This is a genomic window from Neorhizobium turbinariae (genome assembly GCF_023223505.1).
GTDB lineage: Bacteria > Pseudomonadota > Alphaproteobacteria > Rhizobiales > Rhizobiaceae > Neorhizobium > Neorhizobium turbinariae.
In genome coordinates, this window is sequence record NZ_JALPRY010000004.1 from 221,148 (window position 1) to 266,928 (window position 45,781).

Below are 45,781 nucleotides of genomic sequence, written 5' to 3' on the forward strand. Positions count from 1 at the left end.
TGCCGGCACCGGACGGCCCGACGATCGCAACCGTCTCGCCCGGCTTCACATGGAATGACAGGTTGTTGAGCGTGATCGAGCTCACCCGCGTCGGGTAGGCGAAGGAGACCGCATCGAACTCCACCTCGCCGCGCGGAGGGGCCGGAAGTACCATGGGCGTCTGCGGGTCGCGAATCGCGGGCACTTCTTCCAGCAGTTCAGTCAGGCGTTCAGCCGCGCCGCCGGCTGCCGACAACTCGCCCCAGACTTCGGACAGCTGGCCAAGCGAGCTGGCCGCAATCACCGAATAGAGTACGAACTGACCGAGCGTGCCGGCTGTCATCGTGCCGGAGAGTACGCTTTGGGCGCCGTACCAGAGCACGCCGACAATGCTGCCGAAGACGAGGAGAATCGCAAAGCCGGTCAGCAACGCGCGGGCGCGGATGGCCGCCCGCGCCGCGCCATAGGCGTCTTCCACGGTTCCAGCATAACGGTTGGTCGCCGTCGCCTCGCCACCAAAGGCCTGGACGGTGCGGGTAGCGCCGATCACTTCGGCTGCGAAGGCGGATGTCGCGGCGAGCGTATCCTGGGCAGCGCGCGAGCGCTTTCGCACGGAGCGGCCGAAGGCGACCAGCGGAAAGACGATCAAGGGGATCGCGCCGAGCACCAGCGCAGACAGCTTCGGGCTCGTATAGATCATCATGCCCATGGCGCCGAGACAGAGGATCGTGTTGCGCAGCGCCTGCGAAGCGGAAGATCCGAACGCCGACTTGATCTGCGTCGTGTCCGCTGTCAGCCGCGAGACGATCTCGCCAGACTGGTTGACGTCGTAGAAAGAAGGCGACAGTCGGGTGATATGCGCAAAGACCTCGCGGCGCAGGTCCGCGACCACGCGCTCGCCGATGGTGATGACATAATAGTAGCGCATGGCGCTCGCGACCGCGAGCATCGAGGCCAGCGCCATCAGCATGCCGAAATAGTTGTTGATGAAGCTGCCGTCAGCGGCGGCAAATCCGTGATCCACCATGCGCCGGACGGCCAGCGGCAGTGCAAGCGTGGTGGCGGCGGCGAGAATCAGGAAGAAGACGGCAGCGGCGACGAGCGAGCGATACCGCGCAAGATACGGAAGCAGCCTTGTCAGCGGTCTAAGGGCTTTGGTTCTCGGCTGCTGTTCTCGGGATTCGGCCAATTTTTCCTCGGCATGCGGGAGCGCGGTTTCAGGTCGCGCGGGTACTTGTACTTCGGCTGGCCTTCCTGTATAGGCTCCGCATCGAATTGGGAAGCCGTGGCCGGATCGGTCAGCGGCTTCATTTATTACAGAGCGTCCTCGCTCGCATATGCGACACATGGACCTCGCAGCGCAGGATTATCGACATGAAGGCTGGCATCCATCCCGAATACCACATGATCAAGGTCGTCATGACCGATGGTACCGAATACCAAACCCGCTCGACCTGGGGTTCGGAAGGCGAGACCATGAACCTCGAAATCGACCCGAAGTCGCACCCGGCCTGGACCGGCGGTAACCAGCAGCTTCTGGACCGCGGCGGCCGCGTTTCGAAGTTCAACAAGCGCTTTGGTGGTCTCGGCCTCTAATCGGCCAAAGACATCCAATTCGAAGAACCCGGCGAAAGCCGGGTTTTTTGTTGCCTGCGTTTCAGGAAGAACAAGCCCGGCAGAAACGAAAAAAGCAGGCGCGAGGCCTGCTTTTGCAATTTCGATGTTCGGATGCTTAGTTGCCGAAGGCGGTCTGGAGAAGGTTCAGCTGGGCGCGAACGCTGTTCTCGTTGTCCGGCATGACGGCCGGCTCTTCGGGGCGGTAGATCTCACGGTCGAGCAGGGCGATGCGATTCTGCAGGCGAAGCGAGCGCTCCACGAGATCGCGAAAACCTTCCGGCAGGTCGTTCCAGCCCGGGGCATTGCGGTCGACGTTGAAGCCTTCGAGGCGAACCTTGTTCTTTTCCGACAGAACCTGGTCGCGGCTCATCTCGCCATTGTTGACGGCGCGCTGCAGCAGGAGCCAGGATGCCATCTGCATGAGGCGGGTGGTGAGCCGCATAGACTCGGCCGCGTAAAGCACGGATGCCATGCGGGGAAGAACCTTGGACGCAGCGCGGCCGGTGCCATCGAGGTAGCTGGCGGTTTCTTCAACCAGCGCCATGCCCTCGGTGTAAAGCGCCTTGAACTGCGACGATGCTGCGGCGCGGCCGGCGAAACTGACAGTGTTCAATCCCAGTTCGGACATCGAATTCATCCTGCTAACGCAATTACTTCAGGCAATGACCTTGCCGCGGAAAAGTTCCGCTCGGGTCTCAACGACCTTGAACATGATACCTATAATGCAAATCCGCAAGGCGTTTGTTAAGGAAAGGTTAATACCCACAAGAAGTGGTAAACGCCTTTGCCTTTCGTCTAAGCGGAAGGCGTGTGGCTGTCCCGTTTCCCTACGCACCTGCCGCCTGTAGCTCTAACGTAAACGCCGGAAATGGCAACAGAACAAAAAAGAAGAGCCGCGGAAAGGCGGCTCTCAAGGTAAAACAGGGAGAAATCAGACCATTCGCCGAACGGTGAAACTGTCTGAGTCCAGGAAGCCTGGACGGTCTTATATTCTCTATTAATGATTAATATAGTCTTAAAGGCGCTCAATATTTACTTGTCTTGTCCAGAAACGCGACGCTTTAGCTCTTGAAGAAGCTGTCGGCAGCGCGCCGTCCGGCGAGCTTGCGTTCCTTCTCGGCGTCGAGGCGCGCAATCTCTTCCTTCAACAGCCTGACGCGTGAGTCGAGCTCGTCAGCCGACAGCAGCGACAGGTCGGCACCGATTTCGTGAGTCACCGGTTTCTTGGGGCGATCGTCTTCAAAAAAGCTCATGCGCGTTCCTCCTCCTTAGCGGCCTGGCTGGGTCTCGCTCGCGGCCCGCGGATCGAGCGACAGGCTTTCCGGTGTCACATGCGGCGCGGTGGAGGCTGCAGCCGTCGTATAGGCGCCGCGATCGGCCGCGGGCACGGGCGCGCGTTTACGTGCGCGCAGGATGGCATAGATCGCCACAAGTGCATGCGCCCCGGCGGTGACGGAGAAGAGTGCATAGGGACCAGCCCAGGTCATCACCGGGCCGCCAAGTGTCGGGCCGATGATCGTGCCGATGCCGAACAAAAGCAGCAACCCGCCGGACACCTTCACGAAGTCCTCTGGCGCGGCGAAGTCGTTAGCATGGGCGACGGCGATTGGATAAAGCGCGTTCGCCGCAGCGCCGTAGATCGCCACCAGCACCACAATGCCATAGACATCAGCGGGGCGGATCGCGACGATCGCAAGACCGGCAAGTGCGGCAGCAGCCGAGAGGCCCGCCAGCACATAGCGGCGATCCATCCGGTCAGAGAGGCGCCCGGCCGGAAACTGCATGATGGCGCCGGCAAAAATGGTGATCGAGACCATCGCGGCGACCGCGCCGTTGTCGAGCCCGGCTCGGGTGCCGAACACGGCGCCGAGCGTGCCATACGCGCCGTTGGCAGTGCCGATCAGCAGGATGCCAATGCAGGAGATGGGCGAATTGCGGAACAGCGCCTTGAGATCGAGCCGCGCCCGTTTCAGCGGCTGCGGCGATGCCGCCTTGGAAAGTGTCGTGGGCAGTGCGGCGATCGAATACAGGATGCCGCAGACCATGAAGAGCGTTGCGGTCGCGACATCGGCGAGCGGCACCATCAACTGGCCGCCGACCACGCCGAGCAGGGTGATCGAGATGTAGAAGGAAAAGATCGTGCCGCGGTTTTCCGGCGTCGCCCGCTCGTTCAGCCAGCTTTCGATGATCATCGAGGTGCCGGCAGTGCAAAAACCGGTAATGGCGCGCAACACCAGCCAGGTGTTCTGGTCGACGAGCAGACCGGTCAAAAGCACGTTGAGGCAGATCAGCGACAGGAAGCCGGAGAAGGCGCGCACATGGCCGATGCGGCGCACCACATTGGGCGCCACGAAACAGCCGATGACGAAGCCGGATGCCCAGGTGGTGCCGAGCAGGCCGAGCACCTCGTTCGAGTAACCTTCCTGGGATCCGCGGACCGGAAGCAGCAGACCCTGCAGGCCATTGCCCAGGAAGAGGAAGAGCGTTCCGCAAAGGAGGGCGAGGACTGGAAGGAGGTTTCGTCTCATCTTTGCTGCGATCTGCTCATGTGCGTCTGCGACTCGCGGTAGCTCCGGCGCTAGCATTGTTGCATAGAGCTGAACCGCGCGTTAACGAAGGCGGAGCGGATAACGGTCCCCAAATCCCCTCCGGAACTATCTGTGGTGGAGGGCAAAAATGTCCAGCCTGTGGCGCTTGCCGGAACGAAGACCAGAATGACCAAGGCAATCGCCGTCCTGCTCATGCTTGCGATGATCGCCCAGATCATCAAGCCTCTCGGCCTGCCGGGTCTGAGGCGTCGCGCCGATTTCTGGAAGCTGGCGCTGTTTGCCTTCGCGTTGTGGAGTGCTGCCCTCATCCTGCGGGAGTTGACCGGCACCTGAGGTTGATCTGGCCGCAGATCCTTGCTTGTCTTCGCCTTCACGCGAAGAGAGGAGGGACAAATGGAACGGGTTGAAGGTGGTTGCTCCTGCGGGCAGGTCCGGTTCGTGGCAACCGGGCGACCGTACCGGGTCGGGATCTGCCATTGCCTGGATTGCCGCAAGCACCACGGGGCGCTTTTCCACGCCTCGGCGATCTTTCCCGAAAATGCCGTCACCGTAACAGGCGAGACCGGATCTTATGCCGGCCGTCATTTCTGCCCACGTTGCGGATCGCCCGTCTTTGGCCGCAGCGGCGACGAGGTCGAGATCAACCTCGGTTCGCTCGATAAGCCGAACCAGTTCAAACCGACCTATGAGCTTTGGACCATCCGACGGGAAAGCTGGTTGCCGCCGTTCCCGGTGAAGGGTTTCGAGCGGAACCGCGAGAGCGACAGCCGGTCGGAAGACTGACAACGAAAAGGCCGCTCCGTTGCCGGGGCGGCCTTCTTCCTCCCATGAAGAGGCGTTCTCCTACCGCCTCTTCGAGATATCTCGTGTAGCCTTAATCAGGACTTGTTGACGCTCGCCGCGTAGATCTGGTCGATCGTTGCAGCCAGGCTCTTGTTGAACTCGTCGTCGCTCATGGAGACGCGCAGGTTCTCGGTCAGCGCGCGCGAGAAGCTCGCGATCATGCCGCGGTTGTGGCTGAGCTTTTCGCACGCATCCGCGGTGCTGTAGCCACCGGAAAGCGCCACGACGCGAACGACCGATTTGTGCGCCACCAGCGGCGCGTAGAAGTCAGCGACAGTCGGGATGGTCAGCTTCAGCATGACCGTTTCGCCGGCCGGCAGCTTGTCGAGTTGTGCGGCAATCTCGTCGCGAAGAATCGCTTCGGCTTCCTGCTTGGTCGGGCTTTTGATCGAAACTTCCGGCTCGATGATCGGCATCAGGCCCTGGCCGATGATCTGGCGGGCGACTTCGAACTGCTGCTTCACGACCGCCGCAATGCCGGCCTTGTCAGCATGCGCAATGACGGAGCGCATCTTGGTGCCGAAGATGCCCTTTTCGCGACCGCGGATCAGCAGCGCGTCCAGATCCGGCATCGGCTTCATCACCTGGGCGCCGTTTTCTTCCGCCTCAAGACCCTTGTCGACCTTCAGGAACGGTACGACGCTGCGTTCCTCCCAAAGGTAGGACGGAACCGGCTGGCCGTTTACGTCGCCATCCATGGTTCGCTCGAAAAGGATTGCGCCGATCACCTTGTCGCCGGTGAAGGCCGGCGCGGTCATGATGCGAACCCGCATTGCGTGCATCAGGCGGAACATTTCCTCTTCGCTCTGGTAATCCGATTCAGAGACGCCGTAGAGGCCTAACGCTTTGGGTGTCGAACCGCCGCTCTGGTCCAGCGCCGCAATGAAACCAGGCGCAGAGCTCATCTTGTTCAACATCTTCGCGTCCATCATCCAACCCTTTCCCTGGATCCGGCGCCTTATGCGCCAGTCTCTCCCTAAGCTGCCATTCGCGGATAACAGAAGTTTTTTTAAAGGGGAATGCCGCCTCAAGCTGTTGAAACGATTGAAATTATTTCAATCGTTTAAATCATCTAAATATTTTTAAAATGGTTTACGACGGAAAGCGCTGCCATATATGCCGCGCTTTCCTGCTTGTTTTTCAGCAACTTCAGCCGTTTTTCGTCAGAACGGCAACGCCCGGAAGCTCCTTGCCTTCCATCCATTCCAGGAAGGCGCCGCCTGCCGTCGAGACATAGGAGAAGTCGTCGGCAACGCCGGCGTGGTTGAGGGCCGCCACGGTATCGCCGCCGCCTGCAACCGAGATCAGCTTGCCGGCCTTGGTCTGTTCGGCGGCATGCCTGGCCGCGGCAACGGTCGCCTTGTCGAAGGGCTCGATCTCGAAGGCACCGAGCGGACCGTTCCAGACGAGCGTGGAGGCTTTCGAGATCCAGTCGCTGACCGCATCCACGGACTTCGGGCCGACATCGAGCATCATGGCGTCAGCCGGGATGGCATCGATCGCAACCGTTTCGTTTGCCGCACCTGCCTTGAACTCGCGTGCAACGACGCCGTCCACCGGCAACACGATGGCGCAGCCGGAGGCTTCCGCCTCGGCCATGATGGCCTTCGCGGTCTCCGCCAAGTCATGCTCGCAAAGCGACTTGCCGACATTGACGCCCTTGGCGGCAACGAAGGTATTGGCCATGCCGCCACCGATCACCAGCGCGTCGACCTTCTTCACGAGGTTCTGCAGCAGGTCGATCTTGGTCGAGACCTTGGCGCCGCCGACGATCGCGACAACCGGGCGGGCCGGATTGCCGAGGCCCTTTTCCAGCGCTTCCAGTTCTTCCTGCATGGTGCGACCGGCATAGGCGGGCAGGTGATGCGCCAAGCCTTCGGTCGAGGCATGCGCGCGGTGGGCTGCGGAAAAGGCATCGTTGACGAAGATGTCGCCATTCTTCGCAAGCGCTTCGGTGAAGGCAGCGTCGTTCTTTTCCTCCCCCTTGTGGAAGCGGGTGTTTTCCAGAAGCAGGATGTCGCCATCCTTCATCGAGTCCACGGCCTTCTCGGCGTCAGGGCCGATGCAGTCGGCGGCGAACAGGATCTTGGTGCCCAGTACCTCGTTGACGGCCGAAACGATCAGCGACAGCGACATGTCGGCGACCGGTTCACCCTTCGGGCGGCCAAAATGGGCAAGCAGGATGACCTTGGCGCCCTCGCGGGACAGTTCCTGGATGGTCGGTGCGACGCGCTCGATGCGGGTCTTGTCCGTCACCTTGCCGTCAGACACGGGGACGTTGAGGTCAACGCGCACCAGGACGCGCTTGCCCGAAAGGTTGGTGAGGTCGTCAAGGGTTTTGAAGGCCGGCATGTGCTGATCCACTCTCCTCTAAAATTCGAGCGGACCATACTATGACTGAACCCGGACGCAAGGGCGTGCGTGACAGGGCAGGGCGCCAAGCCACCGGCTAAGTGCCCGACGCTATTTCACGGCGGGCACGTTCTTGCCGCGATACTTGCGCAACCGGTCGCGGATGCGGTGGGCGATCTCGCGCATGTTGATGAAGATCGGCAGGTTGGTGGCCGGCTCCACCGGCTCGAGCGACACGCCGATGCTGCGCAGGTTATCCTGGTCGTCCAGTTCGCGCACGATGAGGATGATCGAACCGAAGCGGATGCGGTCGGCATATTCGGCCCTGCCGCCGAGGCGCGACGTGATCAACTCGCCGACCGTCATGTTCTGCTCGGCTGGGGTGAGCAGGCCCGGCCCATAGGCGGCATCCAGTTCCTTGGCGGGCCGCGTCGGCGAGATCGCAAAAGCACCGAAGAAATCGGCGTCGTCGTCGTCCACCGGCACCTGGCTTGCGAACAGCCGGTCGAGCAGCTTTGAATACGCCGGCAGGACGAAGAGGTAGACCTGGTCGTTTTCCTTCAGGCGGCCGGCATACTGGTAGCGCATGCTGCGGCCGTCGCGAATGACGAGCGACGGCATGGCCCAGCGCGGGATGCGTTCACCGGCGAGAATCGGGCTGTCCTTCATCACACGGTAGGAAATCAGTTCGTGATGGGCCGTGCCGGGCAGGTCGAGCTCGATCTTGTCCACCGAGCCGATGCGCGGCGGGATGATGAGGCCGAGATATTGCGCCACCGGCTTGATGGTCCAGCCCTGAACGAGGAGCGATACGAGCACGATGATGAAGGTGGTGTTGAAGAACACCGTGCCGTTTTCAACGCCGCTCAGCACCGGCATGATGGCGAGCAGGATCGACACCGCGCCGCGCAGGCCGACCCAGGCGACAAAGCCGGTTTCCTGCTGGGTGAAGTCATAAGGCAGAAGACTGAGCCACACTGCGATCGGGCGAGCGATGAAGACGAGGAAGAGCGCCAGCAGGATCGCCGGCAAGAGGATCGAAGGAAACTGCGAGGGCGTGGCAAGCAGGCCGAGCACCAGGAACATGATGATCTGCGCCAGCCACGTCAGCCCCTCGTTGAAGCGGACGATCTGCGACTTTGCAAACATCTTGCGATTGCCGGAATAGATACCTGCGACATAGACCGCCAGGAAGCCGCTGCCGCCCATCGTGCCGGTGAACGAGAAGACCAGCAACGCCAGCGTCAGCACGAAGATCGGCGCCAGCCCGCGGTCGGAGGTGAAGCGGTTCAACACCGCCACGATCATCACGCCGCCGAGCAGGCCAAAGAGGACGCCGAGGCCCATCTGCTCCACGAAATGCAGCAGGAAGCGGAAGTCGATATTGGAGAAGCCCTGGCCGGTGGCGACGAGTTCGGCAAGCGCAATCGTCAGGAAGATCGCCATCGGGTCGTTGGTGCCCGACTCGACCTCGAGCGTCGAGCGCACCTTGTCGCGGATGTTGATCCCGCCGATGCGCAGCAGGAAGAAGACCGCCGCGGCATCCGTGGAGGCAACGATCGAGCCGAGCAGCAGCCCTTCGAGCAGCGAGAAGTCCATCAGCACCACGGCGGCAAGCGAGAAGATGCCGGTGGTCAGGATGACGCCCAGGGTTGCAAGCGTCAGCGCCGGGGCGGCGGCGATCCTGAAGGAATGGATCGGCGTCATGAACCCTGAATCGAACAGCACCACCGCCAGCGCCAGCGATCCGAGCATGAAGCTGAAGGAATAGTTCTCGTAGCGGATGCCCAGCCCATCGACGCCGGCGGCAAGCCCGATCGCCAGGAAGATCAGCAGAAGCGGGGCGCCGAAGCGGAAGGCGAGGAGGCTTGAAAGAGCCGCCACAAGAACAAGAATCGTCCCGACCAACAGGACAATGTAAAACGCCTCCACCTGAGAAGTCCCCTTAAGCTGCCATTGCGCACAGGCGTCGGTTCGTCAGCACCCTGACGGACAAAACCGCAGCCGCGGGAGGCTGCAAGATCAAGTTCGTTGTTTGGCAGGCCGACAGGAGGCGGGCGACTCGACACAGTAACGAGACTAGGCGGGAAGAAATCCGGCAAGAGAAGGGCAGGAATGGAAAAAGCCTCCCTTCTTGTGAAAGGAGGCTTTCGAAGTTCTTCAAGCTGCGATGAATTGGGTCAGATCAGCTTGGCGAAGGCGACCGCGGTATCCGACATACGGTTGGAGAAGCCCCACTCGTTGTCGTACCAGGTGAGGATACGGACGAAGTTGCCTTCCATGACCTTGGTCTGGTCGATCGCAAAGATCGAGGAGCGCGGGTCGTGGTTGAAGTCGCGCGAAACGAGCGGCTCTTCCGTATAGCCCAGCACACCCTTGAGCGGACCGTCGGCGGCAGCCTTGATCGCTTCGTTGATTTCTTCTTTCGTGGTGTTGCGCTTGGCAACGAACTTCAGGTCGACGACGGAAACATTCGGGGTCGGGACGCGGATCGACGAGCCGTCGAGCTTGCCCTTCAGTTCCGGCAGGACGAGGCCAACGGCCTTGGCGGCACCGGTCGAAGTCGGGATCATCGAGAGCGCTGCAGCGCGGGCGCGATACAGATCCTTGTGCATCTGGTCGAGCGACGGCTGGTCGTTGGTGTAGGAGTGGATGGTCGTCATGAAGCCATGCTCCACGCCGATCAGGTCGTTGAGGACCTTGACCACCGGCACGAGGCAGTTGGTCGTGCAGGACGCGTTGGAGATAACCTTGTGTTCCTTGGTCAACTGGTCGTGGTTGACGCCGTAGACGACCGTGAGGTCCGCGCCATCAGCCGGGGCCGAGACGATGACACGCTTGGCGCCAGCCGTCAGGTGGGCGGCAGCCTTGTCGCGCGCCGTGAAGATGCCGGTGCATTCCATGGCAATGTCGACGCCGAGTTCACCGTGCGGCAGGGTGGCCGGATCCTTGATCGCGGTGACCTTGATCTTCTTGCCGTCGACAACAATCGAGTCGCCTTCGACCTTCACGTCGTTCGGGAAGCGGCCGTGGATCGAGTCATAGCGCAGCAGGTGGGCGTTGGTCTCGACCGGGCCCAGGTCGTTGATGGCAACGACTTCAATATCGGTGCGGCCCGACTCGACGATCGCGCGCAGCACGTTGCGGCCGATACGGCCAAAGCCGTTGATGGCAACCTTTACAGTCATGGATGTTCACTCCCTCGGAAATTGCTTTGCAGGTAGAGGCGGAGACGGCGCCGGCAAGGCGCCGCCGGCTCAGAGCTGTGCTTCGACTGCGGCGACGACAGCCTCGGCGGTGATGCCGAAATGCTTGAAGAGATCCTTGGCCGGGCCAGAAGCGCCGAAGGACTTCATGCCGATGAAGACGCCGTCGTGACCGATGAACCGGTCCCAGCCTTCGCGCACGCCAGCTTCAACAGCGATCTTGATCGGCGAATTGCCGAGGATTGCCTGCTGGTAGGTTTCGGGCTGCTCTTCGAAAAGCTCGACGCAAGGGACGGACACGACGCGGGTCGCAATGCCCTTGCCGTCGAGCGTTGCCTGCGCCTTCAGAGCCAATTCCACTTCCGAGCCGGAAGCGAAGATGGTGACCTTGGCGTCGGCCGCCGACACGAGCTCGTAGGCGCCCTGGGCGCAGAGGTTCTTCTCTTCGTAAGTCTTGCGAGCCGGTGCCAGGTTCTGGCGGGTCAGCGCCAGGCCGGACGGGCGGTGCTTTTCCTTCAGCGCCAGCTGCCAGCACTCTGCCGTTTCCGTCTCATCAGCCGGACGGAAGACAAGCAGGTTCGGGATGGCGCGCAGGGCGGCAACGTGTTCCACCGGCTGGTGGGTCGGGCCGTCTTCGCCAACGCCGATCGAGTCATGCGTCCAGACATGCACGACGCGGATGCCCATGAGGGCCGCGAGGCGCACCGACGGGCGGCAGTAGTCGGAGAAGATCAGGAAGCCGCCGGAATAGGGGATCAGGCCGCCGTGCAGCGCGATGCCGTTCATCGCAGCCGCCATGGCATGCTCGCGGATGCCCCAGTGCATGTAGCGTCCGGAGAAGTCGGTCGGGGTGATCGACTTCATCTGGCTGGTCTTGGTGTTGTTCGACGGCGTCAGGTCGGCAGAGCCGCCCAGCGTTTCGGCGACGATGCCGTTGATAACTTCAAGCGCGTCTTCGGACGCCTTGCGGGTGGCAACCGTCGGGTTGTTCTCGGCAATCTTCTTCTTGAAGGCGTCGATGGCGCTATCGAAGTTGCCCGGCAGCTCACCCGAGAAGCGGCGGTTGAACTCGGCCTTCTTGTCAGAAGCGGCCAGACGCTCTTCCCATTCCTTGCGGGTCTTGGTGGAACGCAGGCCGGCGAGGCGCCAGGCGTCCAGCACATCGGCCGGAACCGAGAAGGCGTCCGCTTCCCATTCGAGCGCCTTGCGGGTCGCGGCGATTTCCTCGGCGCCGAGCGGCGAACCATGGACCTTGTGGGTGCCGGCCTTGTTCGGTGCGCCGAAGCCAATGATCGTCTTGCAGGCGATAAAGGTCGGGCGGTCGGACTGCTGCGCAGCCTCGATCGCAGCCGAGATCTGGTCTACGTCATGGCCGTCGACTTCGATCGTGTTCCAGTGTGCTGCCTTGAAGCGCATGATCTGGTCGGTCGAATCCGACAGGGAGACGGCGCCATCGATGGTGATGGAGTTGTTATCCCAGAACAGGACCAGCTTGTTGAGCTTCAGGTGGCCGGCCAGCGCAATTGCTTCCTGGCTGATGCCTTCCATCAGGCAGCCATCGCCGCACAGCGCATAGGTATAGTGGCTCTGGAGATCCGAGCCGAATTCTTCTTCGAGCTTGCGCTCTGCGATCGCCATGCCAACGGCATTGGCAATGCCCTGGCCGAGCGGACCGGTGGTCGTTTCGATGCCCGAGGCGTGACCGTATTCCGGGTGGCCGGCGGTCTTGGAGCCGAGCTGGCGGAACTGCTTGATATCCTCGATGCTCATGTCCTCATATCCCGTGAGATAGAGAAGCGCATAAAGGAGCATGGAGCCGTGGCCGGCCGACAGCACGAAGCGGTCGCGGTCCGGCCAGAGCGGGTTCTTGGGGTCAAATTTCAGGTAACGCGTGAAGAGCACGGTCGCGATGTCGGCAGCGCCCATCGGCAGGCCGGGGTGACCGGAATTGGCCTTCTCCACAGCATCCATGGCAAGGAAACGGATCGCGTTCGCCATCCGGTTGTGTTTGTCGCGAGAGATCATAGCTATTCCGCTTGTTCCGGGTGTCGATATCGGCCGCAGCAGGGTTACCGGAAGTGGACCCGCGGGCCGTCTGGGAGCGGCTGATCCTTATCAGGTGCAACGCGCAAGTCAACAAAAGCACGCCCCATAACACGGGCCTCGCGAGGAAGTTTCATGCATTTGCCGGTAGGACGAGAAGGCTGCTTGCGGAGGCCCGCAGGCCGCATGGCATAGTTGACGATCCACAGTTAGCAGCGGCCGGTAAACCTATGTTGATTGACCGGTCAAATGGCCGCGAATAGTCTGCGATGCACGTTGTTGCGAGATGCCGGTTCGATTCGGCAGGTCACCAACAACAGACGGAATATCGGCGGGAAGGCCTGGATGCCGGCGGAAAAGACGATCGAAATGGCGATTTCGCAGCTCAATGCTGCCATCAACGGGCTGGAAAGCGCGGTGGATGCGCGCATCGAACGCCAGCGCGAAAGCCATGACGCGGAAAACGAGGTCCGGCGTGTGCATGCCGACCGGGCGCGGCTCGCGCATGAGCTGGACCAGTCGCAGTTTCGCGCCAACCGCCTCGAAGAGGTCAATAGAGAAGTCTCCCGGCGGCTTGTGACGGCGATGGAAACCATCCGCGCCGTGCTCGATCGCTGAAGCGGGATCGGAAGGAACCCATGGCCCAGGTAATGGTGACAATCGACGGCAAGGCCTACCGAATGGCCTGCGAGGAGGGGCAGGAAGACCACCTGACCGAACTCGCCAGCCGCTTCGATCGTTATGTCGGCCACCTGAAGAGCCAGTTCGGCGAGATCGGCGACCTGCGCATCACCGTCATGGCCGGCATCATGGTGATGGACGAACTGTCCGACCTGACGCGCAAGATGAAGAGCCTTGAAGCGGAAGTCGAAGCACTGAAGTCGGTGCGCGAAGGTGCGCAGGAAAGCCAGCAGCAGAACGAACAGATGGTGGCGGCTGCGCTGAGCGAGCTTGCACACCGCCTCGAAAGGCTGACGGCAAAGCTCAACGGCCGCACGCCCGCCTCGGTGGAATAGGGTTTGCGCCGAAATCGTTCGGCCGGACCACTTTCGGCTCTGGCGCAATGCGACCTTCACCCTTATATTCGTGTCGCGATCTGCGCCTCTCGACAGGAACCACAATCCCTGGGGCCATACTCGATCCAAAGGGAGCTGTCCCTGACCAGGCCCGTGGGCTTGGACATATGGCGCCCACCTACGTTTGTAGGCACCCAGGATCGTAACTCTCCATCGGTTGCCGCGGATCGCGCTTCCTTCTTCCACTTGCCGGAGCTTTCGTCTCTCGGACAATCGCCGGACGATCCGTCTCGGGTTTCAGAGCACGAGGAACGCCGGGTTTCCTATCGCCCAACCGATCCTCAACGTCATGCCGGTGGGCAAAGTAATCACATCCGGCTGCCCAGCCGTAGGCTCCACGCCGAACAGGTTCGCAAAGGCGGCGAAATCCTTGAACCAGTCCTTGGTGGGGGAGAAAGACTGGATGAGCATGGCTGCTTCGTCGGTCTTGAAACGGGTTGCCTCGATCAGCGCAGACGCCGTCCGGTGCAGCAACTGGTAGCGGATCTGGGGAGGTGGCGTTCCATCCAGACCCAATACGTCGCAGAGTTGTTTCATCCGCATCATCTTGCCGTTCGATGGTGCGTTGTACCACTCGCCAACCGTGGGCCCGAACGGCTCTGCAACCTTTCCTTCGATGGTCGCGGCACAGGTCTTTCCGTCAAAGCGGATCAGCGCAAAGACGTCGTTCTGGCTATCGCGACCGCCGCCCGCAAGCGGAACCTTATGTTCTGGAATAGCCAAAAGTAGCTCCGGGTCGCCCGGAAACATGGCAGACACCTCCGGCGGCAAGCCGTCACAATGCTCCCAGGAATGCGCGATTGTCCGCGCCGAATAACCTACGCGCCACTGCTTTTCCGGTTCGGCGAGAAACTGCTGCCACGCGGAAGGCCCTGGACTTGGCAAGTATATTCGCTGGCGTGGCATGATGGGCAAGGCTCCCTCGTCAGGTTCTCGAGCAGTACATGGTGGCGAGACACGCGCAAGTCCCCTTAGCACCTGACTGCGCCCAACCTGGCAGTTCCTTAAACTCCAGCGTCATCCATTCCTTGACAAAGCGGCGCTAACGACCACCTTGTTGCCGTCTTCTTCACGTGCCGACGGTCTTCATGCCTTTTGCCCAAGCGTCCTTTGCCCGATCTTCGCTGCTCATGCTCCTTGTCGGCAGCGCCATCCTGGTCGGGATCGTGTTGTCCTCCTTTTTCCTGGCGGCCAATACCAAGCAGTATTTCGAGGATGTGGTGCAGTTGCGCGCCGTCCGTTCTGGCGCGGCCGACCTTGTCGTGCTGCTGCAGGCGGCGGAAACGGGACAGCGCGGTTATCTCGTTACACAGGACGACGCTTTCCTCACGCCTTACAACGAAGCCGTCTCGGCGCTACCCAAGGCGCGTGAGCGCCTGCATGCGGCTGTCGCGGCGGAAGGCACCGTCCAGGTACCGATGGAAGAGCTTGACCGGCTGATCGACGACAAGGCCCAGGAGATGGAGGCAACCATCGACCTCGGCAGGAAGGGCGACTTTGCGGGCGCCGTCACCGTCGTGAAGGGCGCCTATGGCCGGCAGGTCATGGAAAACATCACCGCGATCCTCAGCAAGGTCATCAGCGAGATGGACGAGCGGGTCGATACCGGAACCAAGGAGCTCAATTCCTCGGCGTCTTCGCTGCAGTGGTTCACCATTGGCGGCGGCATCGTCATCCTGCTTGTACTTGGTGGCGCGATCACGATCGTGTCGCAGCACGTGCGCGAATTGCAGCGCGCCCGCAGTGAGGTGGAGGAGTTGAACGCCAGCCTTGAGGAGCGGGTCAACGAGCGCACCGAGGACCTGATCCAGGCCAACCGCGAAATCCAGCGCTATGCCTATATTGTTTCGCACGACCTGCGGGCGCCGCTGGTTAATATCATGGGCTTCACCAGCGAGCTTGATGCGACCCTGAAGGCGGTACGCACCTTCGTGCTTGCCGATGGCGAGGAACTGAGCGAAAGCGAAATCCAGGAGGCGCGCCTTGCCGTCGAGGAGGACCTGCCGGAGGCGATCGCCTTCATCCGCACCTCGACCAAGAAGATGGATGCGCTCATCAACGCCATCCTGAAGATTTCGCGCGATGGCCGGCGTGAGCTGAAACCGGAGCGGATCAACCTCAAGGACCTGCTCGAAACCACCGCGGCCAGCGTCTACCACCAGGTGAATGATGCGGGCGGCGAGGTGACGATTGCAGTTGAGAGCACCCGAAGCCTCGTCACCGACAAGTTCTCGCTGGAGCAGATCTTCGGCAACCTGTTCGACAATGCGGTGAAGTACAAGCATCCAGACCGGCCGCTCACTCTTTCGGTCAAGGCGCAACCTATTGGTCGGGCGGCAGTTCGCATCGAAGTCGCCGATAACGGGCGCGGCATTGCGCCGGAAGATCACGAGCGGGTCTTCGAACTGTTCCGCCGGTCGGGCGTGCAAGACAAGCCGGGTGAGGGCATTGGCCTTGCCCATGTCCGTTCATTAGTCAGAAATTTAGGGGGCGAGATTACGGTGACCTCCACCCTGGGCGGCGGCGCGACCTTTATTATCCGTCTGCCCACGGATTTGTCCCAATATGTCAGGAGTCACGGGTCATGAAAGCTGCAGGCAAAGAAGTCACCATCGTGATGATCGAGGATGACGAGGGCCACGCTCGTCTGATCGAGAAGAACGTCCGTCGCGCCGGCGTCAACAACGAGATCATCCCGTTCACCAACGGCAACGAGGCGCTGGACTACATTCTGGGCGCCGACCGCTCCGGCACCTCCACGCAGGATCGCTACCTGCTGATCCTTCTCGACCTCAACCTGCCGGATATGTCGGGTATTGACATCCTAGAGAAGGTGAAGTCCAACCCGTATTCGAAGCGCCTGCCTGTGGTCATCCTTACGACTACGGACGACGAGCGCGAGATCCAGCGTTGCTACGATCTGGGAGCCAACGTTTATATCACCAAGCCCGTGGACTATGACAGTTTCGCTCACGCCATCAAGCAACTCGGGCTATTTTTCTCCGTGATGCAGATTCCAGGACAATAACGAAATCGCGATGCCGCAGACCATTCTCTACGTCGATGACGACCTGGCTTTGGCACGGCTGGCCGAACGGCATTTCGGACGCGCCGGTTATCAGGTCGTCCGTGCTGCGGACGGACAGTCGGCCATGGAGGCCTGCGAAAAGGGCGGCATCGATCTCGTGGTGCTGGATCATTACCTCAAGGCCGAGACCGGGCTTGATATCCTGAAACGGATGAAGGAGCGGGGATGGGATATCCCCGTTATCTACGTTACGGGGTCGAGTGACGCGACGATCGCCATCGATGCATTGAAAAGCGGCGCCTCGGACTACGTCATCAAGACGGTCGGCGACGAGTTCTGGCCGCTGATGGAAAGCGCCATCGCGCAGGGGCTGGCCAATGCGGAACTGCGCCGTGCCAAGGAAAAGGCCGAACAGGAAATTCGCCTCGGCAAGGAACGTGCGGAAGTGCTGCTCGCCGAGGTCAACCATCGGGTGGCCAACAGCCTGGCGCTGGTGGCGGCGCTCATCCGCCTGCAGGTTTCGAGCAGCAAGAACGATGCGGTGAAGGAGGCGCTGGCGGAAACGCAGGCACGCATCACCGCGATCGCCGGCATGCACCGCAGCCTCTACACCTCTGACGACGTGCGCCACGTGGAGATGGACAAATATCTCAGCACGCTGGTGCGGGAAGTGCAGGGTACGGTGAAGGACGAGCAGGGCCCGTCCATCAAGCTCGAGGCAGAACCAGTTTCTCTCTCGTCAGATCGCGCCGTTTCCGTCGGCATGATCGTCACCGAGCTTCTGACCAACGCGCTGAAATACGCTTATCCCGCAGGCAGCGAAGGCGAAGTGCGCGTGGTCCTGAAGCGGCTTGGCGAAGGCAGCGCCCTTCTCGCGGTCGAGGACGACGGTATCGGCTGGCGCGAAGGCGAGGCGCCGAAGGGCACCGGGCTCGGCAGCCGGATCGTCAAGTCCATGGCGGCAACGCTTGGCTCGACCATCAACTACGTGCCGAGCATTACCGGCACCCGCGCCGAACTGACGGTCGTGCTTCACTGATTTCCGTTAGCTTTGTGAAGAAGTCTCAGTTGTAGATGTTCCCGCCCATTGCCTTAGCGCAGCCGTGACCCTATGATTTCACCATGCGAGTGAAGGTGCATAGTTCCGAAGACCGTCAAACGGTTTTCTGAACTGTGCGCGCAGCTGGCGATCTGGGCGTCTCGCCCGGTTGTTGAACGATTGTCGCCCGATCCGGCGACGTATTGGGTTGGCGTGCAGGATATTGTCCTAGCTTAAGAGCTCCTTTTGTTAACCGAAATTCTCATCGTCATTGCGCTGACCGCCCTCAACGGTGTCCTGGCAATGTCGGAACTTGCCGTTGTTTCCTCCCGTCCCGTCCGCCTCAAGGTCATGGCCGAGCACGGCAACAAGGGCGCGACGACGGCGATCCAGCTGGCCGAAGATCCCGGCCGCTTCCTGTCCTCCGTGCAGATCGGCATCACGCTGGTCGGCGTGCTCTCGGGCGCCTTCTCCGGTGCAACGCTAGGCGCGCGCCTCTCCATCTGGCTGAAGACGCAAGGCATCCCTGACAATGTCGCAGACTGGCTGGGCGTCGGCACCGTCGTCGTACTGATCACCTACCTGTCGCTGATCATCGGCGAACTGGTGCCGAAGCAGATCGCCCTGCGCGCACCCGAAACGGTTGCCGCGCGCGTTGCGCCAGCCATGAAGCTGCTCGCCACCATCGGCTCGCCGATTGTCTGGCTTCTCGATGTTTCCGGGCGCATCGTGCTCAGCATCCTCGGCCAGCGCGGTGAATCGGGCGAGAAGGTCACAGACGAGGAAATCCGCACGGTTCTTGCCGAAGCGCAGAGCGCTGGCGTGATCGAGACGGAAGAGTCGGCCATGATCTCCGGCGTCATGCGCCTTGCAGACCGCACCGCGCGCGGCCTGATGACGCCGCGCCGCGATGTCGAGGTGATTGATACCGAGGATGACCTTGAGGAGATCCGCACCCAGCTGCGGGCGACACCACGTTCGCGCCTGCCGGTGCGAAAGGGCAGTTCCGACGAGATCATCGGCGTGCTGTTCGTCAAGGATGCCTATGATTTCCTCGCCGGCGACAAGAATTTCGACCTCAAGGCGCTGATGCGCGAAGCCCCGGTGGTGTCCGACCTCACCGGCGCGCTCGATGTCATCCAGGCGGTGCGCAAGGCCCCGGCGCAGGTGGTGCTCGTTTATGACGAATACGGTCACTTCGAAGGCATCATCACACCCGCCGATATCCTCGAGGCGATCACCGGTGTCTTCCAGGAAGACGAAGTCGACGAGCCGCCGATCGTGCCGCGCGATGACGGCTCCTTCCTGGTTGCCGGCTGGATGCCGGTCGATGAATTCGCCGACCAGATGGGCGTCAACATCGGTGAGGATCCGGGCTTTGAGACGGTCGCCGGCTTCGTGCTGGACGAGCTGAAACACCTGCCGGAACTCGGCGAAAGCTTCACCGCCCACGGCTGGACCTTCGAAGTGGTCGATCTTGACGGCCGCCGCATCGACAAGCTGATTGTCCGGCGCGCCCAGGAGAAGAACTGATGGCCGACGCGTCGCTAAAGGCGGAACTGCGCAAGGGACGCCTTGCGGCGCGGGATTCCATTCCAGCCGAAGAGCGGATCGAAAAGAGCCTCGTGCTTGCCGCGCACGGCACCGAAGTCATCTCGGTCGATCCGGGCACGGTGGTGTCCGGCTTCCTGCCGATCCGCTCCGAGGTCGATCCGCGACCGTTGATGGACCAGTTGCGCGAGCGTGGCGCACGGCTTTGCGTGCCGGCCATCCTTGATAAAACTACGATCGTCTTTCGCGAGCTGGTGCGCGGAGCGGACCTGGTGCCGGGCACGTTTGGCACCGTGGGTCCGGGACCGGAAGCCGCCGAACTCGATCCTCAAATCATGCTGATGCCGCTGTCTGCCTTTGATGCCGGCGGCCACCGCATCGGCTATGGCGGCGGATATTACGACCGTGCAATCCACCGCCTGCACCAAAAAGGACTGAAGCCAAGGCTCATTGGCATTGCCTTCGACTGCCAGGAAGTGGCATCAGTCCCGGCTGAACCTCATGACGTCAGACTGGACGCGGTCCTGACCGAGAGTGGCTATCGCCTGCTCGGTGTCACCGCATAGATTGGAATAACATGCGCCTCTTGTTTCTGGGTGACATGGTTGGCAAGACCGGCCGCACCGCGGTCTGGGAAAAGCTGCCCGGATTGGTCTCGGACCTGAAGCTCGATTTCGTCATCGTCAACGGCGAGAATGCCGCCGGCGGCTTCGGCATCACCGAAGAGATCTATCTTGAAACGATCAACGCGGGCGCCGATGTCGTCACCACCGGTAATCACGTCTGGGACCAGAAGGATGCGGTGGGCTTTGCCAGCCGGCACGACCAGTTCCTGCGCCCGGCAAACTATCCCGCCGGAACGCCGGGCCGCGGCTCTGGCCTTTATTATGCCCGAAACGGCGCCCGTGTTCTCGTTGCCAACATCATGGGCCGGGTCTTCATGCATCCGGAACTCGATGATCCCTTCAAGAGCGCCGAGGCAATCCTGGCCGCAGCTCCCCTGAAGGAACAGGCGGATGCGATCGTCTTCGACTTCCACGCCGAAGCGACGAGCGAAAAGCAGTGCTTTGGCCATTTCGTGGATGGCCGGGCCAGCCTTGTTGTCGGCACGCATACGCACGTCCCGACCGCCGACTGCCAGATCCTGAACGGCGGCACGGGCTACATGTCGGATGCCGGCATGTGCGGCGATTACGACTCTTCGCTCGGTATGGAAAAGGAAGAGCCTCTCAACCGCTTCATCTCCAAGATGCCGAAGGGCCGGTTCGAGGCAGCCAGCGGACCCGCGACTATCTGCGGTCTCGGCATCGAGATCTCGGACAGCACCGGCCTTGCCGAAAAGATCGAGCCGCTGCGCATCGGGCCGCGGCTTGCCGAAACGATCCCGAGCTTCTGGCGCTAGTCCGTTCACGTCTTTCCGATCCTCATCCCCTTCCTAGATCTCCGTGGGTGGTGCTTAGGTGCCGTCCACGGGAGGCAGATGATGAAGGTCCAGAAGTTTTCGCTATCCGATGCTTCAATGGAACGTTCGCCGGGGCAGGAGGCCGACATCTTTGCCGGCAACCTGGTGGACGAGCGGCATGGCGGTCCGGTGACGATCGGCTACGGGCGCTACGGCCCGAACCAGGTCCTCGAAGACGCCATCGCGGTGGATGACACGATGATCGTGCTCGAAGGGCGGCTCTCGGTGTCTTCGGCCGACGGGACGGTCGAGGCAGGGCCGGGTGACATCGTCTACATGCCAAAAGGCAACCGGGTCACCATCCGCTCCCACGAACAGGGTGCCGTCACCGCTTATGTCACCTATCCGCACTGGCGCACGGCGGGCGGTGAGGGCGGACAATGACGGAAATGTGAGGCTCGTCCGGCACTTCTTGCTGGACCGGTTTCGGCCGCTACCGCATCCTTGCCGCTCCGGAATGAGTGCAACCCATGTGGAGTAGCATGATGCTACGAGCCTTCGCATTCGGACTTTTCGGCGGGCTGTCGAGCCTGCTTTTTTCCCCGCTTTCCGCCTTTGCACAGACAGCCGAAATGCCGATCAGCCAGTGCCAGGCAATCGCACAAAAACTGCCATCGGTGCAGTTCGCCAGCTTTAAACCCGCGGGTATTCAGCTCGCACAGGCAGGCAAAACCTTATCGATGGCGGCGCGCGAAGAGGTGAAGATCACCTTTGTCGGCCACTCCACCTATTTCATCGAAAGCCCGGAGGGCATCGGCGTCGCAACGGACTACAGCGGCGTCTACCAGCCGTCACGCACACCCGACGTGATCACCATGAACAAGGCGCACTCGACGCATTATACGTCGCATCCGGATCCCGCCATCAAGCATGTGCTCCAGGGCTGGGGGCCCGTTCCCGGCGAAAAGGCCAGGCATCAGGAGATGATCGGTGACGTCTATATCCGCAACGTCGTCTCGGACATCCGCAACTGGGGTGGCAGCATAGAGGAGAACGGCAATTCGATCTTCATCTTCGAGGTGGCGGGGCTCTGCATCGGCCATCTCGGCCACCTGCATTTCGAGCTGAACGAGGCGCAATACACGGAGATTGGCCGGCTGGACATCCTGATGGTGCCGGTAGATGGCGGGCTCACCATGGGTGCCGACAGCATGAGCCGCGTCGTGCAGCGGCTGCGCTCATCGCTGATCCTGCCGATGCACCGGTTTGGCCCACCGCTCGACCGGTTTCTGAGCATGTTCGATGGAAAATTCGACGTGGCCTACGCCAAGGAGCAGACGATCATAGTGTCGATGCGCAGCCTGCCGAAAAAGCCGACGATCCTGGTGCCGCAGGGGCTGTAGCGCCCCTGCGGCATTCCCTCCCGGTAAAAGCGGCCCACCCGGTATTGGTGGACCGCCTGGGATCAGTGAAACTGCGGGAAGGCGATGTGCTGCTTGACGCCGACTTCCGGCATCTTCTCGTCCTTCATGTTGGCCTTGGCGATTTCCCAACCGAACTTGAGCTTGCTGTCGGTGGAAGCCCAGATTTCAGCATCCTCGACGCGCAACGCGAGAAGCGTCAGCTGCGGATCGTCCTTGCCGCCTTCGTACCAGGCAGCAGTCATGGCGCTCCAGTATTCGTCGATCTTGGCCTTGTCCTTGCGCACCTCAAGCCGGCCGGCGAGGCAGGCATGGTAGTCATGGTCCTTGCCGACGACGCAGAAATGCGCGGTTGCGCCGTTGCCGACATGCCGCACCAGGTCCGTGTCGCTCTTGGTGAAGAACCAGATCGTGCTGGTCTTGGTGTCGACATGCGGCGCCATCGGCTGGAAATGCATGTGGGATCCCTCGATGCCGAGCATTCCGGCATGGATCTTGGCGATCTCGTCCCAGAGCTGGCGTTCCGGTGCTTCCTTGGCTTCGGTCAGGCTTGCCATGCGTCATCTCCTTTGTGTTTGTTGTGTTCGGCAAGGAAACGGCAAGGCTTTGGCCTTTGTTCCGGCAGCCGGGCGCCGCCCAAGAGGCTTCGAGGTGAGGGCTTGAACGGCCAGAACTTCGAAATTATAAGGCGCCAATCTCGCAAGACGCGACCCAAGCAATCGAAAAAGTGTCAGGGGTGCCATGGCTGGCCATTCACAGTTCAAGAACATCATGCACCGCAAGGGCAAGCAGGACTCGATCCGGTCCAAGCTGTTCTCCAAGCTCGCGCGTGAAATCACTGTTGCCGCAAAGACGGGCTTGCCCGATCCGGCAATGAACGCGGCACTCCGCCTGGCTGTCCAGAACGCCAAGGCGCAGTCCATGCCGAAGGACAATATCGACCGCGCCATCAAGAAGGCTTCCGGTGCCGACGCCGAAACCTACGACTCGGTGCGCTACGAAGGTTACGGCCCGGGCGGCACGGCGATCATCGTTGAAGCACTGACCGACAACCGCAACCGCACGGCCTCCAACGTCCGCTCGATCTTCACCAAGGCTGGTGGCGCGCTTGGCGAAACGGGCTCGGTCTCCTTCTCCTTCGACCATGTCGGTGAAATCACCTACAAGGCCTCGGTCGGCGATGCTGACAAGGTCATGGAAGCTGCGATCGAAGCCGGTGCCGATGACGTGACCTCCGATGAAGACGGCCACACGATCATCTGTGCCTTCGAAAGCCTCGGTGAAGTCTCCAAGGCACTCGAAGCGACGCTCGGCGAAGCCCAGTCCGTCAAGACGATCTGGAAGCCGCAGAACACGATCGAAGTGGATGAGGAAAAGGCTCAGTCGCTGATCAAGCTGATCGACAACCTGGAAGACGATGACGACGTACAGAACGTGTATTCGAACTTCGAGGTGTCCGAGGAAGTGATGGCCAAGCTCTCGGCCTGACCTCTCATCTTTCTGCATTGTTCGGGGCCGGCTTGACCGGCCCCTTTTCGTTGTCAGAGCACCTGTTCCATCATCGGCAGCTGGGCAAACAGCTCGACCGAGCGCAGGCGCTTGTCGATGTCGTGGATCGGCATGGAGATGATCAGTTCATCCGCCTGCGTTTCCTCCAGGAAGTCCTTGAGCTTGGCTTCGACAGTCGGCACTGAACCGACGGCCGCATAACGCAGCGTGTGCTCCACCGTCATCTTTTCCATCGGCGTCCAGATGCCGTCCATGCTGTCGACCGGTTTCGGGAACGGCGTGCGGGCATTTTTGCGCAGGTTGACGAACTGCTGCTGCGAGGATGTGAACAGTCGCTCGGCTTCGGCATCCGTATCGGCCGCCACGCCCATGACGCCCACCATGACGTAAGGCTTCTCGTATGCGAGCGACGGCTGGAAGCGTTCACGATAGATGGCGATTGCTTCCATCAGCATGTCCGGCGCAAAATGCGATGCGAAGGCATAAGGCAGACCAAGCGCTGCCGCGAGATGCGCGCTGTAGAGGCTGGAGCCCAGCAGCCAGATCGGCACGTTGGCGTTCATGCCGGGTACCGCAAGCAGTCCCTGGTTCGGTTCCGGTGCGCCCATCAGCCGCTGAAGCTCGAGAATGTCGTGCGGGAAACTTTCCGCGCCTGCATCCAGGTTGCGGCGAAGCGCACTCGCCGTCCGCATGTCCGTTCCCGGCGCGCGGCCGAGGCCAAGGTCGACACGGCCCGGCAGCAGTGCTTCCAGCGTCCCGAACTGCTCGGCAATCACCAGCGGCGAATGGTTCGGCAGCATGACGCCGCCCGAGCCGACGCGGATCTTCTTTGTCGCGGCGCCGACATGGCCGATGACGATCGAGGTCGCGGCGCTCGCAATACCCGGCATGCCGTGGTGTTCGGCGAGCCAAACCCGCTTGTAGCCTTGTTCTTCGGCCTTGATGGCCATCTGGCGTGATTGCTCAAGCGCGTCGCGAACGGAGTAACCTTCGCCGATGGGCGACAGATCGAGAATGGAAAAGGGGATCATGCAAATGTCCTGGAGAAACGGTTCGTCGTGTAATCCCGCTTCATTTAGGCAGCCGCGGCCGGCTTTGCGACCCCAAGCCAGCGGCGGTCCACCAAGTTTCAGGATTTCACCAGCCGCAGATGCGCCCCGCGCTTCGGTGGCTTGACACATTCCGGCACCGTCACGCCGCCGGGCTTGACCACCGTCACGGGCGTGAACCTTGTTGCATGATGATCGACACTTCGTGCGGCACGGCTGAAACCCGAAACGGTCTTCGACAGCCCATCGAGGCGGCAGGTCTGCTGGCTGCTTTCGCCAACAAGCGCGGTGATCCTGGACCGCAGCGCGACGATCGCTTCGGCATCCTTCGCGGCGCCGTGATCGACGGCCGTGACCTGCTCGCGCAGCGCGTTCAGGTAGATGCTCATCGCGTCCCATTCGCGGCCCGCCTGATCGGCAGCATTTGAGCCGCGATCCACGGCGTCGGCCACGTCTCGCGCCTTGGCGCAGACCGTTTTCGCGGCCTCCGAGGCGCGTTCCGCCAGGTCACGGATATCTTCCGCAATCGCCGTCAGCCGCGGCTCGTCGACACTCGACGCTTCTATGCCGAGGTTCATTGCCAGGATATTCGCCTGGAAGGCCGCGTCGATGATCTCCTGCGCCGCCGGGCGAAGTTCGGATGAGGCAGCACGCAGCGTAGCCATCGCAGCGCCGACCTCGCCTAATGCCTCCTTCGGACGCCGCATGTCCAGGTTGGCATTATGCCCGATCGCCGCGAGATGCTCGCTCTGCATCTTCCACCGCTTCAGCCCACCCGCCAGCGCGTCGAGGTCGGTGCCGAGTGATGAATTGGCGGCAACCTGCCGCGCCTGCGCTTGGGTGGCCTCGGCCAGGCCCGCTTCCAGCTCCGCACCGGAAGCCGAGATCACCCGGGCACCAGTCCCGACCCGGTCCAGCGTATCCTCGAGCAGGTTGACGGCATGGTTGAAGTCGGCGCGCAAGCCTTCGTATTCAGTCGGGAAGGGCATGGTCAGCCGCACCGTCAGGTCGCCCACGGCAAGACGCCGCACGCCGCCATCCAGCGCATCCACAACGACCTTCAGATAAGCGGCCTCCGCTTTCGTGACATGAAGGTCGCGCTCGATCGCCTCTACTGCACGCTTTTCCCGTTCAAGCGCATCCAGGTCCTCCGCCGAGCGATCCATCTGTTCGCCGCGTAGCCGCAGCAGTTCGCGTGCCACGAGGCCAAGATCATCGTGTCGGGATGCGAGTTTGCCGGCATCATCCTCAGAACCATCGGCGAGATCCGCAAGTGCTGCGACCGGCTGGAGCAGGTGTCTCAACAGCATGATTGCGGTCATCGTGGTTAGAGCCAGTCCAACCAGGGCGAACACACGGGGCAGGGCCTCCGGTTGCGTCAGCAGGCTATGTGCCGCAAGACCCGTCATGGCCATCTGGCCAAGAAAGATTGCCGTGATCCTGGCGAACAGGGACAAGCTCTTCTTGTGCATGACAGCCTCCTTACGCACCGCTGATGGCGACGAAGATCAACGCCCGAGATGATCGCGCGTTGCTTCTTGTCGATGCTCCGAGCCGCGAACCTGGGAGGCTTGGTTAAACAGAAGTTAACGTCGCAGCACTGCCTGTTTTCGTTTTGTTCACATTCCCATGGCAGTAGTTGGATGAAGCGATTAAGGTGGTCATCATGACAGCAGCGATTCGTATCATCGGCATCGATCCGGGCCTGCGCCGGACCGGGTGGGGCATTATCGAGACCCTTGGCAACAGCCTGCGCTTCGTCGCCTCCGGTACGGTGACGTCGGATGGCGACCTGGATCTCGCCTCACGCCTTTGCCAGCTGCATGACGGGCTTGCCGAAGTGGTGCATGCCTACCAGCCGGATGAGGCGGCCGTCGAACAGACCTTCGTCAACAAGGACGCGGTCGCGACGCTGAAGCTCGGGCAGGCGAGGGGTGTGGTGATGCTCGTGCCGGCGCGCGCCGGGCTGCCGGTTTCCGAATATGCACCGAATGCGGTGAAGAAGTCCGTCATCGGCGTCGGGCACGGTGAAAAGCAGCAGATCCATATGATGCTGAAGATCCTCATGCCGAAGGCCGAGTTCAAGGGCAATGACGCGGCAGATGCGCTTGCAATCGCCATCTGCCATGCCCACAACCGCGGCGGACAGCGCATGCGTCAAGCGTTGGCGGGATGATTTGTTCTTGACTTGTTCCGGATCGCCTCATAAGTAATACCTTAGAGGTATTACCATGCGTGTCACCGAAAAAGGCCAGGTTACAATTCCCAAGGACATCCGCGACCAGTTGAACATTGGTCCTGGGTCGGAGGTGGAATTCGTCACGTCTGAGGACAAGGTGTTTCTCGTCAAGGCAGCTCAGCAGGACCAGTTCAAGGACTTCAGGGAATGGGCAGATAGCGTTGCCGGCACCTTCGATGCCATGGGCATGACCAGCGACCAGTACATGGAGTGGCTGAGGGGGCCGCGCGATGACCTCGACCGTGGTTGATACGAACATCCTCATCGACATCCTGGGCATGCCAAACCCTTTGCGGGACTGGTCCCTGTCACGGCTGGAGCAGTGCCATCGCGAGGGAGAGTTGATCCTGAGCCCCATCGTGTGGTCGGAGCTTGCAGCTTCACCTCTGACGGAGCAGCAACTGACGTCGGTTTTCGGCTGGCTGCGGATGAAGCGCGAGCCGTTCTCGTATGAAGCTGCGTTCCAGGCGGGCAAGGCCCAGTTCGCCTATCGCCGCGCTGGCGGCCAGCGTGAGCGCACGTTGCCGGATTTCCTGATCGGTGCGCATGCGATGGTTCGGTCGCACCGGTTGCTGACGCGAGACGCAGCGCGTTACCGCGGCTATTTCCCGTCTCTCGACATCATCTCACCCGAAACCCACCCGTAACGGACCCATTTCATGATCGGCAAGCTCAAAGGAACCATTGACGAGATCGGCGACGACCATGTGCTCGTTGATGTGCATGGCGTCTGTTACGAGGTCTTCTGTTCGTCGCGCGCCCTGTCGCGCATGGGGTCGGTGGGCGAGGCGGTGATCCTCTATATCGAGACCTATGTGCGCGAGGACCAGTTGAAGCTGTTCGGCTTCCTCACCGCGCTGGAACGCGAATGGTTCAACCTGCTCCAAAGCGTGCAGGGCGTCGGCGCCAAGGTGGCGCTTGCTGTCCTTTCGACACTCACCCCTTCCGAGCTTGCCAATGCAATCGCGTTGCAGGACAAGACATCCGTGTCGCGCGCGCCCGGTGTCGGGCCCAAGGTGGCGGTACGCATCGTCACCGAGCTCAAGAACAAGGCACCGGCCTTTGCTGGCGAGGCGAGCGCCAATATCGGCCTGAGGCAGGAACTGGGTGAGGGTGTAGCTTCCGCACCGGTGGCCGATGCCGTGTCGGCACTCACCAACCTGGGGTATTCTCGCGACCAGGCGGCCAATGCCGTTGCGGCAGCGCTCAAGAACGCCGGCGAAGGCGCCGACAGCGCCAAGCTCATCCGCCTTGGCCTCAAGGAACTGGCGCGCTAGGCGGTTAGACCTCGCGCGCCTCCTGTAGTACTGACACAGATATGCAAACGGAAATGTCCTCATGAGCGAGCCTTCCCGCCTGATCACGCCGGAGAAGCGGGGCGAAGACCTCGATATGACGCTGCGGCCGCAATCGCTGGACGAGTTTACCGGCCAGGCGGAAGCGCGCGCCAACCTCAAGGTCTTCATCGAGGCGGCCAAGAACCGCGGCGAGGCGCTGGACCACGTCCTGTTCGTCGGCCCGCCGGGGCTCGGCAAGACGACGCTGGCGCAGATCATGGCAAAGGAACTCGGCGTCAACTTCCGCTCGACCTCGGGCCCGGTTATCGCCAAGGCGGGTGACCTTGCAGCACTCCTCACCAATCTCGAAGAACGCGACGTGCTGTTCATCGACGAGATCCACCGGCTGAACCCGGCGGTGGAGGAAATCCTGTATCCGGCCATGGAGGATTTCCAGCTCGACCTCATCATCGGTGAAGGCCCTGCGGCACGCTCGGTCAAGATCGACCTGTCGAAGTTCACGCTGGTTGCCGCAACGACCCGCCTCGGCCTGTTGACGACCCCGCTGCGCGACCGCTTCGGTATCCCCGTGCGGCTTTCCTTCTACACCGTCGAGGAACTGGAGTTGATCGTGCGCCGTGGTGCGCGGCTCATGGGGCTTGGCATGACCGACGAAGGAGCGCGGGAGATCGCCCGCCGTTCGCGCGGCACGCCCCGTATCGCCGGCCGGTTGCTGCGCCGCGTGCGTGACTTTGCCGAAGTCGCCCGGGCTGATGCAGTAACGAAGGAAATTGCCGACGAGGCGCTGACGCGGCTTCTGGTCGACAACATGGGGCTCGACCAGCTCGACAAGCGCTACCTCAACATGATCGCCGTGAACTTCGGCGGCGGGCCGGTCGGCATCGAGACTATCGCGGCCGGACTTTCGGAGCCGCGCGACGCTATCGAGGACATCATCGAGCCCTACATGATCCAGCAGGGTTTCATCCAGCGCACGCCGCGCGGCCGGGTGCTGACCGCGGTTGCCTGGAAACATCTCGGCATGCAGCCACCCAAGGATCTCGAGGCCGCCCAGTTCAGGATGAACCTCGAGGATGAGTGAATGATCTCCCGCCGGGGCTTTCTCAAGGCACTTGGCGGCGGGATCGCCACAGTTGCGGCACTGGCGGGTTACGCCGTGGCGGAGCCGTTGCTGCGGCTTCAGACAAAGAGGTATGCGCTGACGCCACCGGGTTGGACGCGAGGTCTCAAGCTGCGGGTTGCGGTGCTGACCGATATCCATGCCTGCGAGCCGTGGATGCCCATTGACCGGATCGAAGCGATCTGCCGCGCTGCCAATGTCCTGGAACCGGACATCATCTGTCTGCTTGGTGATTATGTCTCCGGCATGCGCCTCTCAACGGGGAACGTTGAGCCGGACGCCTGGGCGCAGGCGCTTTCGCTCTTGAGGGCACCGCTTGGCGTCCATGCCGTGCTTGGCAACCATGATTGGCTGGAAGATCCGCTCGCAGAAGCGAGCGGCATCCCCCTAGCGCGGCGGGCGTTGGAGAAGGTCGGCATCCCTGTCTACAGCAATAGTGCGGTGCGGCTTGAAAAGGACGGTCGGCCGTTCTGGCTGGCGGGGCTTGAGGACCAGATCGCACCGCCGGGTCCTTCGGCTCCCGCGCGCCGGCACAAGGGCCGCGACGACCTGCCCGGCACTCTCAAGCAGGTCAGTGACGATGCCCCCGTCATCCTCATGGCGCATGAGCCGGACATCTTTCCGCAGGTGCCGGACCGCGTTTCCTTGACCTTGTCCGGGCACACCCATGGGGGGCAGGTCCGCCTGTTCGGTTACGCACCGGTCGTCCCGTCGCGCTTCGGCAACCGCTATGCCTATGGGCATGTCGTCGAAGGCGGGCGCAACCTCATTGTTTCCGGCGGGCTCGGCTGCTCCATGCTGCCGGTGCGCTTCGGCTCCCCGCCCGAAATCAACCTGATCGAACTCGGATGAGGCTCGACGCAGACCAATAAGGTGGGAACATCCCGCCGCGGCACTCCGTTCTTTTTCACAAGAAGGAGAATGTCATGCAGAACAATGATCTCCCGGATCGTATTCCTCCCGTCGAAGTCGCGGAAGCAGCGGACAAGGGTTTGAAGCTGCGCGCCCAGTATCGTCGTGGCGGCACGATGGTGGGCGTGGCGCGAGCCCGCGACCTGAAGAATCGCAAGAACATTTCGGAGCAGACCATCCGGCGCATGGTGAGCTATTTCGCGCGCCACAAGGTGGATAAACGTGCCGAAAACTTCGGCGACGACGAGAACCCCTCGACTGGTTACATCGCGTGGCTGTTGTGGGGCGGCGATGCTGGTCAGAAATGGGCCGAGCAGCACAAGAAGGCGATGGAGAAGGCCAAGAACGAGGCCCGGATGCGCCGCTACAAACAGCCGCATTCCGGATCTTCCGCCAGCCCCTGACTTCGTTCTTATCACGTCGAGGTTCGCCCCCCGTCTGGACTTTGGTTGCGACCATGGTAGGGACGGGGCAGCGGCGCGGTGCATCCGCCGCGCCTTGTTGCCGAACCTTCAGCGATTTGGAACGAGCACTTGACCCAGAACGACATGATCGCGCTGTCTGGTGAACTGACCGCCGACGGCCACCGCCTCGTGCAACGCGTCTATTATGAAGACACGGATTTCTCCGGCCTCGTGTATCACGCCCGCTACCTGCATTTCCTGGAGCGCGGCCGCACCGATTACCTGCGCTGCCTTGGATGCCAGCAGAGCGAGTTGCTCAGCGCCGACGAGGAAGGCCTCGTCTTCGTCGTCCATCGCATGGAAATCGATTTCAAGCAGCCGGCCCGCATGGATGACATCCTGACCGTCCGGACGGTGACGGAAAAGGCGGGCGGCGCCAAGATGGTGCTCAACCAGGAAATCCGCCGCGATGATACGCTGTTGATCGCCGCCAAGGTGGTGATCGCCGTCATCAATAAGCATGGTCGCCCGCGGCGGCTGCCGGAAACGGTGGCGGAGAAGTTTCTCGGCAAGGGAAACTAACCGGATCTTACTCAGGCGTCGTGGCGTTCGGCGCCCAGGCTTCCCGACGGCTCTAGAAATTCTATTCTGGACAATATCGGCCGCCGCGTTTTCTCGCGGCAGCAAGTCTAGCGCCGCTCATCAGTTTTAACGAATGTTTAACCATAATGATGTCTTACTGGCAGCTGAGGAAATTGTGCAACGCACGCCTTCCTTTGACCAAATTTGAAAGCGAGAAGCCAAGCTGAAAACTCAGGGCACCTTGGGGTTTAGCGAGCGCATCCAGCGATCAGACATATTCTCGCGAGAGCGCTTTTGAACCCGCCCGGTCTTAAACAAGCCGGGCGTTTGGATTCGGGGATAGACGTTAGATGGAACAAGTAGCTTTGGAAGCTGCAACGCATGATGTGAGCCTCTGGGGCCTCTTCATGCAGGCGGGCTTGGTCGTCAAGCTCGTGATGATCGGTCTTCTCGGTGCGTCCGTTTGGACATGGGCGATCGTGATTGACAAGTATGTCAGCTTCGCCAAGGCAAAGCGTCAGTTCGACCAGTTCGAGCAGGTGTTCTGGTCGGGGCAGTCGCTGGAAGAGCTGTATCGTACCCTGTCGGAACGGCAGAACAGCGGTCTTGCGGCCATGTTCGTGGCTGCCATGCGCGAATGGAAGAAGAGCTTCGAGCGCGGCGCCCGTTCGCCGATCGGCCTGCAGATGCGAATCGACCGGGCGATGGACGTCACCATGGCGCGCGAAGCCGAAACCTATGAAGCCCGCCTCGGATCGCTCGCGACCATCGGTTCGGCCGGCCCGTTCATCGGCCTCTTCGGTACCGTCGTCGGCATCATGACCTCGTTCCAGGCAATCGCTGGCTCGCAGTCCACCAACCTTGCAGTTGTGGCGCCCGGTATTGCCGAAGCGCTTCTTGCAACGGCAATCGGCCTCGTCGCCGCTATTCCCGCGGTCATGGCCTACAACAAATTCATGGGCGATGCCGGCAAGCTCTCGGCACGCATGGAAGGTTTTGCCGACGAGTTCTCCGCCATCCTGTCCCGCCAGATCGACGAGAAGCTGCAGCCGCGCCAGCAGGCCGCGGCGCAGTAAGTCACATCGGTCCTTAGGAGTACGCATTCATGGGTATGTCGGCCGGAGGAGCAAAGGGTTCGGGTGGTGGTCGCCGCAGGCGCGGGCGCCGGGGCGGAACCATCAGCGAAATCAACGTGACGCCGCTTGTCGACGTCATGCTCGTGCTGCTGATCATCTTCATGGTCGCCGCACCGATGATGACGGTCGGTGTTCCCGTCGACCTGCCACAGACGCAGGCGGCGGCACTGAATTCCGAAACGCAGCCGATCACCATCTCGGTCAATGCGGACGGCCAGATCCATCTCCAGGAAACTCCGATCACCGCGGAAGAAGTTGCCGCCAAGCTGCAGGCGATTTCCACCACCGGCTATAACGAGCGCATCTTCGTGCGCGCCGACACCACCTCGGCCTACGGGATCGTGGCCGACGTGATGGCACGCATCCAGCAGGCGGGTTTCAAGAACATCGGTCTCGTTACGCAGCAACGTCAGGGCAATCGTTAAGAGCGATGAAGGCGAGCCTCACCACATCGGCAATCCTACACGTGACGGCACTGGCCTTCGCGCTGGTGACGATTGGCGCGCCCGACAAGCTGGAAGTCGCCAACACCGAGGCACTGCCGGTCGACCTCGTGCCGATCGAGGAGTTCAGCCAGATCCAGCAGGGCGACAAGAAGGCACCGATGGCTGAGCATTCCGCACCTGTTCCGACGAACAGGCCGGACCCGGTCGAGAACGCCGAGAACTTTGGCGACAACAACGTCGACATCAAGGCGCCGCCGACGCCGGCCGCCAAGCCGTCCAACAATGAATCCGCGGCGGCCCCGCCGAAGCAGGACAAGCCGGCACCGGTTGTTGATACCAAGCCGACCGCTTCCACCGAGATCGCCAAGGAAGACACCACGCCTCCGCCGCAGGAAGTGGCCGCCCTGCCGCAGCCGAAGCCGGACGTGACGCCGCCGAAGCCGGCACCCGATCCGCTGCCGCAACCGCAGGCGGAAACGCCGGCACCTGCGCCGGAAGAGGCCACCCCGCTTCCTGACAATGTGCCCGTGCCGGTAGTAAAGCCGCGGCCCGAGCCGCCGAAGGAAGAAGCAAAGCCCGTCGAAAAGCCGGTCGAGAAAAAGCCTGACCCGCCGAAGCCGACGGAAACCGCCAAGGCCGATCCGAAAGCGACTGCTGCCGTGAAGCCGAGCGACAAGAAGGTTGCCGACAAGAAGCAGGAATCGGCGAAGTCGGCCTCCTCCAAGGAGAGCGACTTCAACGCTGACGACATTGCTGCGCTTTTGAACAAGCAGGCGCCGGCGAATGGCGGTGCGAAGCGCTCGACCCAGACGGCAGCACTTGGCGGCAAGACGAATACGGGCGGATCCAAGCTGACCCAGAGCGAGATGGACGCGTTGCGCGGCCAGATCCAGAAGAACTGGTCGATTATTGCCGGTATCGAAGGTGCCGACGGCGTCCTTATCAAGGTCACAATGAAGCTTGATGAGTCCGGCGATATCATCGGGGAACCGGAAGTGACCGCAAGCGGTGGGTCCGACAATGCACGCCGAACCCTCCAGGCCAGTGCGTTGCGCGCCGTGCGCCGGTCAGCACCGTTCAAGAACCTGCCCGCCGACAAATACGACGCATGGAGCGAGGTTGTCGTCAACTTCGACCCGAGCGAATTGCTGTAAAGCTGAAAGGCTGATTGACATGATGAAACGTTCTTTCATCCGCCTCCTGGTTGCGTTTGCCGGCATGGCGGTGATGTTCGCCGCGCCCGCCCAGGCGCGGGTGGAAATCAATATCAACAAGGGCAATGTCGAGCCGCTGCCGATCGCGGTGACCGACTTCCTGTCCAACAACGAACTCGGACCGCAGATTTCGCAGGTCATCGCTGCCGACCTGCAGCGCTCGGGCCTGTTTGCACCGGTCAACAAGTCCGCCTTCATCGAGAAGATCGCCGACCCGAACCGCACGCCGCGCTTTGAAGACTGGAAGGTCATCAACGCCCAGGCACTCGTCACCGGCCGCGTCACCCGCGAAGGTGACGGCCGCCTGCGCGCCGAGTTCCGCCTCTGGGATACCTTTGCCGGCCAGCAGATGACCGGCCAGCAGTTCTTCACCCAGCCGGAGAACTGGCGTCGTGTGGCGCATATCATCGCGGATGCAATCTACAAGCAGATCACCGGCGAAAACGGCTATTTCGACAGCCGCGTCGTCTTCGTGTCCGAAAGCGGTCCGAAGAACGCCCGCCAGCGCCAGCTTGCGATCATGGACCAGGATGGTTTCAACGTCCGCATGCTGACCAACAGCAAGGACATCGTGCTGACGCCGCGCTTCTCGCCGAGCCGGCAGGAAATCACCTACATGTCGTTTGAAGGAAACCAGCCGCGCGTCTACCTGCTGCAGCTGGAGACCGGGCAGCGCGAAGTGGTCGGCAACTTCCCCGGCATGACGTTCTCGCCGCGCTTCTCGCCGGATGGCCAGAAGGTCATCATGAGCCTCCAGCAGGAAGGCAATTCCAACATCTATACAATGGACCTGCGTTCGCGCACCACGACCCGCCTGACCTCGACCCAGGCGATCGACACCTCGCCTTCCTATTCGCCCGATGGTGCCCGCATCGCCTTTGAAAGCGACCGCGGCGGTCGTCCGCAGATCTACGTGATGAATGCCGACGGTTCCGGCCAGACGCGCATCTCCTTCGGCGATGGTTCCTATTCCACGCCGGTCTGGTCCCCGCGCGGCGATCTGATCGCCTTCACCAAGCAATCGGGCGGCAAGTTCTCGATCGGCGTCATGAAGCCGGATGGCTCAGGCGAGCGCATCCTGACGACGGGCTTCCACAACGAAGGCCCGACCTGGGCGCCGAACGGCCGCGTGCTGATGTTCTTCCGCCAGAACGCCGGCGCCGGTGGCCCGCAGCTCTACTCGATCGACCTCACCGGTTACAACGAACAGCCGGTCAAGACCCCGGCTTACGGTTCCGACCCGGCCTGGTCGCCGCTGCTTGAATAGGATTGACCTTAAAAGGGCGGTTTTCCGCCCCTTTGTCGCCTTAATGTGTTGAGAAACCGCGCAAAATGACGCGTGGGAAGATTTTATTAACCATGTGCGTTGCATCATGGTTAACCGAGCCCGGTTAGAGTCTGGAAACGGTAAAATCTGGCAAACCTGGAATAAGTGATCAAGGAGAGACCGGCTATGAGCCGCACCGATACCCCGGCAATGAGCCGCATGCAGACCATCGCTCGCAATCCCGCCGTGATTGCACTGACGCTGGCGCTCGCACTTGCTGGCTGCGCCAACAAGAAGAACCTGCCGAACAACGCCAACGAGCTGGGCCTGAACGGCGCCGGCGCTGGTGCTGCGACGCCGGGCTCGAGCCAGGACTTCACCGTCAACGTCGGCGACCGCATCTTCTTCGACACCGACTCGACCTCGATTCGCGCCGACGCCCAGCAGACGCTTGACCGTCAGGCCCAGTGGCTGCAGCGCTACCCGAACTACGCGATCACGGTCGAAGGCCATGCCGACGAACGCGGCACGCGCGAGTACAACCTGGCGCTCGGTGCACGTCGTGCGGCTGCGACCCGCGAGTACCTCGCATCGCGTGGCGTTCCGGCCAACCGCATCAAGACGATCTCCTACGGCAAGGAGCGTCCGGTCGCTGTTTGCGACGACATCTCCTGCTGGTCGCAGAACCGTCGCGCCGTCACGGTGCTTGGCGGCGCCGGCATGTAATCTGGCGAAAGCCATGGATTACCGGAACCTTAAAAAGGCGGTCCCTCGGGCCGCCTTTTTGCTTTTTCCATAGTTTGGCCCTGATTTCCGGGATTTTTGATCGCGATTTAGTTGCTTTTTGGCGGCAGTTGGAAAAGTCTCCTTTCGCGCCAAATCAGGCGTGGACGAACAAGCAGGACGGACACTCATGAAGAAAATTGTCTTGGCAGCGATGCTGGGGCTGATGGCGACGAGCGTACCCGCAGGGGCATTCTCGCTGCCGAAACTCTTCCAGGGAAATCAAACGGCTGTACCGCAACCTTCGACCGAAAGGCCGGTGGTTCTGGCACAGGCGAGCGACCCCGTTCGTATCCAGCAGCTCCAGGAAGAGATCCGTCAGTTGAACGGTCGGATCGAGGAAATGAGCTTCCAGCTTCTGCAGATGCAGGAGCAGATGCGCAAGACGCAGGAAGACAACGAATTCCGCTTCCAGGATCTGGAAAAGAAGAAGAGAAGCGATCTGGGCGACACGGCTGGGCAACCAGCCGTGGCGGCCAATCGCCCCTCATCCTCCTCGTCCGCCCCTGATGAAGAGACGGCAGATGATGACGTCGCGCGCATCATCGGTTCGCCCGATGCACCGTCAGTCGCGCCGACGGCACCGCCCCCGACAACGCTTGGCTCGATTGAGCTTGACCAGAACGGCAATCCGCGCGGTGCCTCGCGCAACAGCAGCGCCAACAATGCAGCCGGCCTGCCGGGCGTCGATGTCGGCCCGCCGCTGCCCGCCAAGCCTTCCGCACCATCGAGGACCGACCCGCAGCAAACGGCCTCGCTCGGCAGCGAAAACGACACCTACCAAGCGGCTTACAACCACGTCCTGACGGGTGACTACGCGCTCGCGGAGAAGGAATTCAACAGCTATCTTTCCGCCTATCCGAAGGGTGCCAAGATTGCCGACGCCAATTTCTGGCTCGGCGAAGCGCAGTATTCGCAGGGCAAGTATAACGAGGCGGCCAAGACCTTCCTCAACGCCCACCAGACCTATGGCAAGTCCGCCAAGGCGCCGGAGATGCTGCTGAAGCTTGGCATGTCGCTGGCCGCACTCGACAACACGGAAACCGCCTGCGCCACGCTACGCGAGGTGCCGAAGCGTTACCCGTCCGCGCCCAAGGCAGTGCTGGCCAAGGTCGGCACGGAACAGAAGCGGCTGTCCTGCTGAGGCAGAACGGCTGCGATCCCATGGCGCCCGAGGCCAACCGCCTGTCGCCGGAAGACGCGGTGCGCGTCTTCCTCGACGGGCTGGAAACACCAGCGCATCTCCTTGTCGCGATTTCCGGCGGCAGCGATTCCACCGGCCTGCTGCTGGCGCTGGCGAAGCTCGCGGATCGCTCCAAATTCGCGATCTCCGCCGCCACCATCGACCACGGCCTTCGTCCGGGGTCTACCGAGGAGGCTTTGACTGTCACAGCACTCTGCGAACGGATTGGCGTGCCGCATGTCATCCGTCGTTGGGAGGGCGAGAAACCGTCGAGTGGCATCTCGGCGGCGGCACGCGACGCCCGTTACCGCCTGCTTTCTGACATTGCTCGCGATAGTCACGCGAATGTCATCGTCACCGGTCATACGCTCGATGACCAGGCCGAGACGGTTTCCATGCGCGCCCGCCGTGGTGATGGCGAGGCGAGGCGGGGGCTTGCCGGAATGTCCGCTGCGGTGCTGCTGGAGCGGCGCCATTGGCTGATGCGGCCGTTCCTGTCCACCACCCGTGCCGATATCCGTGCCTTTCTGGAACGCCACGGCGAAGGATGGATCGACGATCCGAGTAACCTCAACGCCCGCTACGAGCGGGTGAGGGTGCGGCTGGCGGGTCCCGATGCACCCGTCGACGGCGAGGCGGCGGCACGCCGCAAGGAGCTCGCCGACCGGGCCGCCGACCTCATCGAGGCGCATGTGTCGATCGGGCACAGCGTGCTGGCGCAGGTCTCGCCCGGGGGGCTGACGGAGGAACTGCCGGTCCTGCGGCACGCGCTGGCGAGCCTTGGCGCCGTGCTTGGCGGACGGACGCATCTTCTCGGCAGCGATAGCATGGCGCGGGTGCTCGCCTTCATCCAGGGTGGGGCTGCGGGCCGCATCACGGCAGGACGAGTAATTTTCGACCGGCGCCGCGACGGCCTGTTCATGATGCGCGAAAACCGCGGCATGCTGTCGCTGCACGTGGGCGCCGGCGAGACCGCCATTTGGGACGGCCGTTTCCGGATCATCAATGGAACGGATCAGGAGGTCGTTGTCGGCCCGACGGCGCCTGACCGAGACGAGGCGCTTGCGCTGTTCCCGGAGGCGCCGCCAGCGATTGCCATGCGTGCGGCATCCGCGCTGCCGTTCGTCGATTTCGCACCGGGCGCAGCCCAAACGTCAGGGGGGAGCGCGGTTGTGGTAGGCCCCATCCTCGCGCCGTTCGACCGTTTTTTGCCTCAGTTTGATCTTAACCTTGCAGACCGGATAGCGCAGTTGATCGGACACGAGGAATTTACCCCGCTTCCGGTTAAGGATTCTCGGCGGAAAAGCTAGGCCCGGCTCCCCTTTGCCTTGGCAAGGCCTTGCCGCAACCCTATGTTATGCGGCAAGCAAGGCGGCCGCTCTAAAAGCGGGCCGTCGCAGTCCGGGGAGTTCAATGAACCCAAACTTTCGTAATATCGCCCTCTGGGTCATCATAGCCCTCTTGCTGGTCGCTTTGTTCAGCATGTTCCAGACGGCACCGACGCAGACCAACTCGCGTGAGATTCCTTATTCGCAGTTCCTTCGCGATGTGGATTCGGGGCGAGTGAGGGATGTCGTCGTCACAGGTAACCGGGTGCTCGGCACCTACGCCGAAAACGGCTCCGGCTTCCAGACCTATTCCCCCGTCATCGACGACTCCCTGATGGAGAAGCTCCAGTCGAAGAACGTCACCATCGTCGCCCGTCCGGAGACCGATGGTTCCTCGGGCTTCCTGAGCTATCTCGGCACGCTCTTGCCGATGCTCCTGATCCTCGGCGTTTGGCTCTTCTTCATGCGGCAGATGCAAGGGGGCTCGCGCGGTGCGATGGGCTTCGGCAAGTCCAAGGCGAAGCTTTTGACGGAAGCGCATGGCCGCGTCACCTTCGAGGATGTCGCTGGCGTCGACGAAGCCAAGCAGGACCTGGAAGAAATCGTCGAATTCCTGCGCGACCCGCAGAAGTTCCAGCGCCTGGGCGGTCGTATTCCGCGCGGCGTGCTGCTGGTCGGCCCTCCCGGCACGGGTAAGACGCTTCTCGCCCGCTCGGTTGCCGGCGAAGCAAACGTGCCGTTCTTCACCATCTCCGGTTCTGACTTCGTTGAAATGTTCGTTGGCGTTGGCGCAAGCCGCGTTCGCGACATGTTCGAGCAGGCGAAGAAGAACGCGCCGTGCATCATCTTCATCGACGAAATCGACGCCGTCGGCCGCCATCGTGGCGCCGGTCTTGGCGGCGGCAACGACGAGCGCGAACAGACGCTCAACCAGTTGCTCGTCGAGATGGACGGCTTTGAAGCCAATGAAGGCATCATCCTGATCGCCGCGACCAACCGTCCGGACGTTCTCGACCCCGCGCTGCTGCGTCCGGGCCGTTTCGACCGCCAGGTGGTGGTGCCGAACCCGGATATCGTCGGGCGCGAGCGCATCCTCAAGGTTCATGCCCGCAACGTGCCGCTGGCGCCGAATGTCGACCTCAAGGTTCTGGCACGCGGTACGCCCGGCTTCTCCGGTGCGGACCTGATGAACCTCGTCAACGAAGCTGCCCTGATGGCTGCGCGCCGCAACAAGCGCCTTGTCACCATGAGCGAGTTCGAGGACGCCAAGGACAAGATCATGATGGGCGCCGAACGTCGTTCGTCCGCCATGACCGAGGCCGAAAAAAAGCTCACGGCTTATCATGAAGCCGGCCACGCCATCACCGCGCTCAAAGTCCCGGTTGCCGATCCGCTGCACAAGGCAACGATCATTCCGCGCGGCCGGGCGCTGGGCATGGTCATGCAACTGCCGGAAGGCGACCGCTACTCGATGAGCTACAAATGGATGGTGTCGCGCCTCGTCATCATGATGGGCGGCCGTGTGGCGGAAGAACTCACCTTCGGCAAGGAAAACATCACCTCCGGCGCATCCTCCGACATCGAGCAGGCCACGAAGCTTGCCCGTGCCATGGTCACCCAGTGGGGTTTCTCCGACGTGCTCGGCCAGGTCGCTTACGGTGAGAACCAGCAGGAAGTCTTCCTCGGCCATTCCGTCTCGCAGTCGAAGAATGTTTCAGAAGCAACCGCGCAGAAGATCGACACCGAGGTCCGTCGCCTGATCGACGAGGCCTATACCGAAGCGCGACGCATTCTCACCGACCACCACGACGAGTTCGTGGCAATCGCGGAAGGCTTGCTCGAATACGAAACGCTGTCGGGCGAAGAGATCAAGGCGCTGATCAAGGGCCAGAAGCCCTCCCGCGACCTTGGAGACGACGCGCCTCCGGCACGCGGTTCGGCGGTTCCCTCCACCGGCTCAAAGAAAGACGAGCCAAAGGGTGGCGAAGCCGAAGGCGGCTTGGAGCCACAGCCGCATTAAGTCTCTGCGGAACGCTAGAACAATCAAAGGCCACCCTCGCCAGCCGCGGGTGGCCTTTTTCGTTGCGTGATCGGGGCAGCCGACTTTCGCTGCAAGTTGCCCGCAGCAGGGGCATGACATCACGAACGCCTGCCATATATGCGCACTCGCAAGCTTCATTCGCGAGGAGTTCGATGCTCACCACCGACAACCACCTGCTCACCCAGCTTTCGCCCGACGACCAGGCGCTTCTGGAGCCGCTGGCACAAGAGGTGGAGCTCAAGCAGGGCCAGGTGCTCTACGAACCGCTTCAACTGGTCGAATACGTCCATTTCTTCAACGGCGGGATGTCGTCGGAGATTGCCATCAACCGTGACGGCCACCAGATCGAGGTGGGCTGCATTGGCCATGAAGGTTTCTCAGCGAACTTCGCGGTGCTCGGGGTCGATCGCACGCCGCACCGCAGCTTCATGCAAGCCGGCACCACGGCCCTTCGTTTCCCCGCCGCCGACCTGAGGCGCGCCATGCGGGAGAGCGAGACGCTGTCATCACTGCTGCTGCGCTTCACGCATGTCTTCATGATTCAGGTCGCGGCTACCACGCTTGCCGATGGACGCTACAAGATCGAGCAGCGCCTGGCGCGCTGGCTGCTGATGTCGCAGGACAGGCTGGGGCCCGAACTGCCGCTGACCCATGATTTCCTCGGCCTGATGCTCGGCGTGCGGCGTCCGAGCGTGACGGATGCCCTGCATGTTCTTGAAGGCGAACGCGCCATAAGCACCGAACGGGCGCTGATCAAGATCCGTGATCGTTCCAAGCTCGAGGCGTTCGCGCGCGATGCCTATGGCGCGCCGGAAGCCGAATACCGGCGGCTCATCTCGCCAGATTGGCCGCGCTCCTGACGCGCTTCACGGGAACAGGTGGCGGTATTCTTCCTCAGGCAGGCCATAGGCATCCTGCGCGTAGTGTTCCATGGCGGAGCGGTTGCGGATCGTCACGCAGCCGCGCTCGGCGCGGATGAAGCGCCGCTCTTCCAGCACATGCAATGCCGTCGTCACGCTTGGGCGTCGCACGGCAAGGATCAGCGCCATGTAGTCATGGGTGATCAGGAACTCGTCCTGGCGCAGCCTGTCGTGCGACATCAGCAGCCAGCGGGCCAGTCGTTCGTTCACCTGGTGCACGGCGTTCGACAGCGCGGTGTAGGACACCTGGGTTGCCAGGTTCTGGGATGAGCGGGCAAGGAGTCTGGAAAATTCCCGGCATCTATCCATCGCTGCCCACAGTGCTTCGATCGTGATGCGATAGCCGTATCCTTCAGCCTGCAGGCTCGCGTCATGGAAGCTCACGGTGGAGCGGACCGCCGGTGGGGTGGGTGCAAAACCTTCGTAGCCGAACATGCCGGCCTCGGCCTTCTGCCCCTGCCGCGAGACCGAAACGATCGAGCCCAGCCCCTGCTCCAGGAAATAGACGTACTGGATCGGTTCGCCGGCCGTTGCAATGACGAAGCCCTTCGGAAGGTCGATAGGTTCGAGCAACGGATACAGGATTTCCAGTTCCGCCGAGGGAACGAGAGCAAGCAGCTTGTTTTGAAAGTGAGGGCGGGACATCCACGCTCCTCCTGCATTGGGGCAAGAGAAACGATCTCTCAGCCGCCTGCGCCCTTAAGACGTGCAGACGATAAACTGGAACATATCACATTCCGGGTGTCCGGCAAACCGTCTGCAATCCTGTCGCGTAGGAATCCATTCTGTCAATCGAGGCGCAGGACAGACCGAAACGGCAGTATGTGCACCACCTTGCCATGCTCGTCGCGAATCTCGAAGGCGTCGCCGTCCACCACGTCGCCGGTCCGCACCTTCTCTGCAACAAGCTCGCGCGCGGCGGCCATGGCCTCTTCTATCGCGGCTTCCTTGGATGGAAGCTCTTCGCCCTCCTTGTCCTCTTCAAGTCGGCCGTTTCTGCGGACGTCGAAATAAAATCGGGTCATGGTCCATCCTGGAAAACACGAAGGAAGTGCAATGTCGTTCAGTGGCGCTGGCGGCTCTCGATCTCCGCCTGCGAGGCGGTCACCTCGGCTGGCGAGCTGGTTTCCGGCTCGAGCTTCAGCGTGACCAGCCGCTCACGGCGAAGCTCCTGTTTGACGACGTCCACGGCCTTCGATGCTGTCCGCACCTTGGTTTCGCTGCCGTCACTCCGTTCGATCCTGAAGCTCATCATGCCCTCCTTGGAAGAGGTCAGAACCCGCTTCTTCCATTCAGGTTCCGCGGCCCAATGAGGTTGCTGCGCCGGTGTGGCGGCATCGGCCGGTTCCGGAACGTCCGGGAAGGGTAGGCGTTGGGTATCTTCCAACGGAGAAGCCAATGCAGCCCAGAGAAGCAGATCAAGGTAAAAAGCGCCCCGTGCGATGGCGCACCGTCGCGGTGAAGTTCACCAATCAGGCACCGGAGAAGGTCGAAACGCCAGGCGAGGCGCTCGACAAGCTCCTGCACGACTGGCCGCGCGATGATGGCCGCCACTACCGAAGCGCGAAAACCAACTGCCGTGCGGCTGCCAAGGCCCAGCTTGATCCGGAACTGGCGCGGGAGGCTTTTCTGCGTGCCACGGCCGAGGCCGAAATCCTCGGACCGTCGGACGACGAGGGCAAAGGCTGATCGACCGCTGTCTCGGCGGGTGTCAGGAGCGGTGGGTTCCCGTCAGGTAGACCCGGTGCATCGTTTCGGCGATGGCCTTTTCCACCGGCCCGTCGGCCAGTGCATCAGGGTCATTGGCAAGAATGAGAAGCGTTTGTGACACAAGCGCGTCCTTTTCCGGCCCGCTCAGGTAATAGCGGGCGGCGTAACGCGACAGCATCGGATCCAATAGCTGCCGGTCGTCCTGTCGTGGATCAGGCGCAAAACTTGGTAACATGTTGCTTCGTCCATCAGGCAGGCGGGAGCACGTGCGAACGCTGGGTCATCGGCGCTTGGGGTATGGGCGCCAACGACGAGCCATCCTACCTCAATAAAGCCTGGTTTCTGAATTGGGTACGGTATCGGACGATGCAAGGCGCGGACGATCAACCCTCAACGTGATGAGGCCGGTTGTGGAATGGCTGAAGAAACCCTTCAGTAACGACATGTAAGCAATTTTCGCGTTATTTTATGTGCCTGATCTTCCAAACTATGGCATGAGCCGCGGCAATGGCTGCTTTTCCAGCCTTGCAAGTTGCAGCGGGTTCGATCCCCGCCAAGCCGCGCGACGAGAGCGCGATGACGAAGGAGCATATATGACACGTCGTTATTTCGGCACTGACGGTATCCGCGGCCAGTCGAACATCTTCCCGATGACGCCGGATCTCGCCATGCGCGTCGGCATCGCCGTCGGCACCATCTTCCGCAACGGCAATCATCGCCATCGCGTGGTGATCGGCAAGGATACCCGCCTTTCCGGCTACATGCTGGAGAACGCCATGGTTGCCGGCTTCACCGCCGCAGGGCTGGACGTCTTCCTGCTCGGCCCGATCCCGACACCGGCCGTTGCCATGCTGACGCGTTCGCTGCGGGCGGATGTCGGCGTGATGATCTCCGCCTCGCACAACCCTTACGAGGACAACGGCATCAAGCTGTTCGGCCCGGATGGCTACAAGCTTTCCGACGAGCTGGAAGCACGCATCGAAGACCTGCTCGACAGCGATCTGCATGCGCAGCTTGCGAAGTCGAGCGATATCGGCCGCGCCAAACGCGTCGAAGGCGACATCTATCGCTACATCGAGCATGCCAAGCGTACCCTGCCGAGGGACGTTACGTTGCAGGGCCTTCGCGTCGCGATCGACTGCGCCAATGGCGCCGCCTACAAGGTTGCCCCGCTGGCGCTCTGGGAACTTGGCGCTGAGGTCGTCACGATCGGCAACGAACCGAACGGCACCAACATCAATCTCGAATGCGGCTCGACCAGCCCGGCCAACCTGCAGAAGAAGGTGCATGAAGTCCGCGCCGATATCGGCATTGCGCTTGATGGCGATGCGGACCGCGTCATCATCGTCGATGAAGCCGGCGAGATCGTTAACGGCGACCAGTTGATGGCGGTGATCGGCGAAAGCTGGGCCGAGGAGCAGAAGCTCCGCGGCAACGGCATCGTCGCGACCGTCATGTCGAACCTCGGGCTGGAGCGGTTCCTTGAGGGCAGGGGGCTTGGCCTCGCCCGTACCAAGGTCGGCGACCGGTATGTCGTTGAGCACATGCGCAACCACGATTTCAATGTGGGTGGCGAACAGTCCGGCCATATCGTGCTGTCCGATTTCGGCACGACCGGCGATGGCCTGGTGGCCGCGCTGCAGATACTGGCGCGCGTCAAGCGACTCGGTCGCCCGGTCAGCGAAGTCTGCCGTCGCTTCGAGCCGGTGCCGCAGCTTTTGAAGAACGTCCGTTTTGCCGGCGGCAAGCCGCTGGAGGAAGCCGTGGTGCGTCAGGCGATCGCCGATGCGGAAGCCGAACTCGGTGCAAAGGGGCGCCTGGTGATCCGGCCATCGGGCACCGAGCCGCTGATCCGCGTCATGGCCGAAGGTGACGACCGGGCCCAGGTCGAGCGCATCGTCAACGACCTCGTCAACGTGATCGCCAACGTGCGCGCTGCCGCCTGATCAACCTGCTGATTTTGAAGAAGAACAAGGCCGGCCTCAGCGCCGGCCTTTCCGTTTGCCTCAGCCGCCGTTGCTCAGCGAGAAGTACACATAGGCGGCGACCAGGAAGGCGGCGATCACCAGAAACGGCAGCAGCCGCTTCAGCCATGGCGGCGTTTGCCGTGGCGGCCTGGGTTTCGGCGGGCGTTTGAACTTGATGACGTTGTCGGACATGGGACCTTTCTAAGCTTCCGTCGTGCCTTTGCCAATGGAAAGCGGACGCTTCCAAGTAGTGGGCGCTTCAGTCGCTCCAATGCGGCAGTCTTGTCCGGAAATTCAAGGAAAATTTGTGGTAAATAAGCATGGTTGCACAAGTGCTAGGTCACAGCACAGCCGCGGCATTGTTTTTATTGAGTTTTCTTCTCAAAAGATTTGAGGTCAAGTCAACTCTTCGCTCGCCCTGAGCATCAACTGGAAATAACTCTGAGTTGTAAACGCAACTTATAGGAGTTTCCAATGAAATTTCGGGTCTGGGGTAAGATCGACGGCGCTAAGTTCGATCAGGTTGTTGATTTGCACTGAGAGCTGACCCGGGATTTGCGCCGAGAA

General features: G+C 61.7%; 51 protein-coding genes and 1 other RNA gene (1 of these 52 running past the window's edge). 34 read left to right on the forward strand and 18 right to left on the reverse strand.

Going from position 1 to position 45,781, the window contains the following annotated elements:
* Window positions 1-1,168, reverse strand: partial view of an ABC transporter transmembrane domain-containing protein gene (locus M0654_RS04160; RefSeq protein WP_248681965.1) — the 5' portion only. Its footprint begins 629 nt before the window's first position; 1,168 of the gene's 1,797 nt are visible here — the first part of the coding sequence; the start codon lies at window positions 1,166-1,168; the stop codon falls past the left edge of the window.
* Between the two features lie 185 nt (window positions 1,169-1,353).
* On the opposite strand from M0654_RS04160, the gene rpmE reads away from it, so the two are divergent.
* The gene (gene rpmE / locus M0654_RS04165; RefSeq protein ID WP_118850383.1) at window positions 1,354-1,575 is read left to right on the forward strand and encodes a 50S ribosomal protein L31; all 222 of its coding nucleotides are present in this window, start codon (window positions 1,354-1,356) and stop codon (window positions 1,573-1,575) included.
* 136 nt (window positions 1,576-1,711) lie between these two features.
* Here rpmE and rcdA read toward each other — a convergent pair whose 3' ends face one another.
* From rcdA to M0654_RS04180, 3 genes are all read right to left on the reverse strand, one after another.
* Window positions 1,712-2,224 carry a protease adaptor protein RcdA gene (gene rcdA, locus M0654_RS04170; RefSeq protein WP_118850382.1) on the reverse strand — a complete coding sequence of 171 codons (513 nt, stop codon included), beginning with the start codon at window positions 2,222-2,224 and terminating at the stop codon, window positions 1,712-1,714.
* 433 nt (window positions 2,225-2,657) lie between these two features.
* A complete protein-coding gene (locus tag M0654_RS04175) occupies window positions 2,658-2,849 on the reverse strand; it encodes a DUF1192 domain-containing protein (protein ID WP_248681966.1) in 192 nt (63 codons plus the stop codon).
* Window positions 2,850-2,864: 15 nt separating this feature from the next.
* Window positions 2,865-4,124, reverse strand: coding sequence for an MFS transporter (locus M0654_RS04180; protein ID WP_118850380.1), 1,260 nt, complete (start codon window positions 4,122-4,124; stop codon window positions 2,865-2,867).
* 186 nt (window positions 4,125-4,310) lie between these two features.
* Here M0654_RS04180 and M0654_RS04185 point away from each other — a divergent pair, with 186 nt between their 5' ends.
* Window positions 4,311-4,478 carry a hypothetical protein gene (locus M0654_RS04185; protein WP_248681967.1) on the forward strand — a complete coding sequence of 56 codons (168 nt, stop codon included), beginning with the start codon at window positions 4,311-4,313 and terminating at the stop codon, window positions 4,476-4,478.
* 60 nt (window positions 4,479-4,538) lie between these two features.
* The gene (locus tag M0654_RS04190; RefSeq protein WP_248681968.1) at window positions 4,539-4,928 is read left to right on the forward strand and encodes a GFA family protein; all 390 of its coding nucleotides are present in this window, start codon (window positions 4,539-4,541) and stop codon (window positions 4,926-4,928) included.
* Between the two features lie 95 nt (window positions 4,929-5,023).
* Here M0654_RS04190 and M0654_RS04195 read toward each other — a convergent pair whose 3' ends face one another.
* The 5 genes from M0654_RS04195 to tkt form a co-directional block, all read right to left on the reverse strand.
* Entirely contained in the window at window positions 5,024-5,920 is an 897-nt protein-coding gene (locus M0654_RS04195) for a fructose bisphosphate aldolase (protein WP_248681969.1), read from the reverse strand.
* Between the two features lie 217 nt (window positions 5,921-6,137).
* Window positions 6,138-7,340 (reverse strand): phosphoglycerate kinase, encoded by a 1,203-nt coding sequence (locus M0654_RS04200; RefSeq protein WP_248681970.1) that lies wholly within the window; start codon window positions 7,338-7,340, stop codon window positions 6,138-6,140.
* 111 nt (window positions 7,341-7,451) lie between these two features.
* Window positions 7,452-9,272, reverse strand: a complete 1,821-nt coding sequence (locus M0654_RS04205; RefSeq protein ID WP_248681971.1) for a potassium/proton antiporter — start codon at window positions 9,270-9,272, stop codon at window positions 7,452-7,454.
* 248 nt (window positions 9,273-9,520) lie between these two features.
* The gene (gene gap / locus M0654_RS04210; RefSeq protein ID WP_118850374.1) at window positions 9,521-10,528 is read right to left on the reverse strand and encodes a type I glyceraldehyde-3-phosphate dehydrogenase; all 1,008 of its coding nucleotides are present in this window, start codon (window positions 10,526-10,528) and stop codon (window positions 9,521-9,523) included.
* 69 nt (window positions 10,529-10,597) lie between these two features.
* A complete protein-coding gene (gene tkt, locus M0654_RS04215) occupies window positions 10,598-12,571 on the reverse strand; it encodes a transketolase (RefSeq protein ID WP_248681972.1) in 1,974 nt (657 codons plus the stop codon).
* A 363-nt stretch (window positions 12,572-12,934) separates the two neighbouring features.
* On the opposite strand from tkt, the gene M0654_RS04220 reads away from it, so the two are divergent.
* From M0654_RS04220 to ssrS, 3 genes are all read left to right on the forward strand, one after another.
* A complete protein-coding gene (locus M0654_RS04220) occupies window positions 12,935-13,207 on the forward strand; it encodes a DUF4164 domain-containing protein (RefSeq protein WP_118850372.1) in 273 nt (90 codons plus the stop codon).
* A gap of 20 nt (window positions 13,208-13,227) precedes the next feature.
* Window positions 13,228-13,605, forward strand: a complete 378-nt coding sequence (locus M0654_RS04225; protein WP_248681973.1) for a cell division protein ZapA — start codon at window positions 13,228-13,230, stop codon at window positions 13,603-13,605.
* A 74-nt stretch (window positions 13,606-13,679) separates the two neighbouring features.
* A non-coding RNA gene (ssrS, locus tag M0654_RS04230) (6S RNA) lies at window positions 13,680-13,838 on the forward strand.
* Window positions 13,839-13,902: 64 nt separating this feature from the next.
* Here the strand turns inward: ssrS and M0654_RS04235 are convergent.
* Window positions 13,903-14,571: a DUF6946 family protein gene (locus M0654_RS04235; protein ID WP_390919555.1), complete on the reverse strand. Its 669-nt coding sequence runs from the start codon at window positions 14,569-14,571 to the stop codon at window positions 13,903-13,905.
* A 182-nt stretch (window positions 14,572-14,753) separates the two neighbouring features.
* On the opposite strand from M0654_RS04235, the gene M0654_RS04240 reads away from it, so the two are divergent.
* The 8 genes from M0654_RS04240 (at window position 14,754) to M0654_RS04275 (ending at window position 22,088) form a co-directional block, all read left to right on the forward strand.
* Entirely contained in the window at window positions 14,754-16,253 is a 1,500-nt protein-coding gene (locus tag M0654_RS04240) for a sensor histidine kinase (protein WP_248681975.1), read from the forward strand.
* Window positions 16,250-16,693: a response regulator gene (locus tag M0654_RS04245; protein WP_118850369.1), complete on the forward strand. Its 444-nt coding sequence runs from the start codon at window positions 16,250-16,252 to the stop codon at window positions 16,691-16,693. Before M0654_RS04240 ends, M0654_RS04245 begins: the two co-directional genes overlap by 4 nt.
* A gap of 10 nt (window positions 16,694-16,703) precedes the next feature.
* Entirely contained in the window at window positions 16,704-17,732 is a 1,029-nt protein-coding gene (locus M0654_RS04250; protein WP_248681976.1) for a sensor histidine kinase, read from the forward strand.
* A 246-nt stretch (window positions 17,733-17,978) separates the two neighbouring features.
* Window positions 17,979-19,265, forward strand: coding sequence for a hemolysin family protein (locus tag M0654_RS04255; RefSeq protein WP_282571524.1), 1,287 nt, complete (start codon window positions 17,979-17,981; stop codon window positions 19,263-19,265).
* The gene (locus M0654_RS04260) at window positions 19,265-19,849 is read left to right on the forward strand and encodes a 5-formyltetrahydrofolate cyclo-ligase (protein WP_248681977.1); all 585 of its coding nucleotides are present in this window, start codon (window positions 19,265-19,267) and stop codon (window positions 19,847-19,849) included. The genes M0654_RS04255 and M0654_RS04260 overlap by 1 nt, the downstream gene beginning before the upstream one ends.
* Window positions 19,850-19,860: 11 nt before the next feature.
* Complete coding sequence (locus M0654_RS04265; protein ID WP_118850365.1) at window positions 19,861-20,685, forward strand: TIGR00282 family metallophosphoesterase; 825 nt, start codon at window positions 19,861-19,863, stop codon at window positions 20,683-20,685.
* Between the two features lie 81 nt (window positions 20,686-20,766).
* On the forward strand, window positions 20,767-21,129 hold the full coding sequence (locus M0654_RS04270) for a cupin domain-containing protein (protein ID WP_248681978.1): 363 nt from the start codon (window positions 20,767-20,769) through the stop codon (window positions 21,127-21,129).
* A 98-nt stretch (window positions 21,130-21,227) separates the two neighbouring features.
* Window positions 21,228-22,088 carry an MBL fold metallo-hydrolase gene (locus M0654_RS04275; RefSeq protein WP_248681979.1) on the forward strand — a complete coding sequence of 287 codons (861 nt, stop codon included), beginning with the start codon at window positions 21,228-21,230 and terminating at the stop codon, window positions 22,086-22,088.
* Window positions 22,089-22,150: 62 nt separating this feature from the next.
* Here M0654_RS04275 and M0654_RS04280 read toward each other — a convergent pair whose 3' ends face one another.
* Window positions 22,151-22,663, reverse strand: a complete 513-nt coding sequence (locus M0654_RS04280; protein ID WP_118850362.1) for a pyridoxamine 5'-phosphate oxidase family protein — start codon at window positions 22,661-22,663, stop codon at window positions 22,151-22,153.
* A 184-nt stretch (window positions 22,664-22,847) separates the two neighbouring features.
* Between M0654_RS04280 and M0654_RS04285 the strand changes: the two genes are divergently transcribed.
* Window positions 22,848-23,594 (forward strand): YebC/PmpR family DNA-binding transcriptional regulator, encoded by a 747-nt coding sequence (locus M0654_RS04285; RefSeq protein WP_118850361.1) that lies wholly within the window; start codon window positions 22,848-22,850, stop codon window positions 23,592-23,594.
* 53 nt (window positions 23,595-23,647) lie between these two features.
* Here the strand turns inward: M0654_RS04285 and M0654_RS04290 are convergent, their stop codons facing one another.
* Entirely contained in the window at window positions 23,648-24,646 is a 999-nt protein-coding gene (locus M0654_RS04290) for an LLM class flavin-dependent oxidoreductase (RefSeq protein ID WP_248681980.1), read from the reverse strand.
* A gap of 98 nt (window positions 24,647-24,744) precedes the next feature.
* Window positions 24,745-26,136 carry a methyl-accepting chemotaxis protein gene (locus tag M0654_RS04295; RefSeq protein WP_248681981.1) on the reverse strand — a complete coding sequence of 464 codons (1,392 nt, stop codon included), beginning with the start codon at window positions 26,134-26,136 and terminating at the stop codon, window positions 24,745-24,747.
* 194 nt (window positions 26,137-26,330) lie between these two features.
* On the opposite strand from M0654_RS04295, the gene ruvC reads away from it, so the two are divergent.
* The 17 genes from ruvC (at window position 26,331) to M0654_RS04380 (ending at window position 41,477) form a co-directional block, all read left to right on the forward strand.
* Entirely contained in the window at window positions 26,331-26,840 is a 510-nt protein-coding gene (gene ruvC, locus M0654_RS04300; protein ID WP_248681982.1) for a crossover junction endodeoxyribonuclease RuvC, read from the forward strand.
* A 55-nt stretch (window positions 26,841-26,895) separates the two neighbouring features.
* Window positions 26,896-27,153 (forward strand): AbrB/MazE/SpoVT family DNA-binding domain-containing protein, encoded by a 258-nt coding sequence (locus M0654_RS04305; RefSeq protein ID WP_248681983.1) that lies wholly within the window; start codon window positions 26,896-26,898, stop codon window positions 27,151-27,153.
* Complete coding sequence (locus M0654_RS04310; protein ID WP_248681984.1) at window positions 27,134-27,550, forward strand: type II toxin-antitoxin system VapC family toxin; 417 nt, start codon at window positions 27,134-27,136, stop codon at window positions 27,548-27,550. Before M0654_RS04305 ends, M0654_RS04310 begins: the two co-directional genes overlap by 20 nt.
* A 12-nt stretch (window positions 27,551-27,562) precedes the next feature.
* Window positions 27,563-28,180, forward strand: coding sequence for a Holliday junction branch migration protein RuvA (gene ruvA, locus M0654_RS04315; protein ID WP_248681985.1), 618 nt, complete (start codon window positions 27,563-27,565; stop codon window positions 28,178-28,180).
* A gap of 61 nt (window positions 28,181-28,241) precedes the next feature.
* Window positions 28,242-29,282: a Holliday junction branch migration DNA helicase RuvB gene (ruvB, locus tag M0654_RS04320; protein WP_118850355.1), complete on the forward strand. Its 1,041-nt coding sequence runs from the start codon at window positions 28,242-28,244 to the stop codon at window positions 29,280-29,282.
* Window positions 29,283-30,173, forward strand: coding sequence for a metallophosphoesterase (locus M0654_RS04325; protein WP_248681986.1), 891 nt, complete (start codon window positions 29,283-29,285; stop codon window positions 30,171-30,173).
* A 74-nt stretch (window positions 30,174-30,247) separates the two neighbouring features.
* Window positions 30,248-30,637: a hypothetical protein gene (locus tag M0654_RS04330; protein WP_248681987.1), complete on the forward strand. Its 390-nt coding sequence runs from the start codon at window positions 30,248-30,250 to the stop codon at window positions 30,635-30,637.
* A 144-nt stretch (window positions 30,638-30,781) separates the two neighbouring features.
* Window positions 30,782-31,219 (forward strand): tol-pal system-associated acyl-CoA thioesterase, encoded by a 438-nt coding sequence (gene ybgC / locus M0654_RS04335; RefSeq protein WP_118851608.1) that lies wholly within the window; start codon window positions 30,782-30,784, stop codon window positions 31,217-31,219.
* A gap of 350 nt (window positions 31,220-31,569) precedes the next feature.
* Window positions 31,570-32,295 (forward strand): protein TolQ, encoded by a 726-nt coding sequence (tolQ, locus tag M0654_RS04340; protein WP_118850352.1) that lies wholly within the window; start codon window positions 31,570-31,572, stop codon window positions 32,293-32,295.
* A gap of 29 nt (window positions 32,296-32,324) precedes the next feature.
* Window positions 32,325-32,780, forward strand: coding sequence for a protein TolR (gene tolR / locus M0654_RS04345; RefSeq protein ID WP_248681988.1), 456 nt, complete (start codon window positions 32,325-32,327; stop codon window positions 32,778-32,780).
* A 5-nt stretch (window positions 32,781-32,785) separates the two neighbouring features.
* Window positions 32,786-33,955 (forward strand): cell envelope integrity protein TolA, encoded by a 1,170-nt coding sequence (locus tag M0654_RS04350; protein ID WP_248681989.1) that lies wholly within the window; start codon window positions 32,786-32,788, stop codon window positions 33,953-33,955.
* A gap of 19 nt (window positions 33,956-33,974) precedes the next feature.
* Entirely contained in the window at window positions 33,975-35,282 is a 1,308-nt protein-coding gene (gene tolB / locus M0654_RS04355; RefSeq protein WP_118850349.1) for a Tol-Pal system beta propeller repeat protein TolB, read from the forward strand.
* Between the two features lie 186 nt (window positions 35,283-35,468).
* Window positions 35,469-36,008, forward strand: coding sequence for a peptidoglycan-associated lipoprotein Pal (gene pal, locus M0654_RS04360; protein WP_118850348.1), 540 nt, complete (start codon window positions 35,469-35,471; stop codon window positions 36,006-36,008).
* Between the two features lie 187 nt (window positions 36,009-36,195).
* Window positions 36,196-37,209 (forward strand): tol-pal system protein YbgF, encoded by a 1,014-nt coding sequence (gene ybgF, locus M0654_RS04365; RefSeq protein WP_248681990.1) that lies wholly within the window; start codon window positions 36,196-36,198, stop codon window positions 37,207-37,209.
* 20 nt (window positions 37,210-37,229) lie between these two features.
* Entirely contained in the window at window positions 37,230-38,558 is a 1,329-nt protein-coding gene (tilS, locus tag M0654_RS04370; RefSeq protein WP_248681991.1) for a tRNA lysidine(34) synthetase TilS, read from the forward strand.
* Window positions 38,559-38,661: 103 nt separating this feature from the next.
* On the forward strand, window positions 38,662-40,596 hold the full coding sequence (gene ftsH / locus M0654_RS04375; RefSeq protein ID WP_248681992.1) for an ATP-dependent zinc metalloprotease FtsH: 1,935 nt from the start codon (window positions 38,662-38,664) through the stop codon (window positions 40,594-40,596).
* Between the two features lie 173 nt (window positions 40,597-40,769).
* Window positions 40,770-41,477: a Crp/Fnr family transcriptional regulator gene (locus tag M0654_RS04380; RefSeq protein WP_248681993.1), complete on the forward strand. Its 708-nt coding sequence runs from the start codon at window positions 40,770-40,772 to the stop codon at window positions 41,475-41,477.
* Between the two features lie 6 nt (window positions 41,478-41,483).
* Here the strand turns inward: M0654_RS04380 and M0654_RS04385 are convergent, their stop codons facing one another.
* From M0654_RS04385 to M0654_RS04395, 3 genes are all read right to left on the reverse strand, one after another.
* The gene (locus M0654_RS04385; RefSeq protein WP_248681994.1) at window positions 41,484-42,182 is read right to left on the reverse strand and encodes a Crp/Fnr family transcriptional regulator; all 699 of its coding nucleotides are present in this window, start codon (window positions 42,180-42,182) and stop codon (window positions 41,484-41,486) included.
* A gap of 143 nt (window positions 42,183-42,325) precedes the next feature.
* Complete coding sequence (locus tag M0654_RS04390; RefSeq protein ID WP_248681995.1) at window positions 42,326-42,562, reverse strand: DUF6894 family protein; 237 nt, start codon at window positions 42,560-42,562, stop codon at window positions 42,326-42,328.
* Window positions 42,563-42,600: 38 nt separating this feature from the next.
* Window positions 42,601-42,789, reverse strand: coding sequence for a hypothetical protein (locus M0654_RS04395; protein ID WP_248681996.1), 189 nt, complete (start codon window positions 42,787-42,789; stop codon window positions 42,601-42,603).
* A 146-nt stretch (window positions 42,790-42,935) separates the two neighbouring features.
* On the opposite strand from M0654_RS04395, the gene M0654_RS04400 reads away from it, so the two are divergent.
* Window positions 42,936-43,226, forward strand: a complete 291-nt coding sequence (locus tag M0654_RS04400) for a DUF982 domain-containing protein (protein WP_248681997.1) — start codon at window positions 42,936-42,938, stop codon at window positions 43,224-43,226.
* A gap of 22 nt (window positions 43,227-43,248) precedes the next feature.
* Here the strand turns inward: M0654_RS04400 and M0654_RS04405 are convergent, their stop codons facing one another.
* Window positions 43,249-43,482: a hypothetical protein gene (locus tag M0654_RS04405; RefSeq protein ID WP_248681998.1), complete on the reverse strand. Its 234-nt coding sequence runs from the start codon at window positions 43,480-43,482 to the stop codon at window positions 43,249-43,251.
* Between the two features lie 358 nt (window positions 43,483-43,840).
* On the opposite strand from M0654_RS04405, the gene glmM reads away from it, so the two are divergent.
* Window positions 43,841-45,193 (forward strand): phosphoglucosamine mutase, encoded by a 1,353-nt coding sequence (gene glmM, locus M0654_RS04410; RefSeq protein WP_248681999.1) that lies wholly within the window; start codon window positions 43,841-43,843, stop codon window positions 45,191-45,193.
* A 60-nt stretch (window positions 45,194-45,253) separates the two neighbouring features.
* Here the strand turns inward: glmM and M0654_RS04415 are convergent, their stop codons facing one another.
* Window positions 45,254-45,406 (reverse strand): hypothetical protein, encoded by a 153-nt coding sequence (locus M0654_RS04415; protein WP_199925120.1) that lies wholly within the window; start codon window positions 45,404-45,406, stop codon window positions 45,254-45,256.
* Window positions 45,407-45,781: the final 375 nt, after the last annotated feature.

What these genes read in the sequence shown, in the direction of transcription:
- rpmE (WP_118850383.1), top strand. Translation starts at nt 1,354, where the DNA reads ATGAAGGCTGGCATCCATCCCGAATACCACATGATCAAGGTCGTCATG.
- rcdA (WP_118850382.1), bottom strand. Translation starts at nt 2,224, where the DNA reads ATGTCCGAACTGGGATTGAACACTGTCAGTTTCGCCGGCCGCGCCGCA.
- M0654_RS04175 (WP_248681966.1), bottom strand. Translation starts at nt 2,849, where the DNA reads ATGAGCTTTTTTGAAGACGATCGCCCCAAGAAACCGGTGACTCACGAA.
- M0654_RS04180 (WP_118850380.1), bottom strand. Translation starts at nt 4,124, where the DNA reads ATGAGACGAAACCTCCTTCCAGTCCTCGCCCTCCTTTGCGGAACGCTC.
- M0654_RS04185 (WP_248681967.1), top strand. Translation starts at nt 4,311, where the DNA reads ATGACCAAGGCAATCGCCGTCCTGCTCATGCTTGCGATGATCGCCCAG.
- M0654_RS04190 (WP_248681968.1), top strand. Translation starts at nt 4,539, where the DNA reads ATGGAACGGGTTGAAGGTGGTTGCTCCTGCGGGCAGGTCCGGTTCGTG.
- M0654_RS04195 (WP_248681969.1), bottom strand. Translation starts at nt 5,920, where the DNA reads ATGATGGACGCGAAGATGTTGAACAAGATGAGCTCTGCGCCTGGTTTC.
- M0654_RS04200 (WP_248681970.1), bottom strand. Translation starts at nt 7,340, where the DNA reads ATGCCGGCCTTCAAAACCCTTGACGACCTCACCAACCTTTCGGGCAAG.
- gap (WP_118850374.1), bottom strand. Translation starts at nt 10,528, where the DNA reads ATGACTGTAAAGGTTGCCATCAACGGCTTTGGCCGTATCGGCCGCAAC.
- tkt (WP_248681972.1), bottom strand. Translation starts at nt 12,571, where the DNA reads ATGATCTCTCGCGACAAACACAACCGGATGGCGAACGCGATCCGTTTC.
- M0654_RS04220 (WP_118850372.1), top strand. Translation starts at nt 12,935, where the DNA reads ATGCCGGCGGAAAAGACGATCGAAATGGCGATTTCGCAGCTCAATGCT.
- M0654_RS04225 (WP_248681973.1), top strand. Translation starts at nt 13,228, where the DNA reads ATGGCCCAGGTAATGGTGACAATCGACGGCAAGGCCTACCGAATGGCC.
- M0654_RS04235 (WP_390919555.1), bottom strand. Translation starts at nt 14,571, where the DNA reads ATGCCACGCCAGCGAATATACTTGCCAAGTCCAGGGCCTTCCGCGTGG.
- M0654_RS04240 (WP_248681975.1), top strand. Translation starts at nt 14,754, where the DNA reads ATGCCTTTTGCCCAAGCGTCCTTTGCCCGATCTTCGCTGCTCATGCTC.
- M0654_RS04245 (WP_118850369.1), top strand. Translation starts at nt 16,250, where the DNA reads ATGAAAGCTGCAGGCAAAGAAGTCACCATCGTGATGATCGAGGATGAC.
- M0654_RS04250 (WP_248681976.1), top strand. Translation starts at nt 16,704, where the DNA reads ATGCCGCAGACCATTCTCTACGTCGATGACGACCTGGCTTTGGCACGG.
- M0654_RS04260 (WP_248681977.1), top strand. Translation starts at nt 19,265, where the DNA reads ATGGCCGACGCGTCGCTAAAGGCGGAACTGCGCAAGGGACGCCTTGCG.
- M0654_RS04265 (WP_118850365.1), top strand. Translation starts at nt 19,861, where the DNA reads ATGCGCCTCTTGTTTCTGGGTGACATGGTTGGCAAGACCGGCCGCACC.
- M0654_RS04270 (WP_248681978.1), top strand. Translation starts at nt 20,767, where the DNA reads ATGAAGGTCCAGAAGTTTTCGCTATCCGATGCTTCAATGGAACGTTCG.
- M0654_RS04275 (WP_248681979.1), top strand. Translation starts at nt 21,228, where the DNA reads ATGATGCTACGAGCCTTCGCATTCGGACTTTTCGGCGGGCTGTCGAGC.
- M0654_RS04280 (WP_118850362.1), bottom strand. Translation starts at nt 22,663, where the DNA reads ATGGCAAGCCTGACCGAAGCCAAGGAAGCACCGGAACGCCAGCTCTGG.
- M0654_RS04285 (WP_118850361.1), top strand. Translation starts at nt 22,848, where the DNA reads ATGGCTGGCCATTCACAGTTCAAGAACATCATGCACCGCAAGGGCAAG.
- M0654_RS04290 (WP_248681980.1), bottom strand. Translation starts at nt 24,646, where the DNA reads ATGATCCCCTTTTCCATTCTCGATCTGTCGCCCATCGGCGAAGGTTAC.
- M0654_RS04295 (WP_248681981.1), bottom strand. Translation starts at nt 26,136, where the DNA reads ATGCACAAGAAGAGCTTGTCCCTGTTCGCCAGGATCACGGCAATCTTT.
- ruvC (WP_248681982.1), top strand. Translation starts at nt 26,331, where the DNA reads ATGACAGCAGCGATTCGTATCATCGGCATCGATCCGGGCCTGCGCCGG.
- M0654_RS04305 (WP_248681983.1), top strand. Translation starts at nt 26,896, where the DNA reads ATGCGTGTCACCGAAAAAGGCCAGGTTACAATTCCCAAGGACATCCGC.
- M0654_RS04310 (WP_248681984.1), top strand. Translation starts at nt 27,134, where the DNA reads ATGACCTCGACCGTGGTTGATACGAACATCCTCATCGACATCCTGGGC.
- ruvA (WP_248681985.1), top strand. Translation starts at nt 27,563, where the DNA reads ATGATCGGCAAGCTCAAAGGAACCATTGACGAGATCGGCGACGACCAT.
- ruvB (WP_118850355.1), top strand. Translation starts at nt 28,242, where the DNA reads ATGAGCGAGCCTTCCCGCCTGATCACGCCGGAGAAGCGGGGCGAAGAC.
- M0654_RS04325 (WP_248681986.1), top strand. Translation starts at nt 29,283, where the DNA reads ATGATCTCCCGCCGGGGCTTTCTCAAGGCACTTGGCGGCGGGATCGCC.
- M0654_RS04330 (WP_248681987.1), top strand. Translation starts at nt 30,248, where the DNA reads ATGCAGAACAATGATCTCCCGGATCGTATTCCTCCCGTCGAAGTCGCG.
- ybgC (WP_118851608.1), top strand. Translation starts at nt 30,782, where the DNA reads ATGATCGCGCTGTCTGGTGAACTGACCGCCGACGGCCACCGCCTCGTG.
- tolQ (WP_118850352.1), top strand. Translation starts at nt 31,570, where the DNA reads ATGGAACAAGTAGCTTTGGAAGCTGCAACGCATGATGTGAGCCTCTGG.
- tolR (WP_248681988.1), top strand. Translation starts at nt 32,325, where the DNA reads ATGGGTATGTCGGCCGGAGGAGCAAAGGGTTCGGGTGGTGGTCGCCGC.
- M0654_RS04350 (WP_248681989.1), top strand. Translation starts at nt 32,786, where the DNA reads ATGAAGGCGAGCCTCACCACATCGGCAATCCTACACGTGACGGCACTG.
- tolB (WP_118850349.1), top strand. Translation starts at nt 33,975, where the DNA reads ATGATGAAACGTTCTTTCATCCGCCTCCTGGTTGCGTTTGCCGGCATG.
- pal (WP_118850348.1), top strand. Translation starts at nt 35,469, where the DNA reads ATGAGCCGCACCGATACCCCGGCAATGAGCCGCATGCAGACCATCGCT.
- ybgF (WP_248681990.1), top strand. Translation starts at nt 36,196, where the DNA reads ATGAAGAAAATTGTCTTGGCAGCGATGCTGGGGCTGATGGCGACGAGC.
- tilS (WP_248681991.1), top strand. Translation starts at nt 37,230, where the DNA reads ATGGCGCCCGAGGCCAACCGCCTGTCGCCGGAAGACGCGGTGCGCGTC.
- ftsH (WP_248681992.1), top strand. Translation starts at nt 38,662, where the DNA reads ATGAACCCAAACTTTCGTAATATCGCCCTCTGGGTCATCATAGCCCTC.
- M0654_RS04380 (WP_248681993.1), top strand. Translation starts at nt 40,770, where the DNA reads ATGCTCACCACCGACAACCACCTGCTCACCCAGCTTTCGCCCGACGAC.
- M0654_RS04385 (WP_248681994.1), bottom strand. Translation starts at nt 42,182, where the DNA reads ATGTCCCGCCCTCACTTTCAAAACAAGCTGCTTGCTCTCGTTCCCTCG.
- M0654_RS04390 (WP_248681995.1), bottom strand. Translation starts at nt 42,562, where the DNA reads ATGACCCGATTTTATTTCGACGTCCGCAGAAACGGCCGACTTGAAGAG.
- M0654_RS04395 (WP_248681996.1), bottom strand. Translation starts at nt 42,789, where the DNA reads ATGAGCTTCAGGATCGAACGGAGTGACGGCAGCGAAACCAAGGTGCGG.
- M0654_RS04400 (WP_248681997.1), top strand. Translation starts at nt 42,936, where the DNA reads ATGCAGCCCAGAGAAGCAGATCAAGGTAAAAAGCGCCCCGTGCGATGG.
- M0654_RS04405 (WP_248681998.1), bottom strand. Translation starts at nt 43,482, where the DNA reads ATGTTACCAAGTTTTGCGCCTGATCCACGACAGGACGACCGGCAGCTA.
- glmM (WP_248681999.1), top strand. Translation starts at nt 43,841, where the DNA reads ATGACACGTCGTTATTTCGGCACTGACGGTATCCGCGGCCAGTCGAAC.
- M0654_RS04415 (WP_199925120.1), bottom strand. Translation starts at nt 45,406, where the DNA reads ATGTCCGACAACGTCATCAAGTTCAAACGCCCGCCGAAACCCAGGCCG.